Origin of the sequence: Bradyrhizobium sp. SZCCHNR1015, assembly GCF_032489875.1 — a bacterium.
In the GTDB taxonomy this organism is placed as follows: domain Bacteria; phylum Pseudomonadota; class Alphaproteobacteria; order Rhizobiales; family Xanthobacteraceae; genus Bradyrhizobium.
Window position 1 is genome coordinate 169260 of sequence record NZ_JAUEYW010000012.1, and the last position, 56445, is coordinate 225704.

The 56445-nt window shown below is 66.6% G+C and carries 56 protein-coding genes (2 of these 56 running past the window's edge); 30 read left to right on the top strand and 26 right to left on the bottom strand.

Annotated elements, in window-relative coordinates; translation table 11 throughout:
* Positions 1-429: the final stretch of a multiple monosaccharide ABC transporter permease gene (gene mmsB, locus QX128_RS21250; RefSeq protein WP_315755454.1), read on the top strand. The gene continues 762 nt to the left of window position 1, outside the view; only the last 429 of its 1191 coding nucleotides appear in the window; its start codon lies off the left edge, out of view; its stop codon occupies positions 427-429.
* Positions 430-613: 184 nt separating this feature from the next.
* Here mmsB and QX128_RS21255 read toward each other — a convergent pair whose 3' ends face one another.
* From QX128_RS21255 to QX128_RS21270, 4 genes are all read right to left on the bottom strand, one after another.
* Positions 614-2233 carry a rhodanese-like domain-containing protein gene (locus QX128_RS21255; protein ID WP_410053168.1) on the bottom strand — a complete coding sequence of 540 codons (1620 nt, stop codon included), beginning with the start codon at positions 2231-2233 and terminating at the stop codon, positions 614-616.
* Positions 2234-2425: 192 nt separating this feature from the next.
* Positions 2426-2617, bottom strand: a complete 192-nt coding sequence (locus QX128_RS21260) for a hypothetical protein (RefSeq protein ID WP_316238436.1) — start codon at positions 2615-2617, stop codon at positions 2426-2428.
* A 66-nt stretch (positions 2618-2683) separates the two neighbouring features.
* Positions 2684-3202 carry a hypothetical protein gene (locus QX128_RS21265; RefSeq protein ID WP_315804531.1) on the bottom strand — a complete coding sequence of 173 codons (519 nt, stop codon included), beginning with the start codon at positions 3200-3202 and terminating at the stop codon, positions 2684-2686.
* A 277-nt stretch (positions 3203-3479) separates the two neighbouring features.
* Positions 3480-3884 carry a nuclear transport factor 2 family protein gene (locus tag QX128_RS21270; protein ID WP_315804532.1) on the bottom strand — a complete coding sequence of 135 codons (405 nt, stop codon included), beginning with the start codon at positions 3882-3884 and terminating at the stop codon, positions 3480-3482.
* Between the two features lie 175 nt (positions 3885-4059).
* Between QX128_RS21270 and QX128_RS21275 the strand changes: the two genes are divergently transcribed.
* Both QX128_RS21275 and QX128_RS21280 read left to right on the top strand, forming a co-directional pair.
* A complete protein-coding gene (locus QX128_RS21275; RefSeq protein WP_316238437.1) occupies positions 4060-5637 on the top strand; it encodes a flavin monoamine oxidase family protein in 1578 nt (525 codons plus the stop codon).
* 25 nt (positions 5638-5662) lie between these two features.
* Positions 5663-7381 carry an ATP-binding protein gene (locus QX128_RS21280; protein ID WP_316218644.1) on the top strand — a complete coding sequence of 573 codons (1719 nt, stop codon included), beginning with the start codon at positions 5663-5665 and terminating at the stop codon, positions 7379-7381.
* Here QX128_RS21280 and QX128_RS21285 read toward each other — a convergent pair whose 3' ends face one another.
* Positions 7382-8026, bottom strand: a complete 645-nt coding sequence (locus QX128_RS21285) for a glutathione S-transferase family protein (RefSeq protein WP_316238497.1) — start codon at positions 8024-8026, stop codon at positions 7382-7384.
* Positions 8027-8217: 191 nt separating this feature from the next.
* Here QX128_RS21285 and QX128_RS21290 point away from each other — a divergent pair, with 191 nt between their 5' ends.
* Positions 8218-8667: a Rieske (2Fe-2S) protein gene (locus QX128_RS21290; protein ID WP_316238438.1), complete on the top strand. Its 450-nt coding sequence runs from the start codon at positions 8218-8220 to the stop codon at positions 8665-8667.
* 113 nt (positions 8668-8780) lie between these two features.
* On the opposite strand, the gene QX128_RS21295 is transcribed toward QX128_RS21290, so the two are convergent.
* From QX128_RS21295 to QX128_RS21320, 6 genes are all read right to left on the bottom strand, one after another.
* Entirely contained in the window at positions 8781-9023 is a 243-nt protein-coding gene (locus QX128_RS21295; protein WP_316238439.1) for a hypothetical protein, read from the bottom strand.
* Between the two features lie 24 nt (positions 9024-9047).
* Positions 9048-9362, bottom strand: a complete 315-nt coding sequence (locus tag QX128_RS21300; RefSeq protein ID WP_316238440.1) for a hypothetical protein — start codon at positions 9360-9362, stop codon at positions 9048-9050.
* Positions 9359-10102: an ankyrin repeat domain-containing protein gene (locus tag QX128_RS21305; RefSeq protein ID WP_316238498.1), complete on the bottom strand. Its 744-nt coding sequence runs from the start codon at positions 10100-10102 to the stop codon at positions 9359-9361. The genes QX128_RS21300 and QX128_RS21305 overlap by 4 nt, the downstream gene beginning before the upstream one ends.
* 65 nt (positions 10103-10167) lie before the next feature.
* Complete coding sequence (locus QX128_RS21310; protein ID WP_316238441.1) at positions 10168-11805, bottom strand: nitroreductase family protein; 1638 nt, start codon at positions 11803-11805, stop codon at positions 10168-10170.
* A 271-nt stretch (positions 11806-12076) separates the two neighbouring features.
* Positions 12077-12280 (bottom strand): hypothetical protein, encoded by a 204-nt coding sequence (locus QX128_RS21315; protein WP_315804485.1) that lies wholly within the window; start codon positions 12278-12280, stop codon positions 12077-12079.
* A gap of 12 nt (positions 12281-12292) precedes the next feature.
* Entirely contained in the window at positions 12293-13255 is a 963-nt protein-coding gene (locus tag QX128_RS21320; protein WP_316177996.1) for a PDR/VanB family oxidoreductase, read from the bottom strand.
* A gap of 255 nt (positions 13256-13510) precedes the next feature.
* Between QX128_RS21320 and QX128_RS21325 the strand changes: the two genes are divergently transcribed.
* Positions 13511-14674: a PcfJ domain-containing protein gene (locus QX128_RS21325; RefSeq protein WP_316238442.1), complete on the top strand. Its 1164-nt coding sequence runs from the start codon at positions 13511-13513 to the stop codon at positions 14672-14674.
* A gap of 42 nt (positions 14675-14716) precedes the next feature.
* Here QX128_RS21325 and QX128_RS21330 read toward each other — a convergent pair whose 3' ends face one another.
* Positions 14717-15997, bottom strand: a complete 1281-nt coding sequence (locus QX128_RS21330; protein ID WP_316238443.1) for a gallate dioxygenase — start codon at positions 15995-15997, stop codon at positions 14717-14719.
* Between the two features lie 134 nt (positions 15998-16131).
* Between QX128_RS21330 and QX128_RS21335 the strand changes: the two genes are divergently transcribed.
* Both QX128_RS21335 and QX128_RS21340 read left to right on the top strand, forming a co-directional pair.
* Positions 16132-17037, top strand: coding sequence for a LysR family transcriptional regulator (locus QX128_RS21335; RefSeq protein WP_315804489.1), 906 nt, complete (start codon positions 16132-16134; stop codon positions 17035-17037).
* A gap of 88 nt (positions 17038-17125) precedes the next feature.
* The gene (locus tag QX128_RS21340) at positions 17126-17845 is read left to right on the top strand and encodes a class I SAM-dependent methyltransferase (protein ID WP_315804490.1); all 720 of its coding nucleotides are present in this window, start codon (positions 17126-17128) and stop codon (positions 17843-17845) included.
* Positions 17846-17884: 39 nt separating this feature from the next.
* Here QX128_RS21340 and QX128_RS21345 read toward each other — a convergent pair whose 3' ends face one another.
* Positions 17885-18364 (bottom strand): VOC family protein, encoded by a 480-nt coding sequence (locus QX128_RS21345; RefSeq protein ID WP_315804491.1) that lies wholly within the window; start codon positions 18362-18364, stop codon positions 17885-17887.
* A 263-nt stretch (positions 18365-18627) separates the two neighbouring features.
* Between QX128_RS21345 and QX128_RS21350 the strand changes: the two genes are divergently transcribed.
* On the top strand, positions 18628-19623 hold the full coding sequence (locus QX128_RS21350; RefSeq protein ID WP_315804492.1) for a M23 family metallopeptidase: 996 nt from the start codon (positions 18628-18630) through the stop codon (positions 19621-19623).
* Positions 19624-19631: 8 nt separating this feature from the next.
* On the top strand, positions 19632-20312 hold the full coding sequence (locus QX128_RS21355) for a hypothetical protein (RefSeq protein WP_316238444.1): 681 nt from the start codon (positions 19632-19634) through the stop codon (positions 20310-20312).
* Between the two features lie 50 nt (positions 20313-20362).
* On the opposite strand, the gene QX128_RS21360 is transcribed toward QX128_RS21355, so the two are convergent.
* The 3 genes from QX128_RS21360 to QX128_RS21370 are packed head-to-tail and all read right to left on the bottom strand — an operon-like array spanning position 20363 to position 25390.
* Entirely contained in the window at positions 20363-21511 is a 1149-nt protein-coding gene (locus QX128_RS21360; RefSeq protein WP_316238445.1) for a DUF4340 domain-containing protein, read from the bottom strand.
* Complete coding sequence (locus QX128_RS21365; protein WP_316238446.1) at positions 21508-24444, bottom strand: Gldg family protein; 2937 nt, start codon at positions 24442-24444, stop codon at positions 21508-21510. Before QX128_RS21365 ends, QX128_RS21360 begins: the two co-directional genes overlap by 4 nt.
* The gene (locus QX128_RS21370; RefSeq protein WP_316238447.1) at positions 24437-25390 is read right to left on the bottom strand and encodes an ABC transporter ATP-binding protein; all 954 of its coding nucleotides are present in this window, start codon (positions 25388-25390) and stop codon (positions 24437-24439) included. Before QX128_RS21370 ends, QX128_RS21365 begins: the two co-directional genes overlap by 8 nt.
* A gap of 680 nt (positions 25391-26070) precedes the next feature.
* Here QX128_RS21370 and QX128_RS21375 point away from each other — a divergent pair.
* The 13 genes from QX128_RS21375 to QX128_RS21435 all read left to right on the top strand — a co-directional run bounded on the left by QX128_RS21375 (position 26071) and on the right by QX128_RS21435 (position 36280).
* On the top strand, positions 26071-26415 hold the full coding sequence (locus QX128_RS21375) for a hypothetical protein (protein WP_316238448.1): 345 nt from the start codon (positions 26071-26073) through the stop codon (positions 26413-26415).
* Between the two features lie 20 nt (positions 26416-26435).
* A complete protein-coding gene (locus QX128_RS21380; protein WP_316238449.1) occupies positions 26436-27008 on the top strand; it encodes a TlpA disulfide reductase family protein in 573 nt (190 codons plus the stop codon).
* Positions 27009-27136: 128 nt separating this feature from the next.
* Positions 27137-27484, top strand: a complete 348-nt coding sequence (locus QX128_RS21385) for a DUF2282 domain-containing protein (RefSeq protein WP_315804499.1) — start codon at positions 27137-27139, stop codon at positions 27482-27484.
* A 55-nt stretch (positions 27485-27539) separates the two neighbouring features.
* Positions 27540-28427 (top strand): DUF692 domain-containing protein, encoded by an 888-nt coding sequence (locus QX128_RS21390; protein WP_316238450.1) that lies wholly within the window; start codon positions 27540-27542, stop codon positions 28425-28427.
* Complete coding sequence (locus QX128_RS21395; protein WP_316238451.1) at positions 28411-29202, top strand: DNA-binding domain-containing protein; 792 nt, start codon at positions 28411-28413, stop codon at positions 29200-29202. The genes QX128_RS21390 and QX128_RS21395 overlap by 17 nt, the downstream gene beginning before the upstream one ends.
* A gap of 29 nt (positions 29203-29231) precedes the next feature.
* Complete coding sequence (locus QX128_RS21400; RefSeq protein WP_316238499.1) at positions 29232-29699, top strand: DoxX family protein; 468 nt, start codon at positions 29232-29234, stop codon at positions 29697-29699.
* On the top strand, positions 29689-30321 hold the full coding sequence (locus QX128_RS21405; protein ID WP_316238452.1) for a sigma-70 family RNA polymerase sigma factor: 633 nt from the start codon (positions 29689-29691) through the stop codon (positions 30319-30321). Before QX128_RS21400 ends, QX128_RS21405 begins: the two co-directional genes overlap by 11 nt.
* Positions 30318-30986 (top strand): DUF1109 domain-containing protein, encoded by a 669-nt coding sequence (locus QX128_RS21410; RefSeq protein WP_315804503.1) that lies wholly within the window; start codon positions 30318-30320, stop codon positions 30984-30986. The genes QX128_RS21405 and QX128_RS21410 overlap by 4 nt, the downstream gene beginning before the upstream one ends.
* Before the next feature lie 135 nt (positions 30987-31121).
* Positions 31122-31790: a hypothetical protein gene (locus QX128_RS21415; protein WP_316238453.1), complete on the top strand. Its 669-nt coding sequence runs from the start codon at positions 31122-31124 to the stop codon at positions 31788-31790.
* Positions 31791-32564: 774 nt separating this feature from the next.
* Entirely contained in the window at positions 32565-33173 is a 609-nt protein-coding gene (locus QX128_RS21420; protein WP_315805845.1) for a nuclear transport factor 2 family protein, read from the top strand.
* Positions 33174-33483: 310 nt separating this feature from the next.
* Positions 33484-34527, top strand: a complete 1044-nt coding sequence (locus tag QX128_RS21425; protein WP_316238454.1) for an aromatic ring-hydroxylating dioxygenase subunit alpha — start codon at positions 33484-33486, stop codon at positions 34525-34527.
* 6 nt (positions 34528-34533) lie between these two features.
* Complete coding sequence (locus QX128_RS21430; protein WP_315805847.1) at positions 34534-35289, top strand: GntR family transcriptional regulator; 756 nt, start codon at positions 34534-34536, stop codon at positions 35287-35289.
* Between the two features lie 10 nt (positions 35290-35299).
* Entirely contained in the window at positions 35300-36280 is a 981-nt protein-coding gene (locus QX128_RS21435) for a PDR/VanB family oxidoreductase (RefSeq protein WP_316238455.1), read from the top strand.
* Positions 36281-36292: 12 nt separating this feature from the next.
* Here the strand turns inward: QX128_RS21435 and QX128_RS21440 are convergent, their stop codons facing one another.
* On the bottom strand, positions 36293-36943 hold the full coding sequence (locus QX128_RS21440; RefSeq protein ID WP_316238456.1) for a hypothetical protein: 651 nt from the start codon (positions 36941-36943) through the stop codon (positions 36293-36295).
* A gap of 138 nt (positions 36944-37081) precedes the next feature.
* Positions 37082-38116: a cobalamin-independent methionine synthase II family protein gene (locus QX128_RS21445; protein WP_316238500.1), complete on the bottom strand. Its 1035-nt coding sequence runs from the start codon at positions 38114-38116 to the stop codon at positions 37082-37084.
* A 171-nt stretch (positions 38117-38287) separates the two neighbouring features.
* Here QX128_RS21445 and QX128_RS21450 point away from each other — a divergent pair, with 171 nt between their 5' ends.
* The 3 genes from QX128_RS21450 to hemC all read left to right on the top strand — a co-directional run bounded on the left by QX128_RS21450 (position 38288) and on the right by hemC (position 42181).
* Positions 38288-39466, top strand: a complete 1179-nt coding sequence (locus QX128_RS21450) for an acetate/propionate family kinase (protein ID WP_316238457.1) — start codon at positions 38288-38290, stop codon at positions 39464-39466.
* A gap of 96 nt (positions 39467-39562) precedes the next feature.
* Positions 39563-41188, top strand: coding sequence for a choline dehydrogenase (locus tag QX128_RS21455; protein ID WP_316238458.1), 1626 nt, complete (start codon positions 39563-39565; stop codon positions 41186-41188).
* A 15-nt stretch (positions 41189-41203) separates the two neighbouring features.
* Positions 41204-42181, top strand: coding sequence for a hydroxymethylbilane synthase (hemC, locus tag QX128_RS21460; RefSeq protein ID WP_315805852.1), 978 nt, complete (start codon positions 41204-41206; stop codon positions 42179-42181).
* Between the two features lie 4 nt (positions 42182-42185).
* Here the strand turns inward: hemC and hemE are convergent, their stop codons facing one another.
* The gene (hemE, locus tag QX128_RS21465) at positions 42186-43217 is read right to left on the bottom strand and encodes a uroporphyrinogen decarboxylase (RefSeq protein WP_409998003.1); all 1032 of its coding nucleotides are present in this window, start codon (positions 43215-43217) and stop codon (positions 42186-42188) included.
* A 197-nt stretch (positions 43218-43414) separates the two neighbouring features.
* On the opposite strand from hemE, the gene QX128_RS21470 reads away from it, so the two are divergent.
* Positions 43415-43657 carry a hypothetical protein gene (locus QX128_RS21470; protein ID WP_315805854.1) on the top strand — a complete coding sequence of 81 codons (243 nt, stop codon included), beginning with the start codon at positions 43415-43417 and terminating at the stop codon, positions 43655-43657.
* A 170-nt stretch (positions 43658-43827) separates the two neighbouring features.
* The gene (locus QX128_RS21475; protein ID WP_316218625.1) at positions 43828-45738 is read left to right on the top strand and encodes a diguanylate cyclase; all 1911 of its coding nucleotides are present in this window, start codon (positions 43828-43830) and stop codon (positions 45736-45738) included.
* A gap of 13 nt (positions 45739-45751) precedes the next feature.
* Here the strand turns inward: QX128_RS21475 and QX128_RS21480 are convergent, their stop codons facing one another.
* Together QX128_RS21480 and QX128_RS21485 are read right to left on the bottom strand one after the other, a co-directional pair.
* Positions 45752-45979, bottom strand: a complete 228-nt coding sequence (locus QX128_RS21480) for a SlyX family protein (RefSeq protein WP_315805856.1) — start codon at positions 45977-45979, stop codon at positions 45752-45754.
* On the bottom strand, positions 45966-46745 hold the full coding sequence (locus QX128_RS21485; RefSeq protein ID WP_315805857.1) for a rhodanese-related sulfurtransferase: 780 nt from the start codon (positions 46743-46745) through the stop codon (positions 45966-45968). Before QX128_RS21485 ends, QX128_RS21480 begins: the two co-directional genes overlap by 14 nt.
* A 132-nt stretch (positions 46746-46877) precedes the next feature.
* On the opposite strand from QX128_RS21485, the gene ggt reads away from it, so the two are divergent.
* Positions 46878-48464 carry a gamma-glutamyltransferase gene (gene ggt / locus QX128_RS21490; RefSeq protein ID WP_315805858.1) on the top strand — a complete coding sequence of 529 codons (1587 nt, stop codon included), beginning with the start codon at positions 46878-46880 and terminating at the stop codon, positions 48462-48464.
* An 839-nt stretch (positions 48465-49303) separates the two neighbouring features.
* Positions 49304-49762, top strand: a complete 459-nt coding sequence (locus QX128_RS21495; protein ID WP_316178026.1) for an FKBP-type peptidyl-prolyl cis-trans isomerase — start codon at positions 49304-49306, stop codon at positions 49760-49762.
* A 375-nt stretch (positions 49763-50137) separates the two neighbouring features.
* Here QX128_RS21495 and QX128_RS21500 read toward each other — a convergent pair whose 3' ends face one another.
* Positions 50138-50353 carry a CsbD family protein gene (locus QX128_RS21500; RefSeq protein WP_315802709.1) on the bottom strand — a complete coding sequence of 72 codons (216 nt, stop codon included), beginning with the start codon at positions 50351-50353 and terminating at the stop codon, positions 50138-50140.
* A gap of 148 nt (positions 50354-50501) precedes the next feature.
* Here QX128_RS21500 and QX128_RS21505 point away from each other — a divergent pair, with 148 nt between their 5' ends.
* Positions 50502-51020: a cupin domain-containing protein gene (locus tag QX128_RS21505; RefSeq protein WP_316217385.1), complete on the top strand. Its 519-nt coding sequence runs from the start codon at positions 50502-50504 to the stop codon at positions 51018-51020.
* 150 nt (positions 51021-51170) lie between these two features.
* On the opposite strand, the gene zigA is transcribed toward QX128_RS21505, so the two are convergent.
* The 4 genes from zigA to QX128_RS21525 form a co-directional block, all read right to left on the bottom strand.
* Entirely contained in the window at positions 51171-52376 is a 1206-nt protein-coding gene (gene zigA / locus QX128_RS21510) for a zinc metallochaperone GTPase ZigA (RefSeq protein WP_316238459.1), read from the bottom strand.
* A 570-nt stretch (positions 52377-52946) separates the two neighbouring features.
* A complete protein-coding gene (locus tag QX128_RS21515; protein ID WP_316238460.1) occupies positions 52947-54176 on the bottom strand; it encodes a TadE/TadG family type IV pilus assembly protein in 1230 nt (409 codons plus the stop codon).
* 284 nt (positions 54177-54460) lie between these two features.
* A complete protein-coding gene (locus QX128_RS21520) occupies positions 54461-55912 on the bottom strand; it encodes an MATE family efflux transporter (protein ID WP_316238461.1) in 1452 nt (483 codons plus the stop codon).
* Positions 55913-56063: 151 nt separating this feature from the next.
* On the bottom strand, positions 56064-56445 hold the 3' end of the coding sequence (locus tag QX128_RS21525; RefSeq protein ID WP_316217381.1) for a hypothetical protein. It continues 785 nt past the right edge of the window; only the last 382 of its 1167 coding nucleotides appear in the window; the start codon falls outside the window, past its right edge — the gene reads right to left on this strand; the stop codon is at positions 56064-56066.

A 56445-nucleotide genomic window follows, 5' to 3' on the forward strand; every position in this document is an offset into this window, starting at 1 on the left:
CTGATCGCGCTCTACGGCTTCATGACCCGCCGCACCGTGGTCGGCCGGCAGATCTATGCGGTCGGCGGCAACGCCAAGGCCGCCAAGCTGTCGGGCATCAAGACCGAGCGGCTGGTGTTCATGACCTTCGTCAACATGGGTGTGCTGGCGGCACTGGCCGGCCTGATCTTTGCCGCGCGTCTCAACACGGCGACGCCGAAGGCCGGTCTCGGGTTTGAGCTCGACGTCATCGCGGCGTGCTTCATCGGTGGCGCCTCGGCCTATGGCGGCGTGGGGCGGGTCGGCGGCGCTGTCATCGGCGCCATGATCATGGGCGTGATGAACAACGGCATGTCCATCCTCGGCATCGGCATCGACTATCAGCAGGTCATCAAGGGCCTGGTGCTGCTCGGCGCCGTCTGCATCGACGTCTACAACCAGCGCCGTTGAGCGCTATATGCCGCACATTCTCTGACAGAGCCTCTTAGCCGAGGCTCTTCGGCATCCGCAATCGTCATTCCGGGCGCGCGTCGCGCGAGCCCGGAATCCATCTGTCCTCATGCTCCCCGGTGAAGTGGATTTCGGGCTCGCCCTGCGGGCGCCCCGGAATGACGAGGTCGAGTCCGTCGCCGACCTACACCACGTGGAAATTCGACACGCTGTCGTTGGCGAGCTGGGCGACGAGCTGCAGCTCCCAGTCGATATAGGCCTGCATCGCTTCCGCCGCGTTGTCGGTGCCCTCATAGGGCCGCTTGTAGACGTCGTCGGCAGGCGAGATCCATGCGTGCCGCTCCGTGTCCAACGCATACCCGGCAGCGACCCACGCCCGCGTACCGCCCGAGAGAACGCGGAGTTCGCGGTGTGTCACAGCGCGTGCAGCGGCCAGCGCGAAAGCCGCCTCGGCGCCATCGTCGCTGGTCAGCACGAGCGGACCGTTGCCCGGCAGCTTGGCGAGATCGTCGGCAAAGCGCGACGCGAGCACGAAATGTGCGCGCGGAATGTGCCCGGCCTTGTAGCCCGGACTGCGTGTGAGATCGACGACGGTCCACGCCGCGGGATCGGCCGCGAGTTGCTCGGCGCTGATGGTCGCTTCGCCAAGTTGCGGCAGCGGCGGCCGGCGTGCGGCGCGGATTTCGGTTTCGGTGGCTGCAACGACATCCGGTCCCACGACCGACACGTCCCAGCCCATCTGCTTGAGCCACGACGCCGTCATGCGCGCGCGCACGCCGTCATCATCGAACAGCACCAGGCGGGCGCCGCGCACGCCGACCCATTCGTCGATCGCCTGCACGAGCTGGCCGCCCGGCGCCGACGCGAAGCCGGCTGGATGCGAGCTGGCATATTCCTCGGGCGTGCGAACGTCGAGGCAATACAGCGTGCGCGTCCCGGCCTCGGCCTGATGGCGCGCGAAGGTCGCGGCATCCAGCACGCCGACGCCGACGCGCTCGGCCCAGGCCTTGGCATCAGCCAGCGCGGTCGCGTAGCTCGCCGCTGGCCGCTCCAGCATGCGCGCGGTCCTGCCGCGTTCGACCTGATGGCCGGCCAGCGTCCAGCCGATCGTGCCGTTGCGCAGCGCGTAGATCCTGTTCGGCAGCCCGGCATTGATCAGCGACTGCGTGCCGATGATCGAGCGCGTGCGCCCGGCGCAGTTGACGATGATCGTGGTGTCGGGCGACGGCGCGAGCTCGCGCGCCCGGAACGCCAGCTCGCCGCCAGGGACGCTGACCCCGCGCGGAATGCTCATGGTGCGGTATTCCTCGAAGCGGCGGGCATCGAGCACGACCAGGTTCGACTCGCGCTCGATCAGGGCCTTGGCTTCGTCGGCCGACAGCGACGGCGTGTGCCTGATCGCCTCGACCAGTTCGCCAAACGCCTTGCTCGGCACGTTGACGTCGCGGAACACCTCGCCATGGCGCGCATAGCCCGACAGCCCGCCGTCGAGGACCGACACGTCGGTGTAGCCCAGCGCCCGGATGCGCAGCACCGCGCGCGCGGCATAGCCTTCGCCGTCGTCATAGACGACGACAGGCACATCCAGCCGCGGCACGAGATCGAGGATCCGCAGCTCGATCTGCGACAGCGGCAGCGACACCGCGAAGAACGGGTGCGACAGCGAGTAGGGGCCTTCCTCGCGGACGTCGAGCAGCGCAACCTCCTCGCCGGCGCGCCAGCGCCGCCGCAGTTCGGTCGAGGCCATCAGGCGCGGCTGATCAGATGCATTCGGGGACAGGTGAGAAGGCGTCGGCGATGTCATTCGGGAGTCCGCAGGTGAGCTCCGCCGCGGCTTCCGGAACCGTTCATGCGTCCGTAGAGCAGACCTGCGGCATGGAGCGGCAATCACGGTGCGCAGCCCGGGGCGGGGCGCATGGGATGTCGCACCTGTGTGGCGGCATGGCGGCCGTTTGTCCAGCCCGCCGTGCCTGGTTGCGCTCGGCAGCAGCGCCGGTCAGACGTGCGGTCCCAGCATGGCGATGTAGAACAGGTCCTCGCTCGAGAGCCCGGCGGACCGCCGCGGAAGAACGGCGGCGTTTCGTCCGGTCGTTCTCTGCTCCGACATGCGCTCGGAACGGAAGCTGCCGAGCCAGCCTTCAAACCACGAGACGTAGCGCACGAGATCCTCCGCAACTGCTGTGGCCACTCGACTATCACGCGGCAGGACTGCCTGGACAAGGGCCGTTGATGCCGTCGCCCCGACTTTGACAAATCATGCTCGCTGTAACGCCTCGCCGGCAAATTCCTTTCCCGCTGCGCGTTCGTCGCACAGCTCTGCTTCTCCACCGGAGGCGTGAACGTCGCCATTCCGTCCCATCAGGTCGTCATGCCAATGGGTACGGAACGCCATCCAAGAGGCGTGATCCTGGAACGCGACCTCGGCGAACCACTCGACCGTGACTGCGCCGCTCGGCCAGTAGCGTTCCTGGTCATGCCAGCACACCACCGGCCAGCGCGGATTGCGATAGGAGCGGCCGGTCTCATCATGCAGCGAGGGACGGCCGAGGTGATCGATCAGCCACGCCATCACCTCGGGCAGGAACGTCGCGGCAAACGACACGCCGTGGCGTCCGAGCCGTTGCGGCATCCGCATGACGCGCTGATCGATGATGGCGAACGCCGGCGGCACGGCACCGACGTTGAACTGCCTGATCATCAGCAAGCGGAAGCCGCAGTCGCAGAGCTCGGCGGGAACGGCGTGGATCGCGGTCGGCTGTAGCGGAGCCGTGATGTTCATCCCAGTGCTCCCCGCGCCTGGCCGAACGTGAGGTCGATGGCGTGCTGCAACGCTGTGCGCGTCGGCACATCGCTGCGCTTCAGATAGGCGGTCAGAACGCGTGCCATCCCGTGTCTCCCGTCGGCATCTGCACACTGCTGGTCGCAGCCTTCGCAGATCGCCTTGCGTGGAGACGGACATCCGGTCCGAATCCGACGCGACGAAAATCAACAATCTCCGACATTGCTGCCGGTCAGGGAGGACACATCAAGTTTCGTGCCAGATGCGACGATCAGTGGAGGCGATGGCCGTCGGCGTCGTCTTCCGGTGTCGCGAGCTGCGCGATCGGGCTGGATTGGTGGTGGATCATCCGCCAGGCGCCGTCGATGCGCGCAAAGTGATTGGCCGCGGCGAGCGCCGCGCCATCCACCAGCTCGATGCAGAGCACGTGACCATGATCGCCGCTGACGATCGCGTGCGGATCCGCACAGACGATGTTCGGCCGGCCCGGGTTGGCGAGGATATCGCGCCAGCTGCCGATCACGGCGGCGCGGCCGACGATCGCCGGCCAGCCGGGATGAATGCAGGAGATACCGTCGCGATCGGCCCAGAGGGCGACGAGCGCCGCGAAATCACCGTCCGTGAAGGCAGCATAGAAGGCCGCATTGGCGGCCAGGATCTCGCGCTCGTCGCTCATTGTGATGAGGTGAGCCAAGCCGTTGCGAAAATCAAGCAATGTTTGGAAACGCACACGCGCGCGCCTGCAAAAACTTGCAAGCTTTTTGCAGGACCCGGTCGAGACGCGATCGCAACGCATCAGCCGAGGTCCTGCCATGCTCGAAACGGCCATTGTCGGAGGTGGATTGTGCGGAATGGCACTCGCGCGCAGCCTGCAGCAGCGCGGCAGCACGTTCGCTTTGTTCGAAGCCCGACATCGCCTGGGCGGGCGGGTGCTGTCGGCCAGGAGCAAGGGCGGGCTTGCGCTGGACCTCGGCCCGACCTGGTTCTGGCCGGACACCCAGCCGCTGCTCGCCGGCCTGGTCGCGGAGCTCGGCCTGTCTGACTTTGCCCAGCACGATGATGGCACGCATCTTCATCTGAGAGAGGCGGACAAGCCGGCCGAGCAGATCGGCGGGCCGCCGGTCCACCAGGGCGCGCGCCGGCTCTCCGGCGGCATGGCGAAATTGATCGAGGCGCTGGCACGCGATCTGCCGCAGCCCTTCATCCATCTCGGCCATGAGCTGATGCGCATCGTCGACTGCGGCACGCATGTGCGGCTGATCTTCGCCACAGCAACGGAATCGGTCGCGATCGAGGCCAGGCGCGCCGTGCTCGCGCTGCCGCCGCGGCTGCTGATCGACCACGTCGGCTTCTTTCCCGAGCTGGACGACGCGACCTTCGAGGCGATGCGTGGCGCCGAGACCTGGATGGCGGCGCAGGCCAAGGTCGTGATCGCCTACGACCAGGCGCATTGGCGCGACCAGGGCCGGTCCGGCAATGCGTTCGTCAGCCACGAGCAGGCCGTGATCGGCGAGATCTTCGATGCCTGCGATGCGGGCGGCGACCGCGCTGCGCTCGGCGGCTTCCTCGCATTCTCGCCCGATCTGCGCGCGGCCTTCAGCGTCGGGCTGCCGTTGCTGATGGACAGCCAGATGGTGCAGTTGTTCGGCTCCGCGCTGGAAGGCGGCGAGCAGCACTACCAGGACTGGGCGGCCGAGCGCTTCACCTGCAGCGCACTGGATCGCACCACGCCACGCGGCGAGCACAGCGAGATCGCCAATCCGATGCTGCGGCGGGCGCTGTGGGACGGGCGGCTGCATCTTGGCGGCGCTGAAACCGCAAGCCACGCGGCCGGCTATCTCGAAGGCGCGCTGAACGCCGCCAGGCGCATCGAGCGCGCGATCGCCCGGGGCATCGGCGAGACCGCCGCGCCGCGCGCGGTCGCCGCGACCGGCGACGGGCTGTCGGGCAACGCCGCGAGCCTCGCCTGGTTCGGCGCCTGGGTCGCCGCGCAGCGTGACGCCGCGTTCGACGACTATCGGCAGCGGCTCAATCGCGGCCTCGCCGCGCAGCAGCGCGAGCAACTGACCCAGCTCGCTCTTCTCGGAGCCACCGAGCAGGTGTTCGCTGCGGCGCTGCAGGTGCTGGACGCACTGACCTTCGACATGCGCGACGTTGCCGTCGAGCGCGGACGCTCCGTCCTGATGCCGGAGATCCAGAAGCCGTTTCGCGATGTCATGCAGTCGCTGCTCGACGATGCCATAGCCTTCAACCGCACGTCCTGCGCGCTGTCGAACTTTCCGTTCGAGCACAAGCCGTCGAAGGATTATGTGCAGACGATCCTGCGCGACATCGCCGCCGCCTGGCAGGAATTCTCGCTCGCCGCGAACCGTCTGCTGCTGGCGAAGGCGGACGCGGCGATGCGCCCGCCGACGAGAGTGCCGTCGTGAGTGGGGCGGCATCGAGATGCGAACCATGAAGCTGCAGATCGAACGTCCGACCATCGAGGCGATGGCGGCGGCCTTTCCGCACCTCGCCTCGCTGAAGGAGCAGTTGCGCTTCGGCGACAGGGTCGAGGTCGACGTGGCGCAGCTCGCGACCGCCGAGCTCGACTTCCTGCGCGACAGCTACCAGAAGGCCGGTCCCGAATGGCACGCCCGTGCGGCGCAGATCGCGACCCTGCAGCGCGCCTTTGCCGATTCCGGCGCCCGCTTCGCCGAGCACGAGCTGGAATCGGTGCTGCCGGCGATTGCGCGCTACCTGATCTCGGGCGCCATCCGCGGCTGGATGTTCACCGCCAACGTCGCCAGCCGTCCGTTGCCCTATGTCGTGACGCGGCTCGACTACACAGCGCCGTCGAACGACGAGGCCGGCCGTGTCTTCATCGAGCTCAAGGCCAATGCCAAGGGCGCGATCACCACGTCCACCTTGCGCATCTCCGCCGGCGACATCGTCGGCAGGACGGTCGCCGAGATCTTCGCCGCCAAGGGCTTCCTCAAGGAGACGCCCGAGCTGATATCCGCCTACGATGAGACGGCCGAGCGGTACTTCGCCTGGCGCGGCCGCTATGGCGCGCAGTTCTCCGGCCGCGGCATCGGCTTCTTCGCCGATGATCCGAACTCCTCGCATCGCGACATGGACTGGTCGCGCAAGGACGTGATCGTGCTGTCGTCGGGCGGCGGCAGCGCGCGCCTCGTCAACGACGAGGGCGTTCTCACCGAGCGGGCGCTGACGCTCGAGGTCACCGGCGACATTCTCGGGCAGTACCTGCGCAAGGCCGCCAAGAGCAATCTCTATGATGCCGAGCAGGAGGTCGCGGACTCCAGGGCGGCGATCCCGAAGGGCCTCTTCTGCAAGATCCCCGTCCATCCCTACATGCTGATGTTCCATCTCGACCTGCACCATTATCTCTGGGTGCACGCCGACGACATGGTGCCTTACGCCTATCAGCCCGAGCTCAAGCAGAAGCTGGTGCTGCCGGAGGAGCAGACCGACCTGATCGACATTCTCACGGCCGAGATGGACCTGCTGATGGACGACATCGTCGCCGGCAAGTCGGGCGGCACTACGGTGCTGTGCGCAGGCCCGCCCGGGGTCGGCAAGACGCTGACGGCGGAGGTCTACGCCGAGATCATCGGCCGGCCGCTCTATCGCGTGCATTCCGGCCAGCTCGGGCTGAACGTCGCGGCAATGGAGGGCGCGCTGAAGGATGCGCTGACCCGGGCGCAGCGCTGGGGCGCGGTCATGCTGATCGACGAGGCCGACGTCTACATCAAGCGGCGCGAGGACGACATGACGATGAATGCCGTCGTCGGCGTGTTCCTGCGCGTGCTGGAATATTTCAATGGGCTGTTGTTCCTCACGACGAACCGCATCGACGACATCGACGAAGCCATCGTGTCGCGCTGCATTGCGTTGATCAAGTTCCAGGCGCCGGACGCCGCAGCGCGCGGCCGGATCTGGCGGGTGATGTGCGAGCAGTTCGGCTTGAAGATCGATGCCGGCCTGGTGGAGCCGCTGGTGGAGACGTTCCCGGGTGCCTCGGGCCGCGACATCAAGGGGCTGGCCAAGCTGGTCGCCAAATACTGCCACCACAAGGGCGTCCGTCCGACCATCGAGGTCTTCCGCCGCTGCGCCATCTTCCGCGGCATCGATCTCGGAGACCACGCGCTGCTGCCGGAAGCCGCGGAGTAGTCACGGCGTCGTCGTCTTCCCCAGCGTCGCCGGATTGTAGCCTTCCTCGCGCAGCACCCGCTGCACGACCGGCCGCGCCAGCATCCGCCGGTAGTGCGCGAGCAGGTTGGCCGGCAGCGCAATGCCGGTCTTGTCGGCCCAGAACGCGACGTAGAACAGGATCGGATCCGCCACGGAGAATTCGCCGCCGAGATAGGGCCGCGTGCCGAGCATCTTGTCGAGCACTGCGAAGCCTTTCACGACGATGTTGCGGCCGAGCGCGCGCACGGACTCCTGGTCGGCCTCGTTGCGGCTGAAGGTCGGCGTCGCAAAAATGCGCGCGAAGCCGTGGCCATGCACGGTACCGGCAATGTAGCTCATGGCTTCGAGCAGCCGCGTTTCGGTCTCGATATCCGAAGGCCATAATCCGGCGCGTGGCCGCGAGCGGCCGAGCCAATAGGCGATCGCCGGCACTTCCGTCAGCACACTGCCGTCGCTGCGCACCAGCGCCGGAATCGTCGATTTCGGGTTGATGGCCACATAATCGGGTTTGAAATTGTCTCCGGCCGGGAGATTGACGACATGGGCCTCGAACACCTCCTCGAGCTCTTCGAGGATGATGTGGATGCCGGTCGAGCACGATCCCGGCGTCATGTAGAACTTCATCGCGGCCATCATTTGTCTCCAAGCCGACATCGCGCGCGGTCTCAGCGCAGGCGGCATGCTTCATGCAAGGATCGGGACAGATCGAGAGTGACGCGCCGAGGCCCGCCAGTTCGGGCCGCTGCCGTCAGGTTTGCGACAGGAGACTCTTCACGGTCCCGCAGCTCCGTCGCCTCGTTGAGGGAGCGTCGCGCATGACGGAACGTGAGCCGGAAGTCTTCGTCATCTGTCCGACGACGAGCATCGCGCCGGCTGAAGCCAGGGCGTTCAGCCTGTCGCGGATCGGCGACAATGGCGAGGCGCGGCCGTTTCCGATCGTGATCATCCATACCGTGTCCGGCGGTTTCGTCGGCTATGTCAACAGCTGCCCGCACGAAGGCAAATGGCTGAACATCGGCAGCGGCCAATTCTTCAACGCGGAGCGCACGATGCTGCGCTGTGGCCGGCACGGCGCGATCTTCGAGATCGACACCGGATTGTGCACCAGCGGCAATTGCGAGGGCCAGAGCCTGGAGCCGATCGCGCTCGCCGTCATCGACGGCGAGGTCTGCCTGTGCGGCGTGGCGCTGGTGGAGGACGTCAGCTTCCCCGATCCATTCGACGATCTCGACGAGACCATGGAGATCATGATCCATCCGGACTGAGGCATTCGTCCATCCGCCCGTCATTGCCTGAAGCGAAGCGACGAAGCAATCCAGGGCCGCGCGCGTTGTTCTGGATTGCTTCGCTCGCAACGACGTCGTCACGTTGACGGGGCTCAGAACCCATCCGCCTTCGTTCCCCACGGATGACTTCCGGGCACCAGCGGCGCCTTGATGCCGGCTTTCTCGACATCGGCCGTCGTCTTGAAGAAAGTCGCCTCGTGCACCAGCGTGCCGTTCTTCGTCGTCACCGCGACATAGCGTGCGACCGTGTCGATGTCGCAAAGATAGCCGCCGCCGGGATCGGCGGCACTGCGCAGATTGCCGTCCCAGTCCACGAAGAAGCCGTCACTCGACATTTCGATCTCCATTTCGTCGTTGCCTCAGGTTTCGGGCTGATCGGCGACCAGTTGCGCATAGGCGCGCTCGACGATCTCCCGGCATTGCCGCAGGCGCTGATGCTCGGCCTTGCCGATGCTGACCATCTCGCCGCCGTCATCGATCGCGGCCGTCACCGCCTGCATCGCCTCGAACAGGGCCTTCTCGAGCTGATAGATGCGCTCGCTGGCGCGCTCCAGATAGGGAATGGGATTGGCACGGATATTGGCCTCGTGCAGCGCATCGAGGCTGAGCAGCGTCCGAAACCGGCGTTCGACCTGGCGCTGCTGCATGCCGAAATCGTGCTCGATGACGCTCATGGCCGGGCCTCGGGCGGGACCGCCTGCAACGCCGCCGCTTTGGCGGCGCGGCGCAGCAAGGTGAGGCATTCGAGCGAGGCGGCCATGTCGAGCGCGGAAAAGCCGTCCAGCGTCTCGGTGCTGATGTCCGCGCCCTTGGCCAGCAGATGCGCGACTACGTCGGCCTTGCCGGAGGACGACGCATACATCAGCGCGGTGGCACCATTGTCGTTGCTGTTGTCGAGATCGATGCCGGCCTCGATCAGCGCGTCGATGGCGGCGAGATGCCGGCCGACGCAGGCGAGCCACAATGCGTTGTTGCCGTCGGCGTTCCTGGCGGTGACGTCGGCGCCGGCAGCGAGCAGTTCGCGGATGACGGCGACGTTGCCGAGATGTGCCGCCTTCATCAGCGGTGTGGTGCGATTGGCGATGATGGCGTCGACATCGTCGGCGGGAAAGCCTTCGGCGGCGAGCCACGCCGCCAGGGTCGAACCGACGTTCGCCGCGCCGCTCCGCACGGGATAGCGCTGGCGCCACGCCTCATAGCCGCCGTCGAGGCTATAGACCTCCGCGAAGCCGAAATCGGAGAAGGTCTGCGCATACTCCTGGCTGGCGTTGCCGTGATAGCAGTAGATCAGGACCGGCGCGCGCTTGGTCGTGCCGGCGATGATCTCGGAGAGATTGCGCTGGGTCAGATGCTGCGCGCCGGCCATGTGCGCCGCGTTGAACGAGGCGGGGTCGCGGACGTCGAAGCGCAGCACGTCGTCGCGCTGCAGCAGCTCGGCCGCGTGGTCGACGTCGATGCGCTGGAACGGAATGCGCGGTCTCATCGCAGGACTCCCGCTTCGTTGCGTGTGCGGCCCGGATAGGCGGCCAGTGTCGTGATGCGGTCATCGGTCAGGGCACGGCCGACGGTGAAGTGGTAGAGCGTCTGGAAATCGGCTGCGACGACGCCGAGCATCTCGTGCACGGAGTCGTCGAAGAAGCAGCCGATGCCGGTGCCGCGCAGGCCCGCCGCTTCGGCTTCAAGGTAGAGTACGTGGCCGATCAGGCCGGCCTCCCAATGCAGTTGCCGATAGCGCCACGGATGGTCGCTCACGGCAGGCGTGAACTCGGCGAGCATCGCCATCGCAAAGCAGCTATCGCCCGCGATCGCCTGGTGACAGCTCGCGGTGCGGATCACGCCGCGGCTGTCGGTCGGCAGCAGCCGGAACAACGGCAGATGGTCGGCTGCGCGCTCGACGTGCTGCCAGTCGAAGTCGGGACGCAGCGCGCGCCGCAGGCTGCTCTCCGCCTCGCCGTTGCGCGGTAGCGCATAGAGCCCGGGCGTGAGGCCGTCGACGCGGTGGACGAACAGCAGCGGATGCAGCCGTGGCGCGAATGGCCAGACGGTCCATGGCGGCGTGGCGCGCGGCAGCAGCGCGTCGAGAAGGTGAAGGAACGCTGCGAGGTCCATCGTGAATCTGGCGTCGAAGCGCTGCGCGCTGCGCCGGCCGAGAATGAGCTCGGCCGCGCGCGCGCCTGACCGCCGCGGCAGCGGCGGGCACTGCGACGGAACGGAGACAGCATCCTGCGCCGCACCGGCCGTGGCCGTGCTCACCTCGGGGATGACGGGCCAGCGATAGAGCGGATGGCGATCGAGCCGGTTCGCCTGGCCCTTCCAACTGTCGTCGATCTCGGCCGGCGATGGCATCGGCGGCCGCGAGCGCGCATCGCGCGGCACGATCGCGAGCAGCACATCGGCGTCCTCGGTCTCGACGCCGGCGAAATCATCCGCGCGATCGAGTCCCATCAGTGCTGCGAGTTGCGCGCTGTCGATGCCGTCGATCACGTGCGCGCTCCAGCCCAGCGCAGCGGCGGCGTAGCTGACGGCGCCGATCGCATGTCCGAGGTCGAGCTGGCAGTAGCGGAACGCGCGCTCGCCATATTTCCACGCCTCGCGCCAATGGATCGAGGACAGCGCGAGCCACAGTCGCGGCTCGCCGGGCGATGTCCTGCCGCGACGGCAACGTTGCTCAAGCGCGTGATCGCGGCTGACATAGTGGTGAAGACCGTCGCTGAGCCCCGGCACGTTCTCCGCGATGACATAGGCCTCGGTCGGATGCAGATTGCCGCTGGAGGGATTGCAGCGCAGCGCCCAGCGGTCCGGGCCAAGCTCCTTCCATGCGGCCAGTCCGAACGACAGTTCGAGCAGCAGCACGACGCGGTCGATCGTCAACGGCTGGACCGGCGCCGTGGCGTCGCAGGCCTCGGCGAAGCTCACGGCGAGACGGTCCGAGGTCAGCGGCAGATGCAGCCGAGGGCTGCCGGCGAACTCGCGGAACGGATTCGGCTGCGCGTCCCAGTCCAGCGTCTCGGGTCCCGCCGCATAGCGCTTGAGACTGTGCTTGGTGCGGGCGTGATAGGCCAACGCGATGTCGGCGGCGGCTGGGACGTCCGCCGTGCCGGACGATGACACGGACATGCTTCCTCACAAGGCGCGACCTGCGCGGTCGCGCATGTTGGACGGTCGCTCGGTAACGGCGTCGGGCGGAGCGAGAACCGTTCCGAACGGCCGCAACTGCCTCCGCATCGTCATTTTGGAATGCGCCGGTCGGGCGCGGGCTCGGAGCTCATCGCCACGGCCGGTGGATCTGGAATCCAAGCGCCTCGCTGCGCATCGTCTCGGAGTGACGCGACGGGAGAGCGTGTCCGATTCCGAACAGCGCGACCGGAACTGTGGGCTTCTCGACATTTCAATGCCGGTGCGCGCCGGCCGATGCGCTGGCGTCGATCAGCACGGTGACCTTGGCCGCGATCGACAGCCACGCCCGATGCGCGGCGAGCTTGTGGCCGAGCTTGAAGCTGTCGGCCATGCGGGCCGCGAACGCCGGCCCCTCGGTCCCGTGCTGTTGGGCGATGATCCACGCGGTCTGCCACAGATCGGTCTCGCTGGTCACGGCGGATGCCTGCTAGAGATCGAGCACCAGCCGGTCGCCCTTGGCGCGCGACACGCACGGCAGGAAATAGCCCTCGGCGCGCTGGGCCGCGGAGAGGCGCTTGTCGCGATGATCGATCTCGCCGTCGATCACCCGTGTCTTGCAGGTGCCGCACATCCCTTGCTCGCAGGAGGTCGCGATCTTGACGCCGTTCTCCTCGAGAAAGGCGGTGACGGTCTTGTCGCCGGGGATCTTGAAGGTCGCGCCGGTGCTCTTGATGGTGACGTCGAACACCTTGTCGAGCAGCGCGGCCGCCGCCTTGGCGGTGAACCGCTCGACATGGATGCGCTCCTCGGCAAAGCCCTTCTGCCTGGCGAGCGCGATGATCGGATCCATCCACCAGTCGACGCCGCAGATGAACAGTTGCGTGTCGTCGGGTCGGTCGGCCAGCAGCTCGGCGGCCTTCAGCAACTGATTGTCCTCGCTGGATTCCTTGTAGTATCTGGTGTCTTCGGCGAAACGCGACGCCTCGATGGTGCCGCGGAACGAGTCCGGCGACATCAGCGCGAACACGTAGTGCAGCTCGAACGGGATGGTCTTGGCCTTCAGCGTGTCGGCGATCGACAGGATCGGCGTCACGCCGATGCCACGCGCCACGAGCAAGGCGCGCTTGGTGTCCTTGGGGATCTTGAAGCGGTTGCGCGGGCGGCTGACCTGCAGCCGGTCGCCCTCGTTGATGTCGAGATGCAGCGCCTTGGAGCCGCCGCGGCTGTTGCCGTCCTTCCACACGCCGATGCAGTAGCGGTTGCGCTCTGAGGCGCTGTTCAGCAGTGAATATTGCCGCGTCAGTCCATTCGGCAATGTGACGTCGATATGGCTGCCGGGGGTGAAGCCCGGCAGCGGCTGATCGTCCGCCGGAACGAGCTCGAACGAGGCCATGTTGTGCGCCTCGATGGCCTTCTTGGCCACGACGACCGTGTGCAGGCTGTCGGACATCTGACAACTCCATCTTGCGAGCCGGCTCATGAGAAACCGATGCAAGGGCGAGGCCAAACCGCGTTCGCCGCGGAGCGCGGCGGCTTTTCCGCTTGTGCTCGCTGCAGATTGGATGTATCAGCGTCGCCCGTTTCAACTCCGACAGCGTTCAACGCGAGAGGCCATCAGCCATGTCGAATCCACTGTGCGCGACACGATCCGTGCCGACGCCCGCAGTGCGTCCGGCTGATAGTTTCTCGATCATGTTGAACGACAATGGCAAAGTCATCGATTGCACGACGGCAGGAGGCCGAGCGCGCGCGGGTTGAAGCCTATGAGCTGACGCTGCGCCGCGCGGCACGGCCGACGCGGCCGCCGCCGGATCTGCGCAATGCGATCCGCGAGGCGGGGCGTGGCTTCGAAGCCGACATCATCCGGGATCCCGAGAGCTGGAAGCCGCAGCTCAAGACGCGCGATGCCGCGCGCCTGCGGCTGGCGGCGGCGCGGCATCTGTTCGCGCGCTATCCCGTGCCTTCGCATCTGGAGCAGATCTGGATCGAGGCGTCGGGGCTCGGCCACGACGAGATCGTCCGTCGCAAGCGCTGGTACATCGCGGCAGCCGGTGGCGGCTCGCTGTACAAGGCTGGCGCGTCGGCGTTCCTGTCGCGAAAGGAGGTTCACGGCTTCCTCCATCCTTTCGGGCAGGTCGGCTTCGACGAGGCGATCTGGCAGGCGATCGCGCGGTCCTACACGGGCGATCCGGCGATCGTGTCGCGGATCACCCGGTCCCGGATCGCGCGGACGCCGCGCGGCGAGCACGCGTTCTGGCGCGAGGCGGCGCAGTTCTTCTGCGCGCAGCCGACCACTGTCGAGGAGATCGACGATCTCTGCGACTACATCGCCGATCGTCGCCGGCGCGAGCGGGCGTTCAGCCTCAAGGGCCGCTCGCTCGCGGCGCTGCGCCGGCTGGCGCGGGAATGGCACCGCGATCTCGCGGTGATCGCCCGCATCGAGGCGGCGCGCCGGCGTGCCGAGATGGCGCGTCACTGTTCGGCAGCGCAGGCGGCGGAGCTTGCGGCGCATTGGCCGGGCGCGCAACTCGCGGACTGGTCGTGGAGTCCGTCGGCCAAGGCCTTCGCCAAGCGTGACGAATATGTGATCACGCAGCTGCGGACCGCGGAGGACCTCGTCGCTGAGTCCAGGGCCATGCGTCACTGCGTGTCGAGCTACGCGACGAGGTGCATCGCCGGCCATTCCTCGATCTGGTCGCTGCGGCATCGCCATGGCGGCGCGGCGCAGCGGCTGCTGACGATCGAGCTCGATCGGCAGCGCCGCGCGGTGCAGGTGCGTGGCTTCGCCAACCGCGTGGCTCACGCCGGTGAGCGCAAGGTGCTGGAGCGCTGGGCCAAGGCGCGCGGCATCGACCTGCCGGAGACATGATCTGCGTCGCCCGTTCCGGGCGGCGCAGGTCGTGCGCGCCAGTCAATGCGCGTCGATCGCATCCGCCTTGGCGCCGCCGGCGACGGAATAGCGCATCGGCACCTTGCGGGTCTTGAGGAACGCCTCCAGGGTCTCGCCGCGGAAGGCTGCGTAGACCTCCGGGTTGGAGACGCCGATCACCGCGGCCATCTTCTCCAGCACGAAGAAGCTGACGCCCCGCCTGATCATCTCGATCCAGCGGCGGTTCTTGATGAGCTCGCGCTCCTCGCCCGTGAGCTCGTACTCGTCCGCGAGCGCGTCGAATTCCTCAACAAATCTCTTGCGATGCGCGGGGATCACGAGCCGGTGCAGGAAGTCGTTGATGCGGAAATTGGCCTGGCTGCGGCGATGCGTGAACGGATAGGTGCCAGCCAGCGTCTCGGCGCCCGCGAACTCGTGTCCGATATGCGCGCGATAGGTCGCGACCTCCCGCGGATCCGGCGCGCCGCCGAGATCCTCGAACACCAGGGTCGCGATGTTGGTCACCGACGGCGCGTAGGTCTGCCTGTGCACGAGCCTCACCTTGTCCGACAGCGCACCACGCATGATCAGCCACATGATCACCTCGGCGCCTTCCATGCCCCCCTTGACCGCATAATCGGCGATCCGCATCGCCGTGAGCCGCTCCGGGTCCTTTTCCAGCAGATCGAGGAATTCGTTGTCCCAGTCCTCGTTGAGAAAGCCGGCACGCTCGCCATGCACCTGGTGCGACAGCCCGCCGGTGGCGAAGATGGCGACTTTCAGATCCTCCGGATAGCTCTCGATCGCCTTGCGCAGCGTCTTGCCCAGCTTCCACATCCGCTTCGCATTGGGGATCGGCAGCTGCAGCACGCCGACCTGAAGCGGCACCACGCGGCCCGGCCACGGGCCGCTGGCATCGCCCATCATCGACAGCGGCGACAGCAGGCCGTGATCGACCGGCTTGCCCTGGAAGAACGACATGTCGAACTCGTCGGCGACCATCGCCATCGCAATGTGCTGCGACAGGCCGAGATGCCCCTTCGCCGGCGGCACGTCGCGCGGTCCGCCGCCCTCGTCGGCCGCGACATAGCGGTCGTCTATGCCGAGCGCGAACGCCGAGTAGTGATCGAAGAAGAACGAGGTGATGTGATCATTGTAGATCATGAACAGGACGTCGATGTCCTTGCGCTTCACCCAGTCGCGCACCGCCGCGAAGCCGTCGAAGATCGGCTTCCAGGCAGGGTCGCTCTGCTTGTTGGTGTCGAGTGCGAAGCCGATGGTGGGCGAGTGCGATGCGCCGATGCCGCCGATGATCCGGGCCATGTGTCCCTCCGCGGAATGGGCCGCGGCTGACTGTCACCCGCGGCCGCGCCGGGGCCGACCTTACGAAGTTTCCCATGCTAGACAATCATGCTAACGTGCACGGATCGTTTCTCTCGATGAACGAGAGCCCTAGGATGAAATGGCGGATCGAGGACATTCCGGTGTTCCATGCGGTGGTGGCGACCGGCGGCATGACCGGTGCCGCGCGGTCGCTGGGCATGCCGAAATCCTCGGTCAGCAAATCGGTCGCCCGACTCGAGCAGGATCTCGGCATCCGGCTGTTCGACCGCAACTCGCGGCGCGTCCGGGTGACCCGCGAGGGCGAGCTGTTCTTCCAGCAATGTCAGAAGATCCTGGACCAGGTCTCGGAGGCCGACGCGGTCATGACCGGGCTCTCCGGCGTCCCCAGCGGCCGGCTCTCGGTGGCGCTGCCGCCGGCGTTCTGCGAGGAGATCCTGGCGCCGCAGCTCGCCGAATTCCACCGCCGCTATCCCCGGATCGAGCTCGACGTCGAGGCGACGACGCGCGCGATCGACATGCTGGCCGACCGCTTCGACATCGCGGTCGTGGTCGGCGTGCAGGAGAATTCCGAGCTGGCGCAGAAGGTGCTGATCGGCGGCCGCCTGATCTGGGTGACCAGCCCCGCTTATCTCGCCGCGCACGACATCGGCGAGGACGTCCGCGCGCTTGAGCGCCATCTCATGATCTGCGAGCGCCGCTACGGCGACCGCACCCTGGTGATCAAGCAGCATGGTCATCTCGTCCGCTTCGACGTCGGGGCGCATGTCGCCCGCATCAACAATCCGCTGGCGGTGCGCCGCGCCGTCGCCCACGGCGCCGGCATTTCCTTTCTGCCGGAGCACTATTGCGTCGAGCTGCTCGGCGAAGGCCGGCTGGTCGAGATCGGCAGGGGGGTCGTGTTCGACACCCGCGCCGCGCAGCTCACCGCGATCTTTCCGAGCCGCAAGCTGATCTCCTCGCGCGCCCGCGCCTTCCTCGATTTTCTCGAGGAGATCTGCAGCCCGTCCGCGCGCGGTTGAGCGGGCTGCTGCCAAAACGTCACATGACAGGCCCCGGAAAGAGGTCTAAGACGCGCGGCTCTTGAGTTGACCTCTTACGAGAGCCGCCATGAATCTGCGCCAGCAATGGGAAGATCAGGCCGCCCAGTGGCTCGCCTGGGCGAGGGCGCCGGGCCATGACAGCTTCTGGCGTCATCATCGCGAGCAGTTCACCAGCCTGCTGCCGGGGCCGGGTGCGCTGACGCTCGACATCGGCTGCGGCGAGGGCCGGTTGTCGCGTCATCTCAACGCCTCGGGGCACAGGGTGATCGGCATCGACGCTTCGCCCTCGCTGATCGCGGCGGCGCGCGCCGCCGATCCCGCCATCTCCGTCGTGCGCGCCGATGCGGCATCGCTGCCGCTGGCCGATGCCTGCGCAGATCTCGCGATCGCCTTCATGTCGCTGCAGGACGTCGATGCGATGCCGGCCGCAGTGCGCGAGGCGGCGCGAGTGCTGAGGCCCGGCGGCCGGCTGTGCATGGCGATCGTCCATCCGCTCAATTCGGCCGGCCGCTTCGCCAGCCTGGCGCCGGACGCGCCGTTCGTGATCCAGGGGAGCTACCTGGACTCCTTCAACTACAGCGATCCGATGGAGCGCGACGGCTTCAGCATCATCTTTCACAGCGCGCATCGTCCTCTGCAGCGCTATTTTGCGGCGTTGGAGGAGGCGGGCTTCCTGATCGAGGCGCTGCGCGAGCCGTCGATCCCCGAAGCGGCGATCACCCGCGACAGCAGCCGGCGCTGGCTGCGCGTGCCGCTGTTCCTCCATCTGCGCTGCTTGCGCCCGTAGGGCCGGAACGCCGCGACGCGCTCCGGCTTCGCGCGGGCGTCACCCGCGCCGGGCCGCCTCGATTGCTGCAACGTCGATCTTCTTCATCGTCATCATCGCGCCGAAGACGCGCTTGGCGGCGGCGCCGCCTTCGGTCATCGCATCGGTGAGCGCGCGCGGCGTGATCTGCCAGGAGATGCCCCATTTGTCCTTGCACCAGCCGCACTGGCTTTCCTGGCCGCCATTGCCGACGATGGCAGTCCAATAGCGGTCCGTCTCCGCCTGATCATCGGTGGCGATCTGGAACGAGAAGGATTCGTTGTGGGTGAACGCAGGTCCGCCATTGAGGCCGAGACAGGGGATGCCGCAGACGGTGAATTCCACCGTGAGCACGTCGCCAGCCTTGCCGGAAGGGTAGTCACCCGGCGCGCGATGGACTGCCGTCACTTTGCTGTCCGGAAACAGCTCGGCATAGAAGCGCGCGGCGGCCTCTGCGTCCTTGTCGAACCACAGACAGATCGTGTTCTTGGGCTTTGCCATGGCAGGGCTTCCTTCCATTTCAGTGCAGGCCGCGCGCTGGTTCACGACGCGGCGCTCGGGGTTGTGATCGCGCCGGCTCGTCGCGATCCGGCTTGATCCAAGGACGCAGCCGCCGGCCGCGATCCGACATCATGATCTGCCTTGGACGAACTTTTTGTGGCCGGCCTGCGCGGCGGATTCTTCATCACGCAGCAGTTGTAGCCGGGGTGCGGCCCTGTCGTGTAGGCTCGCGGGGGGATCGACCGGTGAGTGGGGGTGGTGAGATGAGCGTCACGCGTGCCGCGCGCCGGGGTGTGTTCACCCTGCTGGCATTGGTGGTCCTCAGCGGCCACCGCGCCGAAGCCGCGTTCGACTACGCCCGCTACAAGGAGGCCGGTCTCGACGACCTTCTGGCGCTGCCGCGCCCGGCCAAGGGTGTCGACATCAAGACGGGTGCGCCGTTCAAGCTCGAGGTCATCCTCGCGAGTGCCGGGGGTCCATGTCAGACGGGGTTCTTGAAGAAGTCGATGGCGATGTCGGGCTTCGACCAGGTCGAGAAGCTCGGCGTCTCGAATTGCATCACGGTGCGTTCATCCAAGGGGCGGGAGCTCAAGGTTTTCGTGCAGGACATCGTTTATGGCTTCCTGCCGCGCGAGGTGAAGGTCGGCGGCAAGCTGACGCTCTATGCCGTCCACATCTACACCTCCGCCGAGGGACCCGGACTGCTGGTCAACGAATTCCAGACGGTGCAGCCAGCCGCGCCGGCTCAGCAGCAGCCGTCCGAAGCCGGAATGGCCTCGTGCGGCTGCTGGTCGCTGCGCGATCATCCCGGTATCGATGTCGACGCCGGGACGGAGGGGGCACCGATCGGGGTGATGGAGGATGGCGTCGTGGTCAAGGTGGAGGCGGCCGATCAGGCGCCCGCTGACCTGCCGCTTGTCGGCGGCTGCGGGCGCTACGTCGTGCTCAAGCACAGCTATCCGAACGGCGCTGTCCTCTTCACCCGTTATGCCCATCTCGGTCGTCTGGTCGATGGCAAAGGCGAGATGCCGGCCGTCGGCGCGCGCTTCAAGCGCGGCGAGAAGATCGCCGAGGCCGGCCCCGGCAAGATCATGCATTTCGAGTTGCGGCCCGTTGCGCAAGGCAACGCGACGGTGGATTCCGGGTGGACTAAGCAATACGACGGGATTGCCGACATGGAGTGGTCACGCTACGAGCCGGTGGATCCGAGGAAGTTCGATCCCGACGCCTTTGGCGGTCTGGGCAAGCGTGGGAAGTAGGCGTCGACATGGTGAAGACTGGGGGCCGCATTCAAGCGGTGCTTGTGGGGATCGCCGCGGCGATGCTGACCGGGTGGCTCTCGCCATCGGCGCATGCACAATCGGCGCCGCGACCGGCGTCGCCGCCGCCGGCACGTCCGGCGCCCTCACCACCGGCGCCAGCCGTTCCTGCCGATCTGAAGGACCTGCGCGGCGAATGGAAGCGCGTCGGCGCCGGCTTCGGCTGCGTCGTGACCCCGCCGCGCGAGCTGTCACAGGAGCTGTTGCTCGCAGTCATGGCGCGCGCCTGCATGCGGCTGGGCCCGCTGGTGGTCGGCGACGGTGCTGACACGGCGACCGCTGCGCTCGGGCAGCCCCACCGCACCTTGAAGCAGGCGCAGGACAAGGTCGCCTGGATCTACTTCGTCGGCCAGCGCGAGCACTATCCTTATTTCGTGGTCACCGTGGCCGCCGATAAGATCGTCGCGCTGCAGGTCACCGGCGACGGCACCACGACGGCTCCGGGCTACGAGCTCAGCAGCGTCGGTCTCGGCGCCGCCACCGACGATCTGGTGAAGGTGTTCGGCCAGCCCAACCATTTCGAGCCGAGCGAATTGAAGGGCGTCGAGCTCTGGACCTATCCGCCGCATGCGTTCTCCTTCGAGCTCAAGGGCGGACGGGTGATGTCGATCCGTGTTGGGAAGTCGTGATCCGGCTCCACTGATTGCGCAGCGAAGCCGGATTTGCGCATCGCGGTACGCTAGCCGCCGGGCGACTTTGGCGGTTCCGCGCCGCCGTGAGCGGCCTGCTCGGCGTCATGGGATGACGGCGGAACAGCCTCTGACGCTGTCGGCGCCTGATCCGTCTTGGTGCCTGAGGTCTCGGCCTTCTTAACGTTGTCATCAGGGTTCTTGGCGTCTGCGCCCTTGTTGTCCGAACTCTTATTGTTCGAGCTGTTGTCGTTCGAGCTCTTGGCGTCCGGCGCCTTGTCCGGTTTCGGCGGCTCGATCAATGCCGCGCGCGTGGCCTGCACGACCGGCGCGGCGGCGTCGGCGTTGACATGGAAGAGATAGTCCTCCGCCGACCGCGTGAACAGATAGCCCCCACCGGCGTCCTTCTTGTAGCGATAGGTCAGCTCGCTTCCATCGGTCCGCTTCAGCGTGACGGTGACGTCGGGCGCATCCGTCTGCGCCAGCGCCGCCTTGCCCTTGCCGCGCACGTTATCGAAGGGGGGATGCGCCATCGCGCTGACCAGGGCGTCGATCTTGTCGGGCCGCGGCTTCTCGTCCTTGCCGAGCCCCGCCAGCGTGAACTTGCCGTCCTTGCCATCGATGGTGACGTCGCCGACATTGACGCTGGCGATCTTGTCGCGCGGCGTGTCCAGCATGTCGTGCTGCATCCAGGCGCTGGGCTCCGCGCCGATGTCGTAGGTCGCCAGCTCGACGGCGTAGACCGGAGAGGCATCGCCGGCACGGACATGCACCTGGCGATAGGCCGGCGAGGTCCCGACCAGCAGCTCGCCGATCCGGCTGCCGCCGCTCGTCAGCACCACGCGGCGCTCATGAACCTTTTCGGTGACCTTGAAGCGCTCGGCCGCGGCATCGGTCTTCGCGATCGGCCAGCCCTTCTTCAGGCCGGCGATGCGGTCGAGCAGGCCATTGACCTTCGTCGTGTCGGCGGGAAAGTCGGCCAAGGCGGGGATCACCCATTTGCCGTCCTTGCGCGCGAGCGTGACGGTGTGGCCGGCATCGTCGTCGATCGCGACCTGATCGACCTTGGCCGGCGCGAACGCGACCAGCGGCTCCTTGGCGTCGAACGCGGCATGATCGGAACGGTTGACCGCGAAGGTGACAGCCAGCGCGAGCTGGCCACCCAGCAGCGCCGTGAGCAGGATGGGAAGCCCTTTCATGTCCGCGCCTCCGCGATGCCGAGCATGTTGAGATATCTCCGTTGGGCGCCGAGCCGCAGCGCGCGGCGCACGATGTAGACGAGGGCGAGCCCTGCGAGCGCGAGCGCATAGTTCAGGTATTCCCAGAACATCTGGCCGCCGCTCTGCATCGGGGCGAGCGTGCGCGAGAACTGGCCGCCGCGGCTGCGCAGCGCCAGCAGCCCGCGGTCCTCCAGCGACCAGTCGACCAGGTTCTGGGCGAAGTCGAGCGGTGCCAGATATTGCGTGCGGTCGACGCTGGAGGCGAGTTGCAGCACGTCGTCCGACAGGAAAGTGCCCGAGCCGATCACGATCAGCCGAGCGCTTTCGGGCGAGCGGGAGATCACGCCGGTGATGCTGGGCTTGGCGTCGGCAGCCGCCGTCTTCGCCGCGTCATCGGGCTTTGCATCAGCCTTTGCGTCGGGTTTGGGCTCAGCAGCGTCCTTGGCGAGAGGCGATGGCTTGCCGGCGAAGAACGACGTGAACTCGCCCTCCATCATGGCCCCGAGCAGCTGGCGCCCCTGCTTGTCGGCAGGAGGGAAGCCGGTGTCGGGATGCGCCTTGAAGTCCGGCACGACGTTGGTCGTCTTGGCGGTCCATGAATGCGGCGAGCTCTGGATCAGATCGACGATCTTTCGCTTCTTGCCGACCTTGTCGGCGTCGATCGTCAATGGCGAGGCCCAGGACAGCGTCAGCTGCTGGGTGCCGGCCGAGGGTGCCGCGCCCTGCGCCAGCCCGTCGCTGCGGATGTCGGCGAAGAACGGGTAGTCCATCAGCCGGATCTGCCGCACCTTGATGCCGCCGCCGACGTCGCGCTCGCTCGGGATCGGGAACGAGGCGTTCTGGCGGTCGAGCACCATGCTGTCGCCGACCTTCACGCCCTGGAACGCCAGCCAGTCCTCCAGGCCGGACGGCGTCTTGGTCACGTCGAGATTGCCGCGCAGCGACGGCTGATAGGGCGAGATGGCGACGATCACCGTGCCCCCCTTCATCAGGAACTGATCGACGGCGAACAGCTGCTTCTGATCGAGCTGCTGCGGCGAGGCGACGAACAGGATGTCGGCGCGTTCGGGAACGCGTCCATCCTTCAGCTGGGTGGCGTCGACGAGCGTGTTCTCCTGCAGCTTCTGCTGCAGCAGATCGAACGACGGCCCACTGCTGCCGGGGATGCCGAGCTGCGGCATCGGCTGCTGCGCCGGCGGGGTGTACAGCGCGACGGTGCGCAGCGCGCCGGGCGTGAAGCGCTTCAGCTCGGCGTCGATGTTGCGCTTCAAGCCGTCCTTGTCGAGCTGCTCCGGCAGCTGGATCTGCTCGGTCTTGTCGCCGCTCTTCAGGATCAAATGGAACCAGAAGCGTTTCGGGTTGAGCAGGCCGACCGAAAGCGGCTCGAGGCCGTATTCGTCCTGCAGGGTCTTGGCGATCTGTCCGCCATCGGCGTCGGGATCGACGATCTTCGCGTCGAGCTTGCCCGGCGTCTTGCTCTGGTAGTCCTTGATCAGCTCCTGCAGCGCGGTCTTCAGCTTGGCGAGCGGCTCGGGCAGGTTCTTGGCCGAGATATAGGCCTCGAGCGTCACCGGCTGCGGCAGGCCGGCCAGCACGTCGCCGGAGCCGCGATAGCCGTTCAACACCTTCTTGATCGCGCGCGTGATCGTATACTCGGGATTGCGCAGATTGACGTCGAGCTCGCTGTCGCCGTCACCGCGCTCCTTGACCTCGATGAGATCGCGGAAACCGAGCGTCGTGTATTCATCGCCATATTTGACGAGGATGTTGAAGTAGGAGTTAGTCACCGACGCCTGATACTTGCTCGAGGTCTGGAACGGCACCGGCTGGATGCCGTACTGCTTGTTGGCTTCCGCCTCGAGCGCGGCGTTCTGCATCGGGTCGACGAACTCGACCCGGACCTTGCCTTGTCCTGCGATCTCGTACTCCTTCAGGAGATCGCGCAGCCGCGGCACCAGCGGCGCCAGCAGCGGGTGGGTCTGGGCGCTGAAATAGCCCCGGATCAGCAGCGGCTCCTGCAGCTGGCCGAGATAGCTCCTTGTCTCGTCCGAGATCGAGTAGATGTGTCCCGCGGTGAGATCGGCCCGTGCGGCCGGGAGCTGGCCGAGCCACAGGTTGACCGCGACGAGATTGGCCACCGTGAGCGCGGCCACCATGCGCCAGCGCCGGTGCTGCGGCGCGCGGCCCTGCGACGACCAGCGCAGGCTCTCCAGCACATAGAGATTGAGCACCAGGAAGACGCCGAAGATGCTGAGATAGTAATAGAGGTCGCGCAGGTCGATGACGCCGCGGGCGATCGACTCGAAGCGCGACCCGGCCCCGAGCTGGCGCAGCAGCTCGCCGCCTTCGTTGCCGGTCAGCGAGGTCAGCGTGTTGGAGCCGAGCAGATAGAACGCGCCGCAGATCAGGGTGGAGACGATCAGGCTGATGACCTGGTTGTCTGAGCGGGCGCTGACGAACAGGCCAATCGAGATGTAGGCGGAGGCGAGGGCCAGCGCGGCGAGATAGCCGCCGGCCACCGGTCCCCAGTCGAGCCGGCCGATCATGGAGACCGTGATCGGGAGCGGCAGCGTCAGCGCCAGCGCGATCGCAACCAAAGCGAGGCAGGCGAGGAACTTGCCGAGCACCAGCTGCAGCGGCGCGACCGGCGAGGTCAGCAGAAACTCCAGCGTGCCGGCGCGCCGTTCCTCGCTCCACATCCGCATCGTGATGGCCGACACGATGAAGATCATCAGCACCGGCATCCATTCGAACAGCGGCCGGACGTCGGCGATGTTGCGGGCGAAGAAGCGGTCGACCCAGAAGAACAGGAACAGGGTGACGGCGAGGAACGCGGCCATGAAGATGAAGGCCGCAGGCGAGGCGAAGAAGACGGCCAGTTCCTTGCGAGCGATACGAAGAACGTTATGCATGCAGGGCCTCCGGGGTCGGCGCGCCGGCGCCGGTGATGTCGGCAAACAGGGTTTCGAGATCGCGCTGTTCGGGATGCAGGGCGAACAGATCGAGCTTGTTGTCGGTGATGACGCGGGCGACCGCCGGCGCCACGGCGCTCGCCGCGTGGCCATTGAGGTTGAGAGCATAGGCATGGCCGGGCTCGGCGGCGGTCAGCCGCTCCACGCTGGTCACGAGGCCAAGCCCCGTGACCAGCCGCTCGACCAGTTCTGGCGGCCCGCTGGTGACGAGACGCAACCGGCCGGGACCGCCGAGATCGCTCATCCTTGTGTCGAGCGCCAGCCGGCCGCGGTTGATCACCAGCACGCGCTCGCATACGGCGCGCACCTCCTGCAGGATATGGGTCGACAGGATCACGGTGGCTGTCTTCGCGAGATCCCGGATCAATCCCCGCATCTGCGCGATCTGCGACGGATCGAGGCCGTTGGTCGGCTCGTCGAGGATCACGATCTTCGGCTTGTGCAGGATCGCCTGCGCGACGCCGGTGCGCTGCCGGTAGCCGCGCGACAGGCTCGCGATCGGCGCGGTGGCCTTTTCCGCAAGGCCGGTCGCGGCGATGGCATCGCGCAGCGCCTGCGCCCGGGCGCCCGGCGGGATTCCTCTCAGCTCCGCCGCGTAGTCGAGAAATTCGATCACTGTCATCTCGGGATACAGCGGACAATTCTCGGGCAGGTAGCCGATCAGTGCCTGCGCCTGCCGGCGCTGCCTGCCGATGTCGTGGCCATGAATGGTCGCCGTGCCGGCGGTCGGCTCGAGATAGCCCGTCAGCATTTTCATGATGGTGGTCTTGCCGGCGCCATTGTGCCCGAGCAGGCCGACGATCTCGCCGTCGCCGACCTCAAAGGAGACGTCGTCGACGGCGGTGAATGACCCGTATTGGCGGGTCAGGTGTTCGGCGGAGATCATGTGACGTGTCGCTCCTGAGTTGGCCGTCGCGGCGCCGGATCCTGATCGACATGCAGGATCGATCACCGGCGGCACGCGCGTCGGATGCAGCTGAGAGGATCGGGCCGACCGAACCGGTGGTCGTCGGCATGGAAGCTGAGAGATCGGCGCGCCGAGCGCAGCGGTTCAGAGCGGCCCGGCCTATGCGATGGGGGGAGTCATCATCCGGAAGAGCACATCGTGCGACGAAGCCTTGTGCAACACCTTGGGAGGTCGTGAAGCGTTTGTTTCCCGCCGTTCTGTTGGTTGCGGCTAACTAATCGAACGCGAGCAGATGAATCAAGCGGGGGCAGCCGCCCTGGATCGATCACGACCGGTCAATTGGATGTGAGCGGGCAAGTCGAACGCACGTGCTGCGCCGACCGCGATCCGCGCCGATGCGCATGACTTCGACGGCTGCGCGTGGCCTGGCACTTGGCCGTCGTGGTAATGAGGGCGTCACGGTCCACGACATCCCGGCGATCTTCGTCCGCTCGCAAGACCGTGCGTCGGAGCGCGGCTCCTTTCGGGTCGTCGGACCGGAACTACCCGTCGCACGACTGTGATTTGCGCGGCCGTGACGAGCCGCCTGGTAACCTTTCCCGGTCCGAGATCGTATCGTCGAATGGCAGCATCCGGACACGCGGGTGGGAGGTATTCAATTGCACAAGAGGCAGCCGCGCATCGTGCGCATCACGCACCGTCCCAGCGGCGAGGTCATCGCCGAGGGGCCTGTCGGACTCTGGGACATCACGCCGTTCGAGGGAAACTTCTACATTCGGTGGCGCTGCCTGAGAACACGCCATCTGCGTCCGAACTGGATTCCCGGACTGTGCATCTACAAATTCCTGTATGTGTGGCTCGACCTGGAGCTCCCGGACGGCCGGCGCGAGCCGTCGATCGGATGGCTGTACTGGCTGCCCAATCCGCTGTTCGCCTTCGTCGCGTTCCGGCCCGCCGTTCCGCAGTTTTCGCCAGCGCTTGCCATCGAGGAACTGGCGCGGTGAGCGTTGCGAGCCGGCGCGAGGTGATCGGCGGGCTGCTGACGGCGCTCATGGCGCGCGCGGGATCCGCTTCGGCTGCATCCGCCGACGACGACGTGCCTGCCTTCACAACCGGCCGTCACCAACTCACGCTGTTGCGGCCGCAGCAGAGCCTGCCGGCGATACGGCTGTTTCGCCTCGACGGCGGTACGCTCGATCTCGCCGCGCTACGCGGCGCGCCAATCGTACTGAATTTCTGGGCCTCGTGGTGCGCGGCCTGCCGCATCGAGCTGCCGGAGCTCGATCGGCTTGCACGCAGTGTCGCGCGCCAGCGCCTGCACGTCCTCGCGGTATCCGAAGACCGCAGCGATCGCGACAGTGTCGGTCGCTTCGTGCGCGCGCTGAGGCTGACGTCGCTGTCCATCTGCCTCGATCCGAACGGATACGTGGCGCAATCCGGAGACGACGGTGGCAGGCCTGCGCCGTTTACGCTGTACGGCATGCCGATCACCTATCTGATCTCGGCTTCAGGTCTGATCGTCGGATACCTCCCGGGTGCGGCCGACTGGTCGTCGTCGGCGGCGGCAGATCTGCTCGAATATCTCGGGCGCAACTGAGCGATGAATCGCGAAGCAGTCAGCGTAACCTTCCGATGCATTGGAGCGAACCGATGGACAGGCGCGCCGATGGCCGCCAGACACCTGCAATGTCCGCAGGCTGAAACCCGGAGAATGGAGGAATTCGCATGTCCAATCGCACGCTGTCCGCAATGATCGTCGGCGCATTTGCGGTCGCTGCCGGCGCGCTCGCCGTCACGTCCGCCTCGGCGGAGACGATGGCCAAGGGCGACATGGAAAAGATGATGAAGGCCAAGCAGGCCGAGACCATGAAGGCCATGAAGGACGGCAAGATGGAGAAGTGTTTTGGCGTCGCGCTGAAGGGCCAGAACGACTGCTTTGCTGGCGCCGGCACGACCTGCGCGGGTACCAGCACGATCGATTATCAGGGCAATTCGTTCAAGCTGGAGCCGAAGGGGACTTGCACGACAATGCAGACCCCCAAGGGTCCGGGTAGCCTGACGCCGAAGGCCTGAGACATCGTCGGCGGGCTGCTTGCGGCCCGCCATTTCTCTCGATCGGAGTCTGCACGTGGCACGCGCGCAATTCTCGACGGCCGGCCGGATCCCCGCGCGGGGCGGCGTCGGCCTCAAGGCCGAGCACTATCGCGGTATCGTCGAAACGTGGCCCGATATCGGCTTCTTCGAAGTCCATGCCGAGAACTACATGGGCGCGGGCGGGCCGCCGCATCGCTATCTCACGGCCGTTCGCGAGCGCTATCCGGTGTCGCTGCATGGAGTCGGATTGTCGATCGGGGCCGATCGGCCGCTTGACCAGGCCCATCTCGGCCGTCTCAAGCATCTGGTCGACCGCTACGAACCAGGGTTGTTTTCCGAGCACCTCGCCTGGTCGTCGCACGGTAGCGGCTTTCTCAACGATCTGCTTCCGGTTCCCTATACGAGCGAGACCCTTATCCGCGTCTGCGATCACGTCGACGAGGTGCAGAGCGTGCTCGGCCGGCGGATGCTGCTGGAAAATCCATCGACCTACGTCGCGTTCACCGAGAGCAACTGGTCCGAGCCCGACTTCATCGCCGAGGTCGCCCGCCGCACCGGCTGCGGGCTGCTGCTCGACGTCAACAACGTCCATGTCGCCGCGACCAATCAGCAGTGGGACCCGCATGGCTATCTCGCCGCCTTGCCGCTCGCGCAGGTGTTGCAGGTCCATCTTGCCGGCCACGCCCGCGAAGTCGACGAACATGGCAGGCCGCTGCTGATCGACACCCACGACCGACCGGTCGACGACGTCGTCTGGTCGCTGTATGCGCATGCGATCCGCGCGACCGGCCCGGTGCCGACATTGATCGAGTGGGACGCTGAGGTGCCGCCATGGCAGGTGCTTGCGGCGGAGGCCCGCCACGCAGAGGCCGTCATGCTCTCGCCGCCGCTGGAGGTGGTCTGTAATGCCGCCGCTTGCTGAACGTCTCGGCGGCTTTGCGCGCGCACTGCTCGATCCCGCGCAGCCGGTGCCTCCAGGTCTGGTCGGGCCGGACGGGAGGCCGAGCGACCGCCGGTTCGGAGTTTATCGCAACAATGTCGTCGCCGGCTTGACCGCAACACTGAAGGACGCCTACCCGGCGGTGTATCGCATCGTCGGAGCGGAGTTCTTCCATGCCATGGCGCGCTGCTATCTGTCGTCCGAGCTACCGAGCTCGCCGATCCTGCTCGACTATGGCAGCGGCTTCGCGGCGTTCATTCGCGGCTTCGCGCCGGCGTCAGTGCTGCCGTATCTCGCCGACGTCGCAGCGATGGAGCGCGCCTGGACCGAGTCGTATCATGCGGCGGAAGCCGAGCCGGTCACGCCTGCGGCTTTCGCCGCCGTAGCGCCGGCCGATCTGCCGGCCCTCCGCCTGCACTTGCATCCATCCCTGCGGCTGGTGTGCTCGGCGTTTCCCGTGCTTACGGTCTGGCAGATGAATGTCGCGGAGGGAATTGCTGGCCCGGTCGATCTCGACGCGGGCGGTGGTGAGGCGGTTCTGATCGTCCGTCCCGAAGCCGATGTCGTGGTTCGCGCGATCCCGTCGGGCAGCCTTGCGTTCGTTCAGGCCTTGTTGGCCGGTCGGTCGATACTGATGGCGGTCGAAGACGCGCTGCGCGAGGATGCCGGCTTCGACCTTGCCGGCACCCTGCACGATCTGATCCATGGCGGAGCCGTGATCGGCTCCGACCACGTGACGATGGCGGAGGCGTCATGAGCGCGGACAGCCGGGCTCTCGCGTTGCCCATGTCGGATGCGATCGATCGGCTCGTGCGGCTGGCTCTGATCGTCGCGCCGCCGATGCTGCGCATCGCGCTTGCGGCGCCGTTCTTCAGATCCGGGCTCACCAAATGGGATGGCTTCCTGTCGCTGTCACCGGCCGCGGCGTATCTGTTCGAGGACGAGTTCAAGCTGCATCTGTTCGGTCAGGCCTATGATTTTCCCTGGCCTGCGGTGTTCGCTCATCTCGATGGCGTGGCCGAGATGCTGCTGCCGGTTCTCCTGGTGGCCGGGCTGGCGACCCGGATCAGCGCGCTCGGGCTGTTGGTCATGACCGCCTTCATCCAGCTCGTCGTCCCGGATGGCTGGGCCAATTTTCATCTGCCCTGGGCTGCGATGGCGGTTGCGATCATCGCGCTCGGGCCCGGGCTCATCAGCCTCGATCATCTCGTCCTGTCGCTCGGTCGAAAGCTGGAGGGCGCCGATGGGCAGTGACCAGAGCGGTCCTGCACCGCGGCTGAGGCTCGTCCCGGTGGACGCGCCGAGCGGGGCGGACCTCAAGCCGGGACGGCGCGCGCTCGATTGGGCGATTCTGATGGCGCATGCCCAGGAGGGTGATCGTGTCGCCTATCAGCGGCTGCTGCAGGAGATCACGCCCTACCTTCGCTCTCTCGCGGCACGGCGCTGCAAGCAGCGCAGCGACATCGAGGACGCGGTGCAGGACGTGCTGTTGACCATTCACTCGGTCCGCCACACCTACGATCCGACGCGCCCGTTCGCGCCGTGGCTGGTGACCATCACCAACCGTCGCCTGATCGACCGAGTACGGCGGCAGTCGCGCCAATGGCGGCGTGAGACTGTGTTGTCTCCCGAGCACGAGATCGCAGCCGGGCCCGAGACCGGCGTGGAGGCGGCGCCCGACCGCCGCGAATTGGAGCTGGCGATCGACAACCTCCCGCCCGCACAGCAACAAGCCGTGCGCCTGTTGAAGCTCAGGGAGCTGTCGCTCAAGGAGGCCTCGGCGGCAACCGGAATGTCCACGACCTCATTGAAGGTGAACATGCATCGCGCTCTGAAGAGTCTTCAGAAGCTGCTCATTCCGCGGAACGAGCCATGATCAAGACCGGCGATCTGATCGACTCTCTTGCGAACGACATGCGGCCGGTCAAGCGGCTGCGGCCGCCGCTGCTGCGTGCCTGCGGCTGGCTGATCGGGGCAGGCGCCGTAGTGGCGCTGCTCGCCGTCAACCAGGGGATCCGTCCGGATCTGGCGCAGCGTCTGCACGATGCGCCATTCGTGACCAGTCTCGTCGGCTCGATCCTGACCGGCGTGCTGGCCGCGATCGCGGCATTCCTGGTCAGTCTTCCCGACCGCTCGCGGTGGTGGATGCTGCTGCCGATGCCGGCGCTGGCGCTATGGCTGTCCAACATCGGCTATCAGTGCCTCACCGACTGGGTTGCGGTTGGTCCAGACGGCATGAGCCCTGGCGAGGCGGCCCGCTGCTTCACGACGCTTGCTGTGACGAGCCTGCCGTTGTCGCTGGCCCTGCTGGTGATGCTGCGCTACGCGGCGCGTCTGCGGCCGACCATCGTCGCCTTGACCGGCGGCCTCGCCGTGTCCGCGATCACGTCGACGGCGCTCGCGCTGTTTCATACGATCGACGCCTCGGTGATGATCCTGATGTGGAACGTCGGAACGGCTGTCCTGCTGATCGGCGCGGGTGGCCTGTTCGGCCGTCGGATGTTCGGCTGGGTCGCGCCGCGCGTCTTTGCGCAGGACTGAGCTCGTGGTCGGTGGACTGACGGGGACCGTAACCTTCGTCGTGCTTGGAGCGAACAGTCTCCGGGCTCAGGCGCAGACAGCCCCTCGGGACGCGCATCGCGCGTCGATGTTCACAGGCGCGAGGAGAATGAGACAATGCAACGATCGAAAAGCCTTGCCGGGTTGGCCAGCGTGGCGCTGATGCTGGCGGCGCTCGTGCCGTCCGGCGCCAGCCGGGCTGCCGATGCGACCCATCTGTCGTTCGTCACCCACGCGGCATTCTTCTCGGCGGAGACGAAGCAGCCGAAGCCGCTCGATCCCCATGCCTTCGTCGCGGACGCCGCGGCGTTGGCCGCCGTCGGGCCGCAGAACATCTCCCACGTCGCGGGTTTCCGTCCGGCCTTCATCGAGCAGGATGCGAAGACCGCCGCGGTCGCTAATGCGAATGGCGAGCCGATCGGCTTCACGCTCGGCGACTGGCTCGCGGCGAGCGGCAGCGTGACGCTCACTCCTTCGGCCGGCGGCAAGGTCGAGATCGCCATGAGCTTCGACCATCTGAAGCCGGGCGGTCACTACAGCCTGTTCGAGAATCACTTCGATCAAAAGCCGGTCGGCTTCACGCCGCTCGATGGCACTGCGACGGCCAATGATTTCGTGGCCGGGCCGGACGGCAGGGCGAAGCTGACGATCATCGCGCCGCAGCCGCTGACCCACGACAACGCCGTGCTGCTGGTCTATCACAGCGACGGCATGACGCATGGCGCGAAGCGCGGCGACATCGGCGTCAATGCCCATCACCAGCTGATCGCGCGGATTCCGGAATAGATCATCGGCTGGGATCCCGCTGGGCGTCACGCGCCGCGGGATCGTTGCCAGCGGGCTTCGATCCAGGACTCCCAACTCGTCGTCAGTGGCTTGCGCTCCGTCATGGCCGGCCGGACCTTTCGTCAGAACGAGGATGCAAGGTTACCCACCGGCCGCGACCATCGGCGAAAATAATGATTGCTGGTTTTCAGAAAATATGCTTATATCTCTGCAACCCGCCTCGAGCAGAGGGACGTACGCGTCGTCACGAACGTGGAGGCGGGCTGCGATGGACGTGACGGCTGTGCCAGACGAGTGCAGTCGTGACGGACGGCGAAGTCGTGTGGTCCTGGCCTCTCGACGCTGAGGTCTGCGCAACGCGCCAAAGGCGCGTTGTTGCAAAATGGGGGCAAGAACGCCGATCCCCAGGGAGGGCACGAAGGACACCGTAAAACCATCGCGCGGGGAAGGCCGGGTCTGTCCGGCTGTACCTGTGGTACCTGCCGCCTGCATTCTTTTGAGCAGGCGGGCCACGGGCCTCAGCCGAGGTCCGGCCTTCCTCGCGCCCTCTCGTATTTCAGGAGGGACATGATTGCCGCATGACCTGGGCGCTGCGCGCCGCGGGAATGTGGGGCCGTGTCTCTGTAGCCGGCAGGGCCAACTCCGTCCTTCGGTGTCTCAAGGCCGGGACGACACCGAATTTGTCGCACGCACCGGGCAGCCATGATCAGCCGTGCCTTTGCAGCGCACTCCCGATCCCGTATCCAGCAGCAACAACGCAAAGAGGAAACCACCATGACCAAGACCGCCGCCGAGATCGAGGACGACCGCCAGATTCGCGAGCTGTTGCAGAACTGGGCGATCTGGCGCGATGCGGGCGATTGGGAGCGCTTCCGCACGGTGTGGCATCCGGATGGGCGGATGATGGCGACGTGGACGCAGGGCACCGGCGACGAGTTCATCGAGATCAGCAAGGCGGCCTGGGCCAAGGGCGTCAACATCCTGCACTTCCTCGGCGGCATCTCGGTCGATCTCGCCGGTCATCGCGCGATCTCCCAGACCAAGATGACGATCTCGCAGCGGGCCGAGGTCGAGGGCGTCGTCTGCGACGTGCTGTGCACCGGCCGCTTCTACGACTTCCTCGAGAAGCGCGCGGGCAAATGGGGCATCGTGCTGCGCCAGCCGATCTACGAGAAGGACCGCATGGACCCGGTGACGCCCGGCGCGGTGCCGGCGCTGGACCGTGCGCTGCTGGAGCAGTTTCCCGTGGGGTATCGGCATCTCGCTTATCTGCAGACGCGCATCGGCTACACGGTGAAGCGCGACATGCCCGGGCTGAAGGGGCCGGAGGTCGAAGCGCTCTATGCGCGCGGCGCCGCGTGGCTTCGGGGCGAGGGGCTGTGATCGTCGACCCCTGCCTCGCCGGAGCCGCGCTCCGAACGGGACCAGCTCTCGCCGTGAGGGGCTGATCCGGCGGATCTCTGGTGCCGTTACAGAGCGGGTGACTGTGGCTCGGAGTGCGTAGCGAGGAATCAGCGCAAGTACCTGAATCAGAAAGGATTGTCTGTCAGCCTTGTTCCTTGGAGCGGAACCGTCGCGCGGGTGCTGTATACAGGATCGGCAGTTTTTGCCGAAAGAAGGCGGAACTTGCGTCTCATCCTTTGCTTGCTGTATACAATGCTCAGTTGGAAGTATACCGACACGAGGACACGCCATGGCCGCTTCTTTTCCGATGAATGCATGGTACGCCGCGGCCTGGGACGCCGAGGTCAAGCAGGCCCTGCTGCCGCGGACGATCTGCGGCAAGCACGTCGTGATGTACCGCAAGGCCGATGGCACCATCGCCGCGCTCGAAGATGCCTGCTGGCACCGGCTGGTGCCGCTGTCCAAGGGCCGGCTGGAAGGCGACACCGTCGTTTGCGGCTATCATGGCCTGAAATTCAGCCCGCAGGGCCGCTGCACCTTCATGCCGTCGCAGGAGACCATCAATCCCTCGGCCTGCGTACGTGCCTATCCGGCGGTCGAACGGCATCGGTTCATCTGGCTGTGGATGGGCGATCCGGCGCTGGCCGATCCCGCTATTATTCCCGACATGCACTGGAATCACGATCCGGCCTGGGCCGGCGACGGCAAGACCATCCACGTCAAATGCGACTACCGGCTGGTGGTCGACAATCTGATGGATCTCACGCACGAGACCTTCGTGCACGGCTCGTCGATCGGCAACGACGCGGTGGCCGAAGCGCCGTTCGACGTCACCCATGGCGAGCGCACCGCCACCGTGACGCGCTGGATGCGCGGTATCGAGCCGCCCCCATTCTGGGCGAAGCAGCTCGGCAAGCCGGGCCTGGTGGACCGCTGGCAGATCATCCGCTTCGAGGCGCCGTGCACGGTGACGATCGACGTCGGCGTCGCGCCGACCGGGACGGGCGCGCCGGAGGGTGACCGCTCGCAGGGCGTCAACGGCATGGTGCTCAACACCATCACGCCGGAGACCGACACGACCTGCCATTATTTCTGGGCGTTCGCCCGCAACTACCAGCTCACCGAGCAGCGGCTGACGACCGAGATCCGCGAGGGTGTGTCGGGCATCTTCCGCGAGGACGAACTGATCCTGGAAGCGCAGCAGCGCGCGATGGACGAGAATCCGGGGCGCGTGTTCTACAATCTCAACATCGATGCAGGCGCAATGTGGGCACGGCGGATCATCGATCGGATGATCGCGCGCGAAATGCCGCTGCGTGAAGCCGCGGAGTAGAATGGAATGGCCGAGCGTGACAGCGAGCGTTCGATCTCGCAGACCGTCCGAGCGCAGCTCACCTTGCGCGACCTGATCCTCACCGGCGGCTTGCGCCCCGGTGAGCGCATATCCGAGCTGCAGGCGGTCGAGGCCGCCGGCGTCTCCCGCACGCCGGTGCGCATGGCGCTGGTCCGGCTCGAGGAGGAGGGGCTGCTGGAGGCGATTCCGTCCGGCGGCTTCATGGTGAAATCGTTCTCCGAGCGCGACGTGCTCGACTCCATCGAGGTGCGCGGCACGATGGAAGGACTGGCGGCGCGGCTCGCCGCCGAGCGCGGCGTGTCCGTGCGCGACACCGAGCCGATGCGCGAATGCCTCGCCCAGATCGACGAACTGATCGCGCCCGCCGAGCTCTCCTTCGACGGCTTCTCGGCCTATGTGGCGCTGAATGCGCGCTTTCATGCCTTGCTGGCCGAGTTGTCGCGCAGCCCGCCGGTGATCCGCCAGGTCGACCGCGCCAGCGCGCTGCCGTTCGCCTCGCCGAGCGGATTCGTGATGGCGCAATCGGCGCTGCCGGAGGCGCGCCACATCCTGGTGGTCGCGCAGGAGCATCACCGCATCGTCATCGATGCGATCGAGAACCGCGAGGGCGCCCGCGCCGAGAGCATCATGCGTGAGCATGCCCGGCTGGCCGCCCGCAACCTGCGGCTGGCCGTGAAGGCGCGTGGTCCGATGGACCTGGTGCCGGCGGCGGTGCTGATCAAGACGCAGATCAACGGTTGAGGAGGCGATCATGCGTTTCCAGGACAATTGGTCGCCTGCGACCCTGGTCTCGACACGCGACCTTGCGCCGGGCATCCGCGAATTCATCCTGCGGCCCGACGGCTATGTCTGCGCGCCCTATGCGGTCGGCAGCCACATCAAGGTCGGCGTCCTCGCCGGCGGCCAGCCCGATGTCCGCTCCTACTCGCTGGTCGGCGAGGCGGACCCGCGGGGCTACCGGATCGCCGTGCGCTTCGCCGAGGATTCCCGCGGCGGATCGCGCTATCTGTGGTCGCTGCAGCCCGGCGCGCGGCTGGACGTGGCGAGCCCGACCTCGCTGCTGCAGGTCGATTGGCAGTATCAGCATTATTGTCTGGTCGCCGGCGGCATCGGCATCACGCCGCTGGTCGGGGCGGCGCATGCGCTGCTGCGCAAGACGCCGAGCGTCTCGCTGCATTACGCGGTGCGATCGCGCAGTGATGCGGCCTACCTCGATGAGCTCTCGGCGCTGCTCGGCGACCGTCTCGCGGTGTATGCCGCGGACCAGTCGCAGCGGCTCGACCTGACCGATCTTTTTTCGAGTCTGCCGTCCGGAGCAGTCGTGCTGTTCTGCGGACCGATGCGGATGCTGGATGCCGCGCGCAGCGCGTGGGCGGCGTGCGGCCGCGCGCCGGCCGATCTCAGCTATGAGACGTTCGGATCGAGCGGCCGGCTGTCGACCGAGCCGTTCAAGGTCCGGCTGCGCGACAGCGGCGAGGAGATCGTGGTGCCGCGCGACCGCTCGATGCTCGACGTGCTCAATGCCGCCGGCCACGAGATCATGGCGGATTGCCGGCGCGGCGAGTGCGGTGTCTGCGCGGTCGACGTGGTCGATGTCGAGGGCGAGATCGATCATCGCGACGTGTTCTTCAGCGCCGAACAGAAGCACGAGAGCCGCAAGCTCTGCGCCTGCGTTTCCCGCGCCCACGGCGTGGTCACGATCGATACGCTGGAACGGGCCGACGCGCTGTGAGCGCGCTGCCGGCTATTTGTCGGCGAGCAGGTTGACCGGCATCGCCGACGGCGGCTTGGCTGAGGACTTCCGGCCGCTCTGCTCGGCTGCGACGGCGGCGCGTGCGGCCTTCAGGCGTGCATCGGTCTCCTTGTCGGCCAATAGCGCGTCGGTGAGGTTCGCTTCGGCGGTGTACGCCGCCTCGGCCGCGGCCTTGGCCGCCGCGATGTTGGCTGCGGTGGGATTGGCCTTTGCCACCGCCTCCGCCGCGTCGCGGTCGGAAATGGCCTTCTCGTTGGCCGCCAGCGCGGCATCGAGATTGGCGTCGGCGACCGTCTCGGCCGCATCGGCAGCCGCCAGCGTCGCCGCGGCCGGACTGAGCGGCGGCCGGGGGCGCAATGGTTTCGCTGCCGCCTGCGGCTTGACGGCCTGGGCCTGCGGCGGGAACGCGGGCCGAGAGGGTGGTGGCAGTGCCGTTGGCTGCTGGATGGGAGGCGGCTGGAGCGATGGCATGGTCGGCACGAGCCCGATCGGCACCATCCGCGCAAACGAGCTGCGCGCGTCGCGCATCAGGCCGCCCATGATATCGTCGAGCGGGTCGGCCATCGCGGTCCCGCTCACCGCTGCGCCGGCAAGCATGCCGATCGCGGCGGCGACGTTCCTCGACGTGATGCAGACGGCCATCGGAGCCTCCCTCGCGACGACATCGGGCCAGCCGATCCCCGGCGCTCACCGCCTGCCTTATTCCGGAAATGGGTTTGCAGGGTGGCGCCATCGTGGAGCGCCGCGCCCGACATGCGCCGCATCTGCCACATTGGGCTGTCAGGCGAGTTCCTCGCGCATCCGCGCCGCCGCCGCGCACATCGCCTTCAATTTCGCGAAGGCGGTCGCGCGCGGCAGATATTTCATGCCACAGTCGGGCGCCACGACCAGCCGCTCCGGCGCCACCACTTTCAGGCCGCTGCGGATGCGCTCGGCCACGACAGCGATCGGCTCGATCTCGGGATCGCCGAGATCGAGGACGCCGAGCACGATGGTCTTGGTCGAGAGATCTCTGAGAACGCCGAGGTCGAGCCGCGGCTGCGCCGCCTCGATCGCGATCTGCGCAGCGTGGCAATCGGCAAGCTCGGCCAGGAACGCATATCCGCTCGGCTTGCTGGAGCCCGGCACGATGGCGGCATAACCGAAGCAGACGTGAACGATGGTGGGCACCGTAATATGATCCAGAGCCCGGTTGATCGCCTTGACGGCATAGCGCCGCGCCGCCTGCGGATTGTTGCGGACCCAGGGCTCGTCGAGCTGGATGACGTCGGCGCCGGCGCGTTGCAGGTCGCGGGCCTCGGCATTGACGACCTCGGCGAAAGCCATCGCGAGCGCCTCGTCGTCGCCGTAGAAGTCGTCCTGGGCCTGCTGGCTCAATGTGAACGGCCCGGGCAGGGTGATCTTGGCGGCACGCCGGGTGTTACGGCGGAGGAACTCCATGTCGCGCAGCTCGACCGGCTGCGTCCGCCGGATCGGACCGACGACGCGCGGCACTGGCGTCTTGATCCCGGACGGCGAGATGATGATGGCGGGATTGTCGGCATCGACGCCGTCGAGCGCGGTCGCGAACCGGTTGGAGTAGCTTTCGCGCCGGATCTCGCCATCCGACACGATGTCGATCCCCGCCTGTTCCATGTCGTGGATCGCGACGATGGTCGCGTCGTCCTGGGCGTCGTCGAGCAGCGGCCGGGGAATGCGCCACATGCCCTGCATGCGAATGCGAGGAACGGATTTCGAGAGCATTGCGCGATCGACCAGCCAATCCGGCTGCGGGTAGCTTCCGACCACGGTGGTCGGGAGGAGATGTCGAGGCATATTCACGCAATGGCCCTCCCGCGGGTCCGACTCAACCTTGGGTACGATGGCAGACGATAATTCGGTGTCAGAATGCAACCTAGCGTTTTGTTCGTCTTCGGATCGTCATGGAAATAATTCGTATTTTCTGCAGTTTATCAGTTCAACATTCGTCACGAGGCGGCATCACCGATGCAACACATCCTGACCCTCAACTCCGGCTCATCCTCGATCAAATTCGCCTTGTTCGAGGAAGATGCCGTCCTTGTCGAGACCGTGCATGGCCAGATCGAGGGGCTTGGCCGTAACGCGCCGCATCTCGAAGCAAAGCTGAGGGGCGCTCCGCTGGCCGATGAACGCCTGGATGCAGCGAGCGCCGCCGATCACGAAGCGGCTCTCGGCGTCGTGCTCGAGGTCCTGCAGCGCGCCATCGGCCGCACCGAAGTCGACGCCGTCGGTCACCGCGTCGTTCATGGCGGGCTCGCATTCACGCGGCCGATCGTCGTCAATGACGATGTTCTGAATGATCTGCAAAAGCTCATTCCGCTGGCGCCGCTGCACCAGCCTCACAATCTCTCTGGTGTCCGCGCCGCCCATCGCGCCTTTCCTGGCGCCATGCAGGTCGCATGTTTCGATACCGCGTTCCATCGCTTGCACCCCTGGGTTAACGACACCTACGCCTTGCCGCGCGAGTTCTACGATCAGGGCGTCCGCCGCTACGGCTTTCACGGCCTGTCCTATGAATACGTCGTGTCGCGATTGAAGGAGATCGCTCCGCTCGACGAGAAGGGCCGGGTGGTCGTGATGCATCTCGGCAACGGCGCCTCGATGTGTGCGATCCGGGATGGGCAGAGCATCGGTTCGTCGATGGGCTTCACGGCACTCGACGGTCTGCCGATGGGCACGCGCTGCGGTCAGCTCGACCCTGGCGTCGTTCTCTATCTGCTTGAGGAGAAGCGCATGACGGCCGAGGCGGTCACCGATCTCCTCTACAATCACTCGGGCCTTAAGGGATTGTCGGGGTTGTCGCAGGACATGCGCGAACTGGAGGCCGCCGGCACGCCGGAGGCGCGGCAGGCGATCGACTACTTCGTCGACCGCATCAGGCGCGAGCTCGGCGCCATGGCCGCGATCCTCTCTGGCATCGACGCGGTGGTGTTCTGCGGCGGGATCGGCGAGCATGCATGGCGCATTCGCGAGCGCGTCTGCCAAGGATTCGAGTGGCTCGGGATCGCGTTGGACGAAAGCCGCAACCGCGCGAGCCATTCCTTGATCTCTTCGGACCAGTCGCGGGTGCGTGTGCGGGTGGTCAATACCGATGAAGAGATGATGATCGCACGGCACGCCGCGCGGCTGCTGAAGCAGTCATGACTGAGATGGCCGACCAGACCTGCTGATTTGCCGCTTGCATGCGCCGGCTTTTGGTATCATCGAAGATGAAACAACAACAAGGCCGGTGGGGAAGCGATGGAAGGCAGCGCAGCGTTGCGTGAGACGGACCTGGAGTTCGACTATATCGTGGTCGGTGCCGGCTCGGCCGGGTGCGTTCTCGCCAACAGGCTCAGCAGTGACGGCAAGCACACGGTGCTGCTGCTCGAGGCCGGTCCGAAGGACACCAACATCTGGATCCACGTTCCGCTCGGCTACGGCAAGCTTTTCAAGGAAAAGACCGTCAACTGGATGTACCAGACCGAGCCGGAGCCGGGGCTCGACGGCCGCTCGGTGTTTCAGCCGCGCGGCAAGGTGCTCGGCGGCTCCAGCTCGATCAACGGCCTGCTCTATGTGCGCGGTCAGCACGAGGACTACGACCGCTGGCGGCAGCGCGGCAATGTCGGCTGGGGCTATGACGACGTGCTGCCCTATTTCAAGCGGGCGGAAAATCAGTCCCGCGGCGCCGACGACTATCATGGCATCGACGGCCCGCTGCCGGTGTCCGACTGGCGGCACGAGGACCCCTTGTCTGAAGCCTTCGTGAAGGCGGCGGTCGAGGCCGGGTTGCCCTTCAATGGCGACTTCAATGGTGCGAGCCAGGAGGGCGCGGGGTTCTTCCAGACGACGACCCGGCGGGGCCGTCGCGCCAGCACCGCGGCCTCCTACCTGCGGCCGGCGCTCGGTCGCAGCAACCTGCACGTCGAGACCGACGCGCTGGCCCAGCGGATCGTGTTCGAGGGACGCCGGGCCGGCGGCGTCACGTTCAGCCAGCGCGGCCGGATGCGGACGGCCCGCGCCCGCAGGGAGATCCTGGTGTCGAGCGGCGCCTACAACTCGCCGCAACTGCTGCAGCTGTCCGGGGTCGGTCCGGCCGAGCTGTTGAAGGAGCATGGTCTCGACGTGGTCCTCGATGCGCCCGGTGTCGGGAGTGACCTGCAGGACCATCTGCAGGTGCGTATCGTGATGCGCTGCAGCCAGCGCATCACGCTCAACGACATCGTCAACAATCCGGTGCGCAAGGTGCTGGCTGGCGCACGCTATGCGGCCTTCCGCAACGGTCCGCTGACGATCGCGGCGGGGACGGCCGGCGCATTCTTCAAGACCGATCCGCGGCTTGCGAGCCCGGACATCCAGATCCACTTCATCCCGTTCTCGACCGACAAGATGGGCGAGAAGCTGCACACCTTCTCCGGCTTCACCGCCTCGGTCTGCCAGCTCAGGCCCGAAAGCCGCGGTTCGCTGCGGATCAGGAGCGCGGATCCGACGGTGCCGCCGGAAATCCGCATCAATTATCTCGCCAGTGAAACCGACCGGCGGGCCAACGTCGATGGCCTCCGGATCCTGCGGAAAATCCTGGCGGCACCGGCGCTGAAGCCGTATGTCTCGGGTGAAGCCTATCCGGGGTCCAAGATCGTGAGCGATGACGACATCCTGGCCTATTGCCGGCAGACCGGCAGCACGATCTACCATCCGACCTCGACCTGCCGGATGGGGACCGATGCTGTCGCCGTGGTCGATCAGCGCCTGCGCGTGCGCGGCATCGACGGCCTGCGCGTGGTCGATGCCTCGATCATGCCGGACCTGGTTTCGGGCAACACCAACGCGCCGGTCATCATGATCGCGGAGAAGGCCTCCGACATGATCTTGCAGGACGCGCGCTGACGCAGGAATGAGTTCGTGACACGTTTCCGGATCGGCACCCGCAAGAGCACGATGGCCTTGGCGCAGACGGAGGAGATCGCCCGCCGGCTGCAGGCCGCGATTCCGTCGCTCGACATCGAGATCGTCAAGTTCGAGACGACGGGCGATTCCGACCAGACCAGCAAGCTGCTCACCCATGGCGGCAAGGGCGGGGCGTTCGTGGCCGAGATCCGCCGCGCCATGCTGGATGGCAGGCTGCATGCAGCAATGCACTCGCTGAAGGACATGCCGGGCAACGAGGAAACGCCGGGGCTGGTGGTTGCGGCGCTGCTGTCGCGCGATCCGCCGGGCGACGTGCTGGTGCTGCGGCGGGGGCTGTCGCTGGACGAATTCCGCAACGATGGCGGCCGGGGCTTCAAGATCGGCACCAATGCCGTGCGCCGGGCCGCCTATGCGCGACGGCTGTTTCCGCAGGCCGAGCTGATCCATTTTCGCGGCGCGGCCGATACCCGCATCCGCAAGCTCGACAATGGCGAGCTGCAGAAGCTGCCGGACGGCGGCGCCGTGGGGCCGGCTGATGCGCTGATCATGGCGCGCTCCGGGCTGGAGCGGGTCGGCCTGTCCGACCGCGCCTCCTATGACTTCCCGGTCGCCGACATGCTGCCGGCGGTCGGGCAGGGCATCGTCGCCGTCGAGTGCCCGGCCTCCGACTGGGACACGCGGCGCATCCTGGCGACCATCGACGACGCCGCGGCGCGGACCTGCGCCGATGCCGAGCGCGAGGTGCTGTGGGTGCTCAACGGTCACTGCAACTCGCCGATCGCTGGCTTTTCGACCATCGACGGCGGTCAGCTGACGCTGACCGCCTCGGTGCTCGACGAGGATGGCGGCCACTTCATCGAGGCGCAGCGCTCGGCGCCGGCGGATCGTCCGCGCGAGCTCGGCCGGGCGGTCGGGCTCGATCTGCTTGCCAACGGCGCGGCGGAGCTGATCGAGCGCAGCCGGCCGCGCTAGCAAGTCATCCCTTGTAGGCGCGGACCCGCGCCAGCATCTGCTCCACATGGGCGATCGGGGTTTCCGGCAGGATGCCGTGGCCGAGGTTGAAGATGTGGCGGCCGCCGGAATAGCTCGCCAGCACGTCGTCGACCGCCTGGTCGAGCGCCGCGCCGCCGGTGATCAGTGCCAGCGGATCGAGATTGCCCTGCACCGCGACCTTGCTCTGCACCTTCTCGCGCACGAGGCCCGGCTCCGCGGTCCAGTCGATGCTGACGGCATCGATGCCGGTTTCGGCGACGTAGCCCGGCAACAGCGCGCCGGCGCCACGTGGAAAGCCGATGATCTTCGCATCCGGCCGCGCCTTGCGCACGCCCTCGACGATGCGCCGTGTCGGCGCGACGGACCAGCGCGCGAACTCGCGCGGCGACAGCACGCCGGCCCAGGTGTCGAAGATCTGCAGCGCGTCGGCGCCGGCCTCCAGCTGCTTCAGGAGATAGGCGATCGAGCTGTCGACCAGCGCATCGATGATTCTGCCGAACGCATCGGGATGCCGATAGGCGAGCAGCCGCGCTGGCGCCTGATCAGGCGTGCCTTGGCCTGCGACCATGTAGGTCGCGACCGTCCATGGGGCGCCGCAGAAGCCGATCAGCGCGGTGCTCCGCGGCAGCTCGGCCCGCACCCGGCGCAGCGCCTCGAACACCGCTTCCAGCTTCGACAAATCGGCCTTCGCCGACAGCGTCGCGATCTTGTCCGGCGTATCGAGCGGGTCCAGCCGCGGGCCTTCGCCGATTTCGAAGCGGACGCTGCGGCCGAGCGCGTGCGGGATCACCAGAATGTCGGAAAAGATGATCGCCGCATCGAAGCCGAAGCGCCGGATCGGCTGCAGCGTGACTTCGGCCGCGAGTTCGGGATTGAAGCAGAGGTCGAGAAAGCCGCCGGCCTTGGCGCGGACCTCGCGGTACTCCGGCAAATAGCGGCCGGCCTGCCGCATCATCCAGATCGGGGGCACGCTCTGCCGCCGTCCGGCCAGCACGTCGATGAAGGGCTTGTTCACGGCAGTCTCACTCACGCTCGGGCTCCGCAACTTTCGGGAACAGTTTACCGTCCGTGATACATGCCCACGCGGTTCCGGCCAAGGTGATATCGACGCGGAAGCGGCGGGAGATACGAGCGCCATTGCGGTCGCCGGCCGCCACATCTCGCGGAACACGTCTTTCGCCACTGCGTTGTCGTTCCACAGGGAGATTGACCATGGCTGAGAAATTCAATCCTGCGCCCCACGACAAGCACGCGGTCGATCCGCGCGAGGCCGCGCGTCTCGATCGTGAGACGGCCACGCAACTCGACAAGGGACTGATGGATACGTTCCCGGCATCGGATCCGGTGAGCCTGCAACAGCCCTCGACGACCCGAGCGAAGGACGACGACGTCGACCACGATCCGGCGCATGCGTCATCGTTGTGGGACAAGGTGCGATCGGTGTTCGCCCGTTGAACTAACAAGCGGGACGCCGCTTGCGACCGCGGATTTCTCGGTGTGGCTCCGTATTTGTACGGGAGCAGCCGTAGTCTTACGGGCCGCTGAGGACACCTTCGGAGCAGCCGCATTTCAGAGTTAAATAAGATGTCCATGGGAACCTCGGCGCGTCCGGAGAGTCCCGCGGAATGGACGTTGGTGCGACCAGAGTTGATCGAGGCCGCCTGCCCATGTGGGCGGCTGGCGTGCTTGCGCTCGTGTCGGTCGCCATTCTCGCTTTCAGCATCTGGGGCGAATGGACCTCCCGCCAGGCGGAGGTGCGAAATGCCGAAACCGATCTCAGCAATCTCGCTCATTCGCTCACCCAGCACGTCGAGGACACATTCGAGCTTGCGGATTCGCTGTTGCGCGGCGTCGTCGCCGCCCTCGAAACCGATGACGGCAAGCCCGGCGCGATCACCCGACTGCAGACGATCCTGAAGGCGAGGAAGCCCAATCTCGGGCGCATCCGCGGCATCTTCGCGTATGGCGAAAACGGCGACTGGCTCGCGACCACCGAGGACGTCACGCTCACCAACTACAACAATGCCGATCGCGACTACTTCGCGCACCACAGGGTTTCCGCCGATCGTTCGCTGCTGATCGGTCGCCCGGTGCAGAGCAGGGCTGGCGGCCAGTGGGTCATCACCCTGTCGCGGCGCTGGAATCACGCGGATGGCCGGTTCGGCGGCGTCGTGCTGGCAACCATCGACGTTGCCTATTTTGCTCAGTTCTACCGTCAGTTTGCCGTCGGTCGTCAGGGCACGATCAGCCTGATGAGCCGCGATGGGGCCGTCCTCGCCGACAATGCGGAGCCCGACGCTCAGACGGTTGGGCGCGCCATCCTCGAAGCGATTCCCTATCATCCTGCGTCGGGGACGCTGCATTTCCGGCGGCTCGGCGAAACGTCCGACCGCATCGGGTTCTATCAGCACGCGCAGCGCTATCCGTTCCTCATTCTGGTGACGCGCACGGAGGCGGAGGTCCTGGCCGAATGGAAGCGTGATGCGCTCATTCGGCTCACGGTGCTGGTCTGTCTGGTTGCGCTCGTCATTGCGATCGGCATCTTCCTCGCGAAGCAGTTGCTGCAGCGCCAGCAGCTCGCCGCGGCGCTGGCCGCCAAGGAAGAAAACTTCCGGCTGCTCGCCGAAGGCTCCAGCGACATCGTGACGCGGATCGAGCTGGACGAATGCATCGGCTACGTTTCGCCCTCGACCATGCGCGTGCTGGGCTGGCATCCGTCGCAGCTCCTGGGCAAGCGCGCGCTCTCCGGCGTGCATCCGCTCGATCGCCCGCAGTTGCAGGAGATCCTCGATCAGCTCAGGCGAGGGGCCGTCGACGAAGCCCGCGCCACCTATCGCATGCGCCGCCGCGACAAGTCGGAGATCTGGGTCGAGGCCACGATCCGCGCCACCCGTCAGCCGGATGGTGCGCTCGACGGCTTCGTCGCGGTCACCCGCGACGTGACCCAGCAGAAGACGCTGCAGGGCCGGCTCGAGACACTGGCCATCGAGGACGGCCTCACCGGGCTCGCCAACCGCCGCCGGTTCGACGAGCGGCTGCTGGAGGAGTGGGGCAGGGCCTACCGCGACAAGACCTCGCTGGCGCTGCTGATGATCGACATCGACCACTTCAAGGCCTTCAACGACGCCTATGGCCATCCGGCCGGCGACGAGTGCCTGCACACCGTGGCCGGCATTCTCGCCGACGAGGCGCAGCGCAGCTCGGATCTGGCCGCCCGCTACGGCGGCGAGGAGTTCGCCATCCTGCTGCCGAACACCGATGCCGGGGGCTGCGCCAGGCTCGGCGAGCGGATCAGGCGGGCACTGCACGAGGCCCGCATCGTCCACGATCACAACCCGGCGGGAATCGTCACCGCGAGCATCGGCGGTGCGGTGTGCCGGCCGGGTTTCGAACGCTCCGCCGGCCCGGCCTCGCTGATCGAGGCGGCCGACCGCGCGCTCTATGCCGCGAAGGACGCCGGCCGCGACCGCCTGATCATGGCCGGCGAGGTGGTCGACCTGCCCGCCGGCAAGGCGCCGGCGACCGTCCCGGCGTGAGATCGCCGCCTGCTCAGTAGTGCGGCGGCGGCTCATTGCGCGGCCCCTCGGTATTGCCTTGCGCCTCCTCGAGCCGCTCCACCAGCAGGGCGACCTGTCGCTTCAGCGCATCGATCTCGCGCCACTGCGCGGTGATGGTCTGGTTCAGCGTCTCGATCGTGTCGTCCTGAAACGTCAGGCGCATCTCCAGCGTGTCGATCCGCTCGCCGAGCTGCGCGTTGGATTGCTCAGAGCTGTTCATCGCGTGCGCCCTCCGGAACGGCCTTGATCGTGGCCTCGCTGTGCTCCCGCAGCCCGTGACCGAGCGCCACCCGTTCGTCGAACACGAAACAGCCGCCGCGCCAGCGGCTCTCGGATTCCGGGGTCTCCTCGAGATATTTCAGGATGCCCCCCTTGAGGTGGTAGACCTCGGAAAAGCCGCGCGCCAGCAGCAGCGCGCTCGCCTTCTCGCAGCGGATGCCGCCGGTGCAGAACATCGCGATCCGCTTGTGCCTGGCAGGATCGAGCGCGCGTGCGGCAAAATCCTTGAACTGCCCGAAGCTCTGCAGGCCCGGATCGATTGCGCCCTCGAACGTGCCCATCGCCACCTCGAACGCATTGCGGGTGTCGAGCACGACGGTATCGGGCGCTGCGATCAGCGCGTTCCAATCGGCGGGACTGACATAGGTCCCGACCTGGCGGGTCGGATCGGCGGCGGGATCGCCGAGTGTCACGATCTCCCGCTTCAGCCGCACCTTGAGGCGCCGGAACGGCATGGCGGTGGCGCGCGAGTATTTCAGCTCCAGATTGTCCAGCCGGCCGGCGAACAGCGTTCCGTCGCGAAACTCGCCGACCAGGGCGGCAATTGCCGGCTCGGTCCCGGCCACGGTGCCGTTGATGCCCTCCTCGGCCAGCAGGACGCTGCCCTTGATGCCGCGTTCGGCGCAAAAGGCGTGGAGCGGCGCACGCAGGTCGCGAAAATCCGGCAGGGCGACGAACTGATAGAAGGCGGCGACGGCGAGGGGCATGCGGCCGTTTACCAGCAGAGCTGACCATAGAAAAGCTGGTATCCCCGGGCATTGCCGAGCCCGGAAGGAATGTGCGATGTAGCCGGCCAGCACTGGTATTCCAACCACCACACGATCACGCAGCGAGCAACGATGAGAAGCTTCCATTTCCCCGGCAGGTCGACGGTCCACGCCCAGAACGGAATGATCGCGACATCGCACCCGCAGGCGGCGCTGGCCGGGATCGAGGTGCTGCGGGCCGGCGGCACCGCGGCCGATGCGGCGGTGGCAGCCTGCGCCCTGCTCGGAGTGATCGAGCCGCAATCGACCGGTATCGGCGGCGACTGCTTCGCCCTGGTCCAGCCCAGGGGCGAGGGCCGGATCATGGCCTATAACGGCTCGGGCCGGGCGCCTGCCGCCGCGACCGTGGACTGGTACCTCGAGCGCAAGATCCATTCGGTGCCGCTGACCTCCGCCCACGCCGTCTCCGTGCCCGGTGCCATCGATGCCTGGGCGCGCATCCTGCACGACCATGGCCGGCTCGGCCTCGACCGGCTGCTGCAGCCGGCGATCCGCGCCGCCGAGGACGGCTATGTGGTGGCGCCGCGGGTGGCCTTCGACTGGAACAACCAGTTCGAGAAGCTCAAGAACGGCACCAACACCGCGCGCTACTTCCTGCCGCGCGGCAAGGCGGCGGCGGTCGGCGACGTGATCCGCCAGCCGGAGCTGGCGCAGACGCTGCGCGTGATCGCCAAGGAGGGGGCGAAGGGCTTCTACACCGGCGCGGTCGCCGAGGACATGGTGCAGACGCTGCGCGGCATCGGCGGCCTGCACACCCTGGAGGACTTCGCCAATCACCAGACCGAGGTGACCTCGCCGATCGGCACCACCTACAAGGATCACGACGTCTGGCAGTGCCCGCCGAACGGCCCGGGCATCACCATGCTGGTGATGCTCAACATTCTTTCCCGCTTCGACCTCACGCGGATCGATCCGCTCAGCGTCGAGCGCTTCCACCTCGAGGCCGAGGCCGCGCGCATCGCCTACATGATGCGCGAGCAGCATATCGGCGACCCCGCGCACATGACCACCGAGGTCGCGAGCATCCTCGCCAAGGAGTTCGCCGACGAGTACATCTCGCAGATCAGCCTCGACAAGCTGCTCGATCTGCCGAACGTCGCGCCGCCGATGAATCCGGAGACGGTCTACATCACCGTCGTCGACCGCGACCGCAACGTCTGCTCCTTCATCAACTCGATCGCGCATTCGTTCGGCTCGGCCATCGTCTCCAACGAGACCGGTGTGCTGCTGCAGAACCGCGCCGGCGGCTTCCGCATCCAGCCCGGTCATCCGAACTGCATCGGTCCGGGCAAGCGTCCGCTGCACACCATCATCCCGGCGCTCGCCACCAAGGCCGGCCGCGCCCAGATGTCGTTCGGCGTGATGGGCGGCCAGTATCAGCCGGTCGGCCAGACCCACGTGCTGACCAACATCCTCGATTATGGCTGCGACGTGCAGGAAGCGATCGATATGGCGCGCGGCCTGCATTACGAGGGCGTCTATCAGCTCGAGGACGGCGTGCCGGCCGATGTCGTCGAAGGCTTGCAGAAGATCGGCCACAAGACCACCAAGGTGGTGTCGCCGCTCGGCGGCGGCCAGGCGATCTGGATCGACTGGGACAAGGGCACGCTCACCGGCGGCTCCGACCCGCGCAAGGACGGCTGCGCGCTGGGATATTGAGGCGGGCGCGTTCTCGCGGACTATCTCACCATCACTGCGCTTGGGCCCTGTCGTGTCCACACATTCCGCTGTCGTCCCGGCCTTGAGCCGGGACCCATACCCCCAGGGAGCGGTTTGAGGCAGGCTGGCAATTGGCTTTTTGCCCATCACGTCTGCTGCGGCGTATGGGTCCCGGATCGGCGCCGCGACGCGCTGGCGCGTCACGGCTTGTCCGGGACGACAGCGGTGGGTTTGGCGGATTCACAATTCAAACAGCCATCGAGTTGAAGACATGAGGACGTGATCTCGCGGCGAGACTCGCCCGAGGTCTGCACTTGGTCGTCCCTCGCAATCATGCAGAGGGCGCAGGGAATGCCGGGTGAGGGCCTCACCCATGGCCCGCCTGCGAAAAGAATGCAGGCGGCAGGTACCACAGGCAAAGCCGAACACTCCGGCATTCCCTGCGCGACGGTCTTCACGCTTATACGCAGTCTCCCTGGTGCGCCGGGCTTGTTGGCCACCATGCCGCGACGATGCTTGCGCATCGCGCGGGTGACACCAGCGTCGGGGTGTCAGGACGCTGCGACTTCACGTCCGCAAGATATCGTTCGTCCGCATCCTCGTCGAAGAGAATGCTGCGATCTCTCGCGGCCATCGCACCCCGCCTCGCGTGTCGTGACGATCGCGCGCTACGCCCCTCTGCGGTGAGGCGGGATGCGCGGAGATAATCATGATTTCCGATTATTGGCAATAGGATTATTTTTTTCGGAAGCAGATGCCGGGCTGGTCAGCCGCTCCCGCTTGGGCTAAACCGCGGCTCCCGTGAACGAGCAGAGGCGGTCTGGAGCATGCGGCGTCCGATGAACAGAAGAGTTGCGCTGATGATGGCGGCATCGGCCGCGGCCGGTGGCGTGCTGGGCTCCCGCGCGGTCTCGGCACAGACCAGTTCCGCCCAACCGACAGGAAAGACCATGACCACTCCCTCCGGACTGCAGATCATCGACACCAAGGAAGGCACCGGCGCGACGCCGACGCGCGGTCAGACCTGCGTGATGCATTATACGGGCTGGCTCTATGAGAACGGCCAGAAGGGCAAGAAATTCGACTCGTCTGTGGATCGCAACGAGCCGTTCGAATTCCCGATCGGCATGAAGCGCGTGATCGCCGGCTGGGACGAGGGCGTCGCCACCATGAAGGTCGGCGGCAAGCGCACGCTGATCATTCCGCCCGAGCTCGGCTATGGCGCACGCGGTGCCGGCGGCGTGATTCCGCCGAACGCGACCTTGATGTTCGACGTCGAGCTGCTGGGCGTGAAGTAGGTCTGGGCGAGTGACGGCGGTTCGGTCAGCAAGCGTGCTGTGCGATACAGCGTCCTCTCCCCCAAGGCGAAGCTGAGCTTCGCCAGGGTGGGAGAGGACATCACCGGCCCATCCGCGAACGCTATAGGGTGAGGGGTATCCTTCGGCGAGCGATGCTCGGGGAGAGATACCCCTCACCCGACGAAGCTTGTGGGGACTGTCCTGCATGCCCTCTCCCACAAGGGGAGAGGGCGCATTTATAGGCGCCGGTTGGGACGCCGATAGTTGCTATTCGTCGTCAACTAACAACGGCGCGAAGACCGGCCCGCGAGGGGCCGGTCTTGTTAGTTTCTGGAGATCGTCATCGCGCGACCTCAGCGACCGCGCCGATCCTGCTCAGAGGTTCTTGTTCGCAGCGCCGGCGGCGGTGTTCACCGCGTCCTTGGTCGCCTGCTTGGCATCGCCCAGCGCCTGCTGGCCCTTGCCCTTCACTTCCTGGATCGCGCCTTCGCCCTGCAGACGGTCGTTGCCGGTGGCTTCGCCGATGCCCTGCTTGGCCTTGCCGATCGCCTCGTTGGTCGCACCTTTGATCTTGTCCATGGTCGCACCCATGATGTCTCTCCATTGTGTGTGTGAACTGTGCGGACTCAACGCGGGCGTTGCGAAAAGGTTCGCGTGGAACCGCAATGGCGCCGATGCGGCATTTCGACTACAATCGCGCCGGTTCCTCCGAACACAAGAATCCGAGAAGAAGAAAATCATGTCAGGCTCTCACGATCACACGCACGGCCATTCCCACGATCACGGCGACGAGCGCTGGAAGCACGACGGCGTCCGCGTCATTCCGGGTCATCAGCTCGATGGCAACGTGCCGTCGACACCGGGCATGGACCGCAAGGCCGCGATCAACTTCGCGCGCGTCGGCGCGCAGAAATTGTGGGCCGGCACCGTCACGATCCGGCCGGACGCCAAGACCGGCGCGCATCATCACGGCCATCTCGAAAGCGTGATCTACGTCGTCAAGGGCAAGGCGCGGATGCGCTGGGGCGATCGGCTGCAATTCACCGCGGAGGCCGGCCCCGGCGACTTCATCTTCGTGCCGCCCTATGTGCCGCACCAGGAGATCAACGCCAGCCCGGACGAAGTGCTGGAATGCGTGCTGGTGCGCAGCGACGGCGAGGCGGTCGCGATCAACATCGACATCGAGCCGGTCGAGAAGCCGGAGACGGTGCTGTGGATCGATCCGGTGCACCGCGATCCCGCCGAGTCGAAGCCGTAGCCATCAAGGAAATGGCGGAGCCGTCTCGCGACGGCTCCGCCGGGCAGGGAGTGGCTATACCGCCCTCCCTCTCACACGCGAAGCAGGGGCGACTGTCGCGCGTGTGTCTCGCGGTTCGTTGTCTCGAGCCGCAGTTCGGATGAATGCCGATCAGGCCGCCTCGTCGGCGCGGCGCCAGACCGGAAACGGATCCGACAGCCGCGCCCATGCGGCGACATCCATCGCAGGCTTCCCCGGCAGCAGGCAGGCGTCGAGCCGCGCGCTCAGGCCCGCCTCATCCATGTTGCTGCCGATGAACACGATCTCCTGGCGGCGGTCGCCATAGACCTCGTCCCAGCGCCCGAGCATGCGCGTGCGCCAGTCGAGGTCCTCGGGCCACAATTTCTGCGGCACCGCAGCCCACCAGAAGCCGAGCGCGCTGGTGCGGACGATGGCGCCGGCCTGGCTGATCTCTCCGAGCCATTGCGGCCGGGTCGCCAGCCAGAAATGGCCCTTGGCGCGGATCACGCCCGGCCAGGATTCGCGCAGGAACCGGTCGAAGCGGGCCGGAATGAACGGCCGCCGGGCGCGGTAGACGAAGCTCGTCACGCCATAGGCCTCGGTCTCCGGCGCATGGTCGGCGAAGCCGTAGAGCTCGCTGTACCAGAGCGGGTGCTGCTGGGCGCGGTCGAAGTCGAGGCGCCCGGTCGCAAGCACGCGCTCCAGTGGCACACGGCCCTGGTTGGTCTCGATGATGTCGGCGTCCGGATTGAGCGCGCGAATGATCTTGCGCGCGGCGTCGCGCTGATCGCTGCTGGCATCGTCGACCTTGTTGAGCACGATCACGTCGGCGAACTCGATCTGCTCGACCAGCAGATCGACCAGCGCGCGCCGGTCGCCGTCGAACTGGTCGCCGCGGTCAGTCAGGAAGTCGGACGACGAATAGTCCTTGAGCAGGTTGACCGCGTCGACCACCGTCACCATCGTGTCGAGGCGCGCGACATCCGACAGGCTCATGCCATGCTCGTCGCGGAAGTCGAAGGTCGCCGCCACCGGCAGCGGCTCTGAAATGCCGGTGGCCTCGATCACGAGATAGTCGAAACGACCGCTCTCGGCCAGCGTGCGGACTTCCTTCAGCAGGTCGTCGCGCAGGGTGCAGCAGATGCAGCCATTGGTCATCTCGACCAGTTGCTCATCCGTCCGTGACAGATTGGCACCGCCATCGCGAACGAGGTCCGCATCGATGTTCACCTCGCTCATGTCGTTGACGATCACCGCCACCTTCAGACCCTGGCGGTTGTTCAGGACGTGGTTCAGCAAAGTGGTCTTCCCAGCCCCGAGGAAGCCGGACAAGACCGTGACGGGGAGTTTGCGCATCGAGATCGAACAGCCTCTTCAGGGGAAGGGGTCGGTGCCGGCGAACGGGCATGCGGCCTCAATCGTTATGTTATAACATAACATCATCTCAAGTCGCGCTGGGTGTCAAGGGAGAGTGGGTGACAAAGGTGTGAGAGGCGTGATGACGTGGGGTCTTGCCGCGGGCGGTGGACGCGCGGGGCAGGCGTCGGCCTCAAGGAGCAGAGCAGGTTCAGCGGTGTGCTTTAGAACCGTCGGGACACCGATCCGCTTGAGCGATGTTGCAGGAGCGACGCTGCAAGAACAACGCTGCAAGAACAACGACTGGTGCGCTCCCTCTCCCCGTTCTTACGGGGAGAGGGTCGGGGTGAGGGGCAGCCACACAAGAAGTCTTAGTTGTTAGGTCCGTTCTTTCTTGGCGTGAGGACGTTCGTGATGTGATCCGAACCTCTGTGATTCAGGTGAGACGGGTGGAGGCTATCGACTCAAACCGCTCGTGCGGCTGCCGCTCACCCCAACCCTCTCCCCGTGAAGAACGGGGAGAGGGGGCGCACCGTCATTGCGGCTGGAGCGTGCCTCATATGCAGCAAGCTACTTCGACAAAAACGCCGTGCCGGCCTGGCCGCTGGTCGCCGACATCGACAGCGCGCCGGGCGCGATCGCCCAGTTGGTCTGGTTGAGGATCAGCGTGTTGAACACCATCGTGACGCTGTTGCTGCTCATGGTCGAGACCGAGTTGATGGTGACGTTGCGGCTCGGCAGGTACATCAGGCCGGTGTAGGACGAGCTGCTGGTGCCGTTGATCGGCAGGTTCGTCGTCGACAGGCCTGACGGCTCGTACATCAGGATGTTGGCGTAGGTGCCGCTGGTCGGCGCCGACAGCGTCGCATTGACGTTGCCGTTGAAGGTGAGCGTCGCGTTCTGGTCGACGAGGTAGAAGGTGACGCCGCTGCCCGTCACCGTCCACCCCGAGTTGAAGGTCATCGCGCCGCCCTTGATGATGTAGAGGCCGGGATTGAGCGTCAGCGTGCCGGAGCCGTTGAAATTGGTCGCGCCGCAATACACGCCGGGGCTGAGCGTGACCGAGCCGGGATCGTAGACCTTGTTGTTGGTGGTGCACGCGCCCACCGTGACGGCGGGCAGCTTGCCGGCGAAGGGATCGGCGATCGCCGCGCAGCCGGTCTCGGCCGGCGGCGTGACGCCGCCGTTCTTGGTGATGTTGGTGCCCTTGATGCAGATGCGCTTGACGTTGAGCGTGGCGTTGAACATCGCCGCCGGGCTCTGCGTCGACAGCACGTGAACCTCGCAGCTCGGCGCATTGAGCTGGGCGCCGGAATTCACCAGCAACGATTGCGCGTTGATGGTGCTGACCAGCAGGATGCAGACCGGCGACCTGGCCTGCGCACCGGCTTTCGCCGTAGCGGACGCCGTCACGCCGAGCGACGTCGCGCCCATGACGTTGAGGAACGAGGTCTTCACCGTGGTCGTCGCGGTGCCCGACAGCGAGCCGTCGCCGTTGGGCGTGAAGGTCGCCGATGTGCCGCTGCCGAACCGGCCCTTGAAGCTGCCCGAGAACACCGCGCTCGCGGTCGAGACCTGCTGCGCGCTGGCCTGGGTCACGCCGGCGAGGACCGCGGCATCGACCGACTTCTGGAGTTGCGCCTTGGTGTCGCTGGACTTGGCGAAATCGACGGCGGCGCCGACCGACACCAGGATGGGGATGATGGTGATGGCGAAGATCATGCTGATCTGGCCGTCCTTCGCGCGGCCAAATCTCCATGCCAGATCGCGAAGTGTCTTCGACGAAATCGATACGGTCATGTGCAACGCTTCCTGCTGATGGCTGTCCGAGGCTCGACGCCGGCGGATGCGAGCCCGTGCTGCAAGGAAGTGGCGGCCAGACATTACCGCATGCTGAATCCGGTTCCGTAAAGGAACCCTGCGACGTCGTTGCGGAAGCCGAAGGTTATCAGTGTATTTGCCGGATCATCGAGAGGTGCTCGTTCGCACCACTCACTGGTAGTAGCTGCGCGAATTGCTTGTATTCGGCGGTGGCCGCTTGTGAGTTGCAGGTCGTTTGAATTGCTCTTTCCGGTTAGTGTCCGCTAAGCGCGCGAGCGCCAGATCCGGGGCGAGAGAACGAGGCTGCAAACGAGTGCGTAGGCGACGAGCGACAGCGTGACCATCGCGGCGAGCGAGGCCATGCCGCCGCCGAGCATGACGATAGCGACATAGCCGCCGCCCGCCGCGATCAGCACGCGCAGGGCGGAGCCGACGAACGGCCACAGCACGTGCCCCGCGCCTTGGCCGGCAAAAGCCAGCACGAAGCCGAAGCCGAGCGCGGCGTAGGCCGGCGCTACGGTGCGCAGATAGGTCGCGCCCTCGCGCACAACCTCGGCGTCGCGGCTGAACAGGCCGAGCCAGAGCGGCGGATGCAGCGCCACGATCACGCCGATGGTCCCGACCAGCGCCGCGCCCGCCAGGGCGCTGATCCAGGCGATGCGGCGCGCACGGCCGCGCTGTCCGGCGCCGACATTGATGCCGACCATGGTCAGGGTGGCCGTGCACAGTCCGAACAGGATCGGGATCATGATGTAGTCGAGCCGCGAGGCGATGCCGTAGGCGGCGAGCTCGGAGGTGCCGAAGCGGCCGGCGAGCGCGGTCACCAGGATGACGGTGAGATTGACCATGACCGCGTTCAGCGCGGTCGGCAGTCCGACCCTCAGGATGTCGGCGAACAGCCGGGCCTGCAGCGGCGCAACGCGTACATGCAGGCTGGAGCGGCCGGAGGCCATATAGCGCACCAGCACCAGCATGGCGCCGCAGTAATACAGGCCGAAGGCGATGCCCGCGCCGGCAATGCCGAGCCCCGGCAGCGGGCCGAGGCCGAAGATCAGCAGCGGCGAGGCGGGGATCATGACCAGCGCGCCGACCAGGGTGACCAGCGCCGGCACGCGCACATTGCCGGCGCCGCGCAGCGCTGCCGCCTGCAGGTTGACGATCCACACCGGGATGGCGCCGGCGAACAGATAGTTCGAGTAGCGCAGCGCCGCCTCCAGCGCGCCTGCGCGTCCGCCGAGCGCATGGTACAGGGCCGGGCCGAGCAGGGCGGTCGCGAGCGTGAACAGGCCGCCGGCGATCACCGCCAGCACGATCGCATGGAACGCGATGGCATCGGCATCGGCGTTGTGCCCGGCGCCGACGGCGCGCGCCACCGCCGAGGAGACGCCGCTGCCGATGCCGCCATTGGACATCATCGTCATCAGCATGAAGATCGGGAACACCAGCGCGACGCCGGCCAGCGCATCGGTGCCGAGGAAGCCGACGTAGTAGGCCTCGGCGACGTTGACCGCGGTCTGCGCCACCAGCACCGTCATGGTCGGCAACGCCAAGCGGAACAGCGCCGGCAGCACCGGGCCGGAGAGCAATGCCGTGCGGACCGACGCGGCCTTGGCGCGCGACGGAGCCGGGGCCGGCGTGACAAGCGGCGCTGGCGCCTCCGGAGCTGCCGTGCCGCTACGCCGGGCCTCGCCGGTCGCCTGGGTGGAAACGTCCATCGGATCTCCGTGCGCCCTGGCGAGCCGTTGCATTGAAATGACGATCATCATTCAATAGGTCCGCCGCCGGGCGCGGGTCAAGGCGACGCGGGCGCAGGCCGATCATGAAAATTTGGCGGAGCAGGGTGATCCGCTGCGCCGGGGCGGCCCGCTAATAATGGACGCGCAGGCCGATGCCGCCGTGGATGGTGTTGCCGACCGGCTGCGGGCCGAGCGTGCCGTTGACGAACAGGTCGGCGATCCAGCCCTGCGGCAGGCGGAAGCCGAGCCGGCCGCCATATTCGAACCAGCCCTGGTTGCCCATGGTCGGCGTCACCGTGCCGTTGCCGGTGACGGTGGCGACGATGCCGGAGCTGGTCGCGAACGACTGGACGTAGCCGCCATTGATGTTGGCCTCGATGCTCGTGCCGAACAGGTGGGTCCACTGGCCGCCGACCTTGACCAGGCTGGTGCGGTCGGTGCCGCCGGCGATCGTCGCGTCGAACGGGTTGAAGGCTACCGTGGGATCGCGATAGCCGGCGACGTGCTGCCAC

Coding starts and splice junctions, on each gene's coding strand:
- QX128_RS21255 (WP_410053168.1), bottom strand. CDS start 2,233: ATGACATCGCCGACGCCTTCTCACCTGTCCCCGAATGCATCTGATCAG.
- QX128_RS21270 (WP_315804532.1), bottom strand. CDS start 3,884: ATGAGCGACGAGCGCGAGATCCTGGCCGCCAATGCGGCCTTCTATGCT.
- QX128_RS21275 (WP_316238437.1), top strand. CDS start 4,060: ATGGCACTCGCGCGCAGCCTGCAGCAGCGCGGCAGCACGTTCGCTTTG.
- QX128_RS21280 (WP_316218644.1), top strand. CDS start 5,663: ATGAAGCTGCAGATCGAACGTCCGACCATCGAGGCGATGGCGGCGGCC.
- QX128_RS21285 (WP_316238497.1), bottom strand. CDS start 8,026: ATGAAGTTCTACATGACGCCGGGATCGTGCTCGACCGGCATCCACATC.
- QX128_RS21290 (WP_316238438.1), top strand. CDS start 8,218: ATGACGGAACGTGAGCCGGAAGTCTTCGTCATCTGTCCGACGACGAGC.
- QX128_RS21295 (WP_316238439.1), bottom strand. CDS start 9,023: ATGTCGAGTGACGGCTTCTTCGTGGACTGGGACGGCAATCTGCGCAGT.
- QX128_RS21300 (WP_316238440.1), bottom strand. CDS start 9,362: ATGAGCGTCATCGAGCACGATTTCGGCATGCAGCAGCGCCAGGTCGAA.
- QX128_RS21310 (WP_316238441.1), bottom strand. CDS start 11,805: ATGTCCGTGTCATCGTCCGGCACGGCGGACGTCCCAGCCGCCGCCGAC.
- QX128_RS21320 (WP_316177996.1), bottom strand. CDS start 13,255: ATGTCCGACAGCCTGCACACGGTCGTCGTGGCCAAGAAGGCCATCGAG.
- QX128_RS21325 (WP_316238442.1), top strand. CDS start 13,511: ATGGCAAAGTCATCGATTGCACGACGGCAGGAGGCCGAGCGCGCGCGG.
- QX128_RS21330 (WP_316238443.1), bottom strand. CDS start 15,997: ATGGCCCGGATCATCGGCGGCATCGGCGCATCGCACTCGCCCACCATC.
- QX128_RS21335 (WP_315804489.1), top strand. CDS start 16,132: ATGAAATGGCGGATCGAGGACATTCCGGTGTTCCATGCGGTGGTGGCG.
- QX128_RS21340 (WP_315804490.1), top strand. CDS start 17,126: ATGAATCTGCGCCAGCAATGGGAAGATCAGGCCGCCCAGTGGCTCGCC.
- QX128_RS21345 (WP_315804491.1), bottom strand. CDS start 18,364: ATGGCAAAGCCCAAGAACACGATCTGTCTGTGGTTCGACAAGGACGCA.
- QX128_RS21350 (WP_315804492.1), top strand. CDS start 18,628: ATGAGCGTCACGCGTGCCGCGCGCCGGGGTGTGTTCACCCTGCTGGCA.
- QX128_RS21355 (WP_316238444.1), top strand. CDS start 19,632: ATGGTGAAGACTGGGGGCCGCATTCAAGCGGTGCTTGTGGGGATCGCC.
- QX128_RS21360 (WP_316238445.1), bottom strand. CDS start 21,511: ATGAAAGGGCTTCCCATCCTGCTCACGGCGCTGCTGGGTGGCCAGCTC.
- QX128_RS21365 (WP_316238446.1), bottom strand. CDS start 24,444: ATGCATAACGTTCTTCGTATCGCTCGCAAGGAACTGGCCGTCTTCTTC.
- QX128_RS21370 (WP_316238447.1), bottom strand. CDS start 25,390: ATGATCTCCGCCGAACACCTGACCCGCCAATACGGGTCATTCACCGCC.
- QX128_RS21385 (WP_315804499.1), top strand. CDS start 27,137: ATGTCCAATCGCACGCTGTCCGCAATGATCGTCGGCGCATTTGCGGTC.
- QX128_RS21395 (WP_316238451.1), top strand. CDS start 28,411: ATGCCGCCGCTTGCTGAACGTCTCGGCGGCTTTGCGCGCGCACTGCTC.
- QX128_RS21400 (WP_316238499.1), top strand. CDS start 29,232: ATGTCGGATGCGATCGATCGGCTCGTGCGGCTGGCTCTGATCGTCGCG.
- QX128_RS21405 (WP_316238452.1), top strand. CDS start 29,689: ATGGGCAGTGACCAGAGCGGTCCTGCACCGCGGCTGAGGCTCGTCCCG.
- QX128_RS21410 (WP_315804503.1), top strand. CDS start 30,318: ATGATCAAGACCGGCGATCTGATCGACTCTCTTGCGAACGACATGCGG.
- QX128_RS21415 (WP_316238453.1), top strand. CDS start 31,122: ATGCAACGATCGAAAAGCCTTGCCGGGTTGGCCAGCGTGGCGCTGATG.
- QX128_RS21420 (WP_315805845.1), top strand. CDS start 32,565: ATGACCAAGACCGCCGCCGAGATCGAGGACGACCGCCAGATTCGCGAG.
- QX128_RS21425 (WP_316238454.1), top strand. CDS start 33,484: ATGGCCGCTTCTTTTCCGATGAATGCATGGTACGCCGCGGCCTGGGAC.
- QX128_RS21430 (WP_315805847.1), top strand. CDS start 34,534: ATGGCCGAGCGTGACAGCGAGCGTTCGATCTCGCAGACCGTCCGAGCG.
- QX128_RS21435 (WP_316238455.1), top strand. CDS start 35,300: ATGCGTTTCCAGGACAATTGGTCGCCTGCGACCCTGGTCTCGACACGC.
- QX128_RS21440 (WP_316238456.1), bottom strand. CDS start 36,943: ATGGCCGTCTGCATCACGTCGAGGAACGTCGCCGCCGCGATCGGCATG.
- QX128_RS21445 (WP_316238500.1), bottom strand. CDS start 38,116: ATGCCTCGACATCTCCTCCCGACCACCGTGGTCGGAAGCTACCCGCAG.
- QX128_RS21450 (WP_316238457.1), top strand. CDS start 38,288: ATGCAACACATCCTGACCCTCAACTCCGGCTCATCCTCGATCAAATTC.
- QX128_RS21455 (WP_316238458.1), top strand. CDS start 39,563: ATGGAAGGCAGCGCAGCGTTGCGTGAGACGGACCTGGAGTTCGACTAT.
- QX128_RS21470 (WP_315805854.1), top strand. CDS start 43,415: ATGGCTGAGAAATTCAATCCTGCGCCCCACGACAAGCACGCGGTCGAT.
- QX128_RS21475 (WP_316218625.1), top strand. CDS start 43,828: ATGGACGTTGGTGCGACCAGAGTTGATCGAGGCCGCCTGCCCATGTGG.
- QX128_RS21480 (WP_315805856.1), bottom strand. CDS start 45,979: ATGAACAGCTCTGAGCAATCCAACGCGCAGCTCGGCGAGCGGATCGAC.
- QX128_RS21485 (WP_315805857.1), bottom strand. CDS start 46,745: ATGCCCCTCGCCGTCGCCGCCTTCTATCAGTTCGTCGCCCTGCCGGAT.
- ggt (WP_315805858.1), top strand. CDS start 46,878: ATGAGAAGCTTCCATTTCCCCGGCAGGTCGACGGTCCACGCCCAGAAC.
- QX128_RS21495 (WP_316178026.1), top strand. CDS start 49,304: ATGAACAGAAGAGTTGCGCTGATGATGGCGGCATCGGCCGCGGCCGGT.
- QX128_RS21500 (WP_315802709.1), bottom strand. CDS start 50,353: ATGGGTGCGACCATGGACAAGATCAAAGGTGCGACCAACGAGGCGATC.
- QX128_RS21505 (WP_316217385.1), top strand. CDS start 50,502: ATGTCAGGCTCTCACGATCACACGCACGGCCATTCCCACGATCACGGC.
- zigA (WP_316238459.1), bottom strand. CDS start 52,376: ATGCGCAAACTCCCCGTCACGGTCTTGTCCGGCTTCCTCGGGGCTGGG.
- QX128_RS21515 (WP_316238460.1), bottom strand. CDS start 54,176: ATGACCGTATCGATTTCGTCGAAGACACTTCGCGATCTGGCATGGAGA.
- QX128_RS21520 (WP_316238461.1), bottom strand. CDS start 55,912: ATGGACGTTTCCACCCAGGCGACCGGCGAGGCCCGGCGTAGCGGCACG.